Below are 41,257 nucleotides of genomic sequence, written 5' to 3'. Positions count from 1 at the left end.
AAGAATTAGGGGGTCGTAAAGTTTTCGCGGAATTATGGTTCGATTTCGCAGAATTCCAGCCCATTTTCGCGGAATTCCGAACCGCTTTCGAAGAACCAGGACCATTCCAATAGAATCCCCAGCCATTAATAGTCCATTATCGGGGAATTCCTTTCCATTTTCGCAAAATCCGGTCCATTTCGGCGGATTTTTCATCCGTTTTTTCAGGATTCCAATCTATATTTAAGAAATAATTGCCTAACCATAAAAAACCGGATGGCATCTCGCCACCCGGTCTTCGCAGTTTTAAATCTTTTCGGTTGTATTAAGATTAATTCACGTTCATATTCATCATTTAAAAAATGATATGTGCAACCAGTACTACGATTGGCAATGTCACTAATGTACGCTGAAGGAAAATGATGAACAATTCTCCGAAGCTGACAGGGATTTTTGATCCAAGCAGCAGGCCGCCAACCTCAGACATATAGATCAGCTGTGTAACGGAAACCGACGCAATGATGAACCTTGTCATCGGGCTTGCGATATCTGCGCCGATAACGGATGGAAGGAACATATCCGCAAAGCCGACAATTAAAGTTTCTGATGCAGCCTTCGCCTCAGGAACCTGCATTAGCTCAAGCAGCGGAATGAACGGCATTCCAAGCCATTGGAATACTGGTGTGTATTCAGCGACAATCAGCGCAAGTGTTCCAAGCGCCATTACGATCGGCGCAACACCCATCCACATATCAAGGATATTGCGGACACCGGCAAGCAGGAAATCCTTGAAGCTTTTATTGCTGCTGGCTTTTTCGACAGCCTGTGTCATACCCCAGGAGAAAGGTGTATAGCCATCTGGAATATTTTCCTCAGAGTAGTCGTTGTTCTGCTCCACATAATACGTATCCGGCTTCCTGGAAAGAGGCGGGATTCGCGGAAGGATGACGGCTGCAACCACACCAGCCAGTGTCACAGTCAAGTAGAATGGAACAAACATATGAGCCAGGTCAACCTGGGAAATGACGACAAGGCTGAAAGTGATGGAGACAACAGAGAATGTCGTCCCGATGACGGCTGCTTCTCTTCTCGTATAATAGCCTTCTTCATATTGCTTGCTTGTCAGAAGGACCCCGATTGTGCCGTCGCCAAGCCATGATGTGAGAGTATCGATGGAAGAGCGGCCAGGCAATGTGAAAATGGGGCGCATGATTTTAGCCATCAAGGTGCCGAACAATTCAAGCAAACCGAAGTTCAGCAATAAAGGCAGGAACAATCCTGCAAAAAGAAACACAGAGAAAAGGATTGGCAAAAGGTCGTTCAGCAGCAGTCCGCCTGTGTTAGCTGACCAGACTGCTTCCGGTCCTAATTGAAACAAAGTCATAACTGCAAAAATAGCTCCGAGTATACGGGCAATGAGCCAGACAGTGGGAACATCGAATAAAGATTTAAGAAAATGATTGCGATTAAGGACTTCTGGTCTAACGCTTTTAATTAATAATGTTCCAATTAACGTCAGAACAATGATCACAGTCATGATCGCAGGCAGCGTCCCGCCAAGCAAGTCCTGGAGCCATCCGGATAAGACGGCGATTGGTATCGTGATTTCTCCATTATAGGAGATTGGTAACATAAAGAAAAATATTCCTATTAACGAGGGAATGATAAATGCTAAAAAGTCCCCGGTAGATCTTCTTTTACGTAATGGTTTTTCCAAAATGATTTCACCCTTAAAATACATATTTATAAGCCAAAAATTATTTTAATGCATAACCCCTGTTTTGCCAACACTTTTCTCTCCCCAATTCCTTCCTGTGTTATATTCTCCTAAAGCAAGCAAGCTAAACGTCAATCCGCCACCCTCATGTAAAATTCAATTTTTTTCAGCAGGATTCCTCCTATTTTGAGTGAATTCTTAATAGGACTATTACCTTATTTAGTGAGGGAGAATAAGAATGAAAATTATTTTGGAAAAAGTTGGCTCAGATAAAAAGGAATTATTGCACAATTTATATTCACTATACCTGCATGATTTGTCCGCTTATACAAAAGATTTGCAGAACGAAAAAAGTAGATAAAGTGATCAATGACTTTTTCATTCTCAATCCATACCGGGGGATAGGAGTCGCAAAAGCATCCGTATCTGAAATATTTAGTCAAAACAAAGGAAGCTATTACATCTCTCAGCTTGTTCAGAACAAGCCTGCAGTCCGATTTTGGAATAAGATTTACCAGCAGCATGGAATTGGTTTTGAAGAACACAAGGAATTGCAAAAAGGTGCTTCGAGAATCAGGACAAAGCCTGCCAGTTTTCCGCCGGCGATAATGAAGTATGGAGTGACTCCTTCTTTTTCCCAGATAAGCGAAAATGAATCAAATTCGTAGCTGCCATCATCACTGATGCTCTGTTAAAGCCCTATGTGTTCTTAAGCCCTGTTGATTGTAGTGGAAGGCGCGAAGACCCCTCCGAAAATGCTAACGCATTTCCATCGTGCGTGGATGATTTGTGGAAGCTAATCAATGTCCTGCGGGATGAGCAAGTCTTGGGGAGACCACGCAGGCGCATGAAGCGCCGAGGAGGCTCTCCGACTGCAAGGAAGAATTTGATTTTTTGAAAAAGCCGGCAGTTGGGCTTTTTCTTAATTCTTCCCCGCGAAAAGCGAAGCGCCTGGAACGAAAATCAACAGACTGAATAACAGAGCCATAAAAAAGGGAGTGCCATCATATTAGGCACTCCCATTAAAATTTAATTCATATATACTCTTGTTTCATAAGGTTTCAATGTGTATAAAGATTCCTGTTCTTCATCCTTATAGTTGTTCAGTAGCAATTGGCTTGATTCAAGCGGGAATCCATCGAATTCGAAGTCTGCTTGCTCGCCGGAAATGTTTGAGATGACCAGGGCTTGCTTGTCGTCCAATGTTCTTGTATAGGCATAGATTTGGGCATGGTCTTCAAGAACCAAATCGTATGTGCCATAGGTGAAAATTTCATTAGCCTTCTTCATCTCAATCATTTTTTTGTAAAAATGAAGGATGGAGTTCGGGTCTTTGAGCTGGGCTTCGACATTGATATCTGTGTAATTCGGGTTCATGCCAAGCCAAGGATTGCCTGTTGTGAAACCGGCATTTTCAGCATCTGACCATTGCATCGGCGTCCGGGAATTGTCGCGGCTTGTAGCCCAGATGAAATCCATGATCTCTTCATGCGGCACACCGTTTTCGCGTCGGATTTTATAAAGGTTCTTGATCGCGACATCATCATAATCCTCGATCGAAGGGAACTGGACATTGGTCATGCCGATTTCCTGGCCCTGATAGATGAATGGTGTCCCTTGCATCAGGAAGTACATCGCTGCGAGCGCTGTCGCACTTTCGCGCCAGTACTCTTTGTCATCACCCCAGGTTGAAACGATCCGGGCTTTATCATGGTTTTCGATGAATAATGCATTCCAGCCGTGGCCTTCAAGCCCTTTTTGCCAGCGGGTAAAAGTTTTCTTCAATTTTGCCAGGTCAAGTGCCTTCTTTTCAGAGTCCCACAGGTCAAGGTGTTCAAACTGGAATACCATATTGAACTTTCCTTGTTCCTCGCCGACCCAAAGATCAGCTTCCTCGATGCTGACGCCATTTGCCTCGCCGACTGTCATGATGTCGTATTTAGAGAATGTTTCTTCCTTCAATTCCTCTAGGAATGTCTGGATCCCGTCGACATTCATATGCTTGTCAAAAGAAGAAACATACTTTACTCCTTCAGGATTCGGCATGTCCTTCAAGCCTTCTTCTTTTTTAATGTGGGAGATTGCGTCGACGCGGAAACCGTCAATGCCCTTATCAAGCCACCAATTGATCATGTCGTACAATGCAGTACGGACTTCTTTGTTTTCCCAGTTCAAATCCGGCTGTTTCCGGGAGAAGATATGAAGGAAGTACTGGTCCGTCTTCTCATCATATTCCCAGGCAGAACCGCCAAAGATGCTTTCCCAGTTGTTCGGCTCGGCTTCGTCCTTGCCATCACGCCAAATATACCAGTCGCGCTTGGGGCTATCCTTGGATTCACGGGACTCAATGAACCATTTGTGCTCATCGCTTGTATGGTTGATGACAAGATCGATGATCAGCTTCATGCCGCGTTTATGCGTTTCAGCAAGCAGCTGGTCAAAATCTTCCATCGTCCCGAATTCATCCATGATATCCTGGTAATCACTGATATCATAGCCATTATCGTCATTAGGGGATTTGTACATCGGGCAAATCCAGATCACATCGATCCCTAAGTCCTTTAAGTAATCAAGCTTTGAAATCATTCCTTGTAAGTCGCCGATGCCGTCGCCGTTGGAATCTATGAAGCTCCTTGGATATACCTGGTAGGCAACAGCCTCTTTCCACCATTTGTGTTTCATGTGAACCCTCATTTCTTTGTATGATCCTGATGTATTCAGTTATTTTATATTAGTCATTTTGTGCTGTCCAAGAACTACTTATGAATTGGACTGCATGATTTTCGTTCAATCATTCTCGCCGGGATTGTCACTCTTTTTGGCAATGCAGCCGGATTTTTGATGATTTCTATTAAACAGTTAGCCGCTTCGAAACCTAACTGGAAGATGTCGATATTAACAGAAGTCAGCTGCGGCTTCATATGTTCCGCGAGCGGTACATCATTGAAGCTTACTATTGAGATTTCTTCCGGCACCTTGATATTCAGTTCCTCGGAATAACTCATAAGCTCGATGGCGGTAAAATCATCTGCCACTACCAAAGCAGTAGGCGGCTCATGTGAGGACAGGAATCTGGTGATGCCTTCTTTTCCTTCGGATTTTAAGCATTGCTCGTGGATAATATATTTGTCGTCAAATGGGATGCCAGCTTCGTACAGGGCTTGCTTATAGCCCTCCAGCCGGTCAATTGTAAAAACATGCTCTAAGTTGAAACCAATAAAAGCAATTTTTTGGTGGCCCAGATTGATCAGATAGTCAGTAACCTGTTTGGTAATATAAATATTGTCATTGTCGACATAGGTGATCCGCTCAGCGTTCATACTCGGGCGCCCGATGACGGTAAACGGAAACTTACGCTCCAGCAAGTAGTTCATGATTTTGTCATCCGTCTTTGAATACAGGAGGATGATGCCGTCAACCCTGCGGCCCTGCACCATCGATACAACCTGCTGGAAGATTTCCTCGTCGGTGATGCCAGTCGTTAAATAAACTCCGAATTGATGTTCATGGGCTTTCATACTGATGCCCCTGATAACCTCAGGGAAAAATGGATTTTGCAATGCCTGGGTAGCCGAATTTGGCATAACGATACCGATTGTCTCAGTACTCCTTACAACCAGGCTTCGTGCTTGGAAGTTCGGGTGGTACCCGAGTTTCTCCATCACCTTCCGTACACGCTTCTTCGTTCCTTCATTGATATGAGGGTGATCTGCTATCACCCTGGAAACGGTAGATGGTGACACACCGGCTGCCTTCGCTACATCTTTGATTGTGACTGCCATTGGTCGTCTCTCCTATAGTATCGATTATTTTACCGAGCCTTCTGAAACTCCCTTGATGATTTGCTTTTGGAGGAAGAAGTAAATAATGATGACCGGAATGATCGCGATCGTCAGTCCTGCCAGTGCCAAATGCCATTGTTTAGTATATTCCCCAAAGAAGAAGAACATCTTAAGCGGAATTGTTTCCATTCCCGGCTTATTGATGACAAGGGAAGGAAGCAGGTAGTCATTCCAGATCCAGATGATGTTCAAGATGGCTACTGTAACGGACACCGGTTTTAGCATCGGGAAAATGATGTGCCAGAAAATCTGGAACCGGTTCGCACCATCGATTGTTGCCGCTTCATCGAGCGACTTCGGAATCCCGCTCAATGTCCCGTGGTAAAGGAAAATGGACAAGCTTGCGCCAAAACCAAGGTACATGAAAATCAGTCCGCCTCTGTTGAGCATTTCAAGCTTACCAAAAATGGACACCAGTGGAATCATGACAGACTGGAATGGGATGAGCATTGCTGCAACAAACAGCATGAAGATAATCCCGCTGGTTTTCCCGCCGCGTCTTGAAAGGGCATAGGCAGCCATTGATGAAAAAATGATGATAACAGACACAGCCAGCAATGTAATCAATACAGAGTTGAAAAAGGTTTTTAGAAAATCCAAACGCTCAAAGGCTACTGTGTAATTCTCGAATGAAAAAACATCGGGAAGCTTTAAGGTATCCTCAAACATTTCTCTTTTCGTCTTGAAAGAATTGACGATCATCAGGTAAAACGGGGAAAGCCAGATCAGGGCAAGGATGATGCCGAGAATTTCAAGAATGATTCTGCTCTGCTTCTTCTTTTTCATTACATCTCGACCTCCCGTTTTTTATTGATATAAACCTGTGTAAGCGAAATAGCCGCAACAATCAGGAAGAAAATGACCGCCTTTGCCTGAGCGAATGCCATCGCGTTTTCAACAAATGCCGTTTTGAAAATTTCCATCGCGACCATCTGAGTGGAGTTGTATGGTCCGCCGCCAGTGAGTGACAGGTTCTGGTCATAAAGCTTAAACGAGTTGGAAAGTGTCAGGAACAAGCTGACAGTGAACGCAGGCATGACCAGCGGGAAGGTGACATGATAAAAACGCTGGAAGCTGTTCGCACCATCAATTTCGGCTGCTTCAAGCAATTCCTGCGGCACTCCTTCCAGGAATGAAATATAAATGACCATGATGTAACCAGCCATCTGCCAGCTCATCAGAATCGCCATTGCCCAGAAGCCTGTTGTCTCGGTGGACAGCCATCCCTCCAAAGCCTCAACGCCGATCAGTTCTCCGACGCTTGCAAAAACCTTTGTGAAAATGAACTGCCAGATAAAACCTAAAATCAGTCCGCCAATAAGGTTTGGCATGAAGAAAATCGTTCTCAGGATATTATTCGTCCTGAATTTTTGCGTGACAAGCAATGCAAGTGAAAGACCGAAAAAGTTGATCAGGAACACAGAAACAACAGTGAACTTTGTTGTGAACCATAATGCATCTCTGAATTCTTCCTCAGCAAAAAGCGCTTTATAATGTTCAAGGCCTACAAATGAAGGTGTCTTGATCCCGTTCCAGTCAGTAAATGAGTAGTACACACCGTATGCCAGCGGCAAAATGACCACGACAGCAAGCGCAAGTAGAGCTGGAGCCAGGAAAAGCCAGTACCAGAGGTTCCGGTTTCGCATCTGTAAATCCTCCTATCTTTGTGATATCAGGGGAAGTAAATTTTCCGAAGCGAATGCAATACAGCTTCAAGGAAAAAAGATAGGAAACAAAACAGCCGCAGCCGTTCTGTTTCCTTCTTTAGTTAACACTTATTACTTACGAGCTTCTGCCCAAGCTTTGGAAGACTCTTCTACTAATTCGTCCCAAGTCATTTCGCCGCTCACATATTTTTGAATGTTGATGCCAAGCTTTTCTTGTCCCCATCCAGTTGGGTAACCCATGAATGTCCAAGCCAATGTTTTGCCAGCTGAAGAGTATTCATAGATTTCTTTTGCTAGTGGATCAGAGATCTTGCCAGCATCATATCCTTCATAAGCAGGAATGAATTTGAAGTCTTCGATTACAGCAGTTTTACCTTCTTCAGAAGTGTATAGCCAATCAAGGAATTCCTTAGCTGCCGCTACTTCTTTTTCGTCCTTGTTGCTGTTTACAGCCCAGTACATTGGCACGCCTACAGGAATTGAATCTTCTTTGTAGCCTTCAACAGGGATCGGAAGGATGCCTACGCCGCTGTTAGCAAGCTCTTCGTCGATACCTGCGATTGAACCTGCTACCCAGTTACCTTGCTGGATGATTGCCGCTTTGCCGGTAGAGAACAACTCTTCAACCTGCTTAGCATAGTCAAGGCTTACAGTAGGCTGGTCTGAGTATTCGTTTTGCAGGTCAAGAATCTTCTTGAATGCATCGCCATGTTCAAAAGTAACTTCCTTTGATTCAAAAGCGTTGATGACATTCTGGTCAAACTCAGGTGCAAGGAACACATTTGACAGGTGAAGTCCTGTTACCCAAGTTTCTTTTGCAGGAAGAGCGAATACAGAAGTAAGACCCAGGTCCTTCTTCTTGCTGTCCAGCGTTTTAACCGCTTCTTCTAATGCGCTGTAGCTAGTGATGCTCTTTGGATCGATGCCCGCTTCTTCAAAAATTGCTTTGTTATAGATGAAGCCATAGCCTTCCTGGTTATATGGAAGTCCAAGTACTTTGTCGTCTTTTGTTACGCCTTCAAGAGTTCCGCTAAGAGCAGCCTTTGCAGCATCTGTGTCAGAAAGGTCAGCAAGCTTATCTTCCCAGTCTGCAACGTCCTGCGGTCCGCCTACGTTATAGATGGTTGGTTCATTGCCTGAAGCGAACTTGGATTTTAGAGCAGCGCCGTAATCTTCGCCGCCGCCGACAGTTGTAATGTTGATATCAACAGCTTCGTTAGCTTCTTCATAAGCTTTTGCGATATCTTCGAACTGATCCTTGAACTCAACCTTGAATTGGAAAATATCAACGGTTACTTTTTCTCCGTCTTTTCCACCTTCTCCAGATGTCTTGTCATCGCCTGATGAACATCCTGCAAGACCTCCGCCAATCAAAAGTCCAAGAGAAAGAACTGCTGGAAATAGCTTTTTTGCTTTCATTGTTGAGATACCCCCAAATTTTATATTTTTTTTGCATGCAACCACATGCGTTCCGAAAGCGTTTGCATATTTTTGCATCAAACTCTAGCTGATATTGATTTAATACAACACCTTTAAAACGCTTACATATTAGGGTTATAAGCAGTAAAAACCTTGAATTAATTGGATTTTTACTGATGCTGATTTAATGCTGCCCTGATATGCAAACGATTGCAGCTTCGGATTCATAATAGCATATGAATTTTACAATGACAATATGTAAGTTTTTAAGATATTTAAATTTATAGATTATTAGTTCAAGCCTGAAATGGAAGGGGTACATTATGGTCATAATAATTGGAAAATTAGTATATACACGTATTATTTGCTGTCGTGAGTTTGATGGTCTATCATGATTGTTAATACTGAAAAAAATAACTGAAGGTGAAAACATGATTAAGTGCATAGCAACAGATATGGATGGAACATTCTTGACTGCTACCCAGCAGATCACTGCGGAAAATAAGGAAGCAGTTTTAAAAGCAAAAGAGAACGGAATCGAGGTTGTAGTCGCAACCGGCCGTTCCTATCAGGAAGCAAGGTTCGTGCTTGAGGAGTCAGGCCTTAAACTGCCGATGATTTGTGTAAATGGAGCCGAGGTCCGTTCCGAGGATGGGGAAATCGTTTCATCAAGTCCGCTCGATAAAGCGAAGGCCCGGCAGGCAGCACTAAGGCTTGTCGAAAGCGGTGTGTATTTCGAGGTTTATACAAACAAAGGTACCTTTACTGAAGATGAGGACAAGGCAATCTCAATTATCGTTGATATTTTTTCAACCGCAAACCCTGAAGTGCCGATTGAAAAAATTGCTGAGGCTGCTGAGGAAAGGATGCACAAAGGACTGATTACGAAGATAGAACATTATGACCGATTATTCGAGGACGACCAATATGAAATTTACAAGCTGCTCGCTTTTTCGCTGGATGATGCCAAGCTTGAGGCTGCAAGGAATGGCCTGAAGGAAATCACAGGGCTAGCGGTCAGTTCATCCGGCCGTGAGAATATCGAAATCACAAGCCTGGACGCTCAAAAAGGCGTTGCTCTGGAAAAATTCACAGCATCAAGAGGAATCACCATGGAGGAAACGATGGCGCTTGGTGACAATTTCAATGATGTATCGATGCTCGAGAGGGTCGGCAAACCGGTCGCAATGGGGAATGCAGCGGAGAAAATCAAGGCTTTATGCGGCGAAGTGACATTAACGAATGAAGAAAGCGGTGTAGGAAAAGCAATCATGAAGGTGTTGGAAGATTGAAATTGATTGCAGGATTGATTTTCAAAACGTTATGAAAACCAAGGAGAGGTGTCATGAAAAGATTCTTGTATGTGTTACTGGCAATGCTGATGTTGATGGCAGGATGTTCGGGCGGCGGTGATCAAACAAAACCTGCAGGTGAAGTTGGTCAAAAACCAGAAGAAGGCAAAGAGGCTGTTGCCCAGGCTGACGAACTCGAGGTTGTTGCGGAAAATCTCGAAGTGCCTTGGTCCATTAATAAAATTGGCGAGACATTTTACTTAAGCGAACGCCCGGGTTCGATTGTAAAAGTGGAGGGCGGCAACTCAGAGCGGCAGAAGGTTTCTTTTATTAAGGAATTGTCACAGGCAGCAGAAGCTGGATTTCTGGGCTTTGTGCTTGCGCCTGACTTCGAACAGTCCAACAAGGCATTTGCTTACTATACATACGAGAATGGCACCGGGCAGTTCAATCGGATTGTCGAATTGATCTTGAAAAATGATGAATGGGTGGAAGGCAAGCTGCTGCTCGATAACATCCCGAGCGGACGCTTCCATCACGGAGGCAGGCTAAAAATCGGGCCGGATGGAAAGCTTTACGCCACGGCAGGCGATGCGGCAACCAATCCGGAAATCGCCCAAGATCTAGGTTCGCTTGGCGGCAAGATCCTCCGTCTGAATCTTGATGGATCGGTTCCGGCAGATAATCCTTTTGCAGGTTCCTATGTATACAGCTATGGCCACCGCAATCCGCAGGGATTTGCCTGGTCGGAGGATGGAATACTCTATGCCAGCGAACACGGCCCATCCGCACAGGATGAAATAAATTTGATCGAGGCAGGCAAAAACTATGGCTGGCCGGAGATGACCGGTGATGACACAAAGCAGGGCATGGAAACGCCAATTTTCCATTCAGGAAGCAATACATGGGCACCATCAGGGATGGCGGCACATGGCGGAAAGTTATATGTCGCGACATTGAGAGGCAACGCACTCCGTGAGTTCGACCCTGCAGCGAAAACAACGAGAGAAGTAGTCACAGGATTAGGCCGAATCCGCGATGTCATCGTGGGAGGTGATCATTTATATTTTATCAGTAACAATACCGATGGCCGCGGCACCCCAGGAGAAGGCGATGACAAGCTTTATCGCGTAAAAGTTGATGAATTGCAGTAATTGAGTGAGGTTTTTTGATTTCTAAAGCAGTTTTATAAAAAAAGGCTCTATAAACCTAGAAGATGGGCTGGTTTATCGATAAAAAGAGAACGAGAATCTTTTTTTATAGCGATAATTTCAATTATATAGCGAAAATCCCATTTATATAGCGAAAAATCGAATAATATAGCGAAAATCTGATTTTTATAGCGAAATCAAAATTTTTATAGCGAATTGGAAATTATCCATGATTTTTTCCAGTTTTAAATCAAAATAAAACCGGGCACCCAAGCCCGGTTTTATTTTTTGCTGCTGTTCGGTCCTGCCAACCCATGCATAATGAATTGAATTGTCCGCTCTGTTTCTGCTTCATCATCCCAGTCTGCTTCAGGCAGGATCATATACCTAGCGATCAAGTAGCCAAAGATGGAGGAGAAGATCATCCGGAACACACTGTAGGCAGGGATCTGAATGATTTGGCCTTTTTCCTGATAATGCTCAACAAGCTTCTCGAACAGTGCATAAACTTTAAGGGCGATATGTTCCTTGAATAAATCCTTCAATTCCGGGTGGAAAGGAATTTCCTGCACTAAAATTTTGACTGTAGAGAGGTTTTTGATCAAGAACCCCCGGCGGTTTTCCAGCATTGCCCTGAGAAAATCTTCAACATGCTCATAGTCCTGGTCCAGGACCCTTTTTAAATCTTTTATAAAAAGAGGTGCCACAAACTTTGCCATCATTGGAGCGACAATCGCCAGCAGCAAATCCTTTTTTGTTTTATAGTGTCTGAAAATCGTACCTTCAGCAACGCCTGCCTTTTTGGCGATTTCGCTGGTTGAAGTGGCGGAAAACCCTTTTTCGGCAAAGGATTCAATCGCCGATATGATGATTTTCCTTTGCTTCTCGGTCAGGTCTTCGCCATCGATTAGTTCATCAATGATTAAGTCTTGGTCACTCATGTGTTGCTCCTTTCGCCGCGGTCAAACTGCGCGGTGTTTCCGCAATGCCAAAATATTAAGGAAGATGAACAGTGCTGAAAATCCGGCCAGCATCAGCATATTCCCGTAGATGGCATCCCATCCGTATCCTCTTACCATAATATCACGCAATGCTTCGGCAGCATAATAGAGCGGCGTAATTGGCCCGAGCCAGCTCAGCCAATCGGAAATCGTATCGAGATTGATCAGTCCGGAAAAGAAGAACTGCGGTACGATGATGACCGGGATAAACTGAATCATCTGGAACTCATTGTTTGCGAATGCGGACAAAAGTGTACCGAGCGTCAGCGCTGTCATTGACAGCATTAAGGTAATCAATAATACATAGATGAAGGATCCTTCCATCAGCATGCCGAGGACATAGATGGCATACCAGGCAATCAGGGTCGCCTGCAGCATCGTAAAAAGCCCAAATCCGAGTACATAGCCAACGACGATTTCCCACTTCCTTATCGGGCTTGAAAGTAATTTTTCCAGTGTACCGCTAGTTCTTTCCCGTAAAAAAGAAATCCCGGAAATGATAAAGACGAAAAAGAAAGCGAAGAACCCTAATAGAACCGGTCCGAAATAATCGAACTGTCCCATATCGTCTGAGCCATGAAGATAATCGACAGCCAGATTTCCCTGTGATGACGTCAATGGCTTCGTTGCTTGCTGGATCCATTTCATAACCGAACCATTAACTGTTGGGTCGCTTCCTTCTAAAACGATTTTATCTATTATAGGGCCATTAAAGGTGATATACCCATCAATTTTTCGTACCAAAGCATCATCTTTTGCCATTTTTGCAGAGTCATATTCTTTCACTGTGGCATCCTCGAGGTCCATCTTCTCCATTACAACAGCAGGAGCATCCACAAAACCGACCTTTGGAACATAGTTTTCACCGTTAAAAACAAGGTGGAGCATCGTCAGGATCAGGAGCGGGGCGACAAGCATCATTGCAAGTGTCCTTTTATCCCTTAGGAACTGCCGGATGATCCTGATCACTAAAGCTCTAATTCTCATGCTGGACACCTCCGTATGCTAAAAATGCTTCTTCAACGCTGGCAGAACCAGTCTTTTCCTTCAATTCTGCAGGAGTGCCGACCGCGATCAGACGGCCATCTCGAATCAGTCCCAGCCTGTCGCATTTTTCGGCTTCGTCCATGACATGTGTTGTAACGATCAGCGTCTTTCCCTCTGCCTTCAAATCATAGAAACCTGACCAAATGCTCTGGCGCAGAACAGGATCAATGCCGACAGTCGGTTCATCGAGGATCAACAATTCTGGTTCATGAAGCAGTGCGGAAGCGAGCGATAGACGACGCTTCATGCCGCCAGAATAATTGGTTACCAGTTTGTTTAGATGATCAGATAAGTCGACAAGCTGCAATACTTCTAAAATACGTTTTTTCCGGTGCGTGCCCTTGAGACCGAACAAGGAAGCAAAGAATTCAAGATTTTCTTTCGCAGACAATTCAGTATAGAGTGCGTCCGATTGAGCCATATAGCCAATCCTTTCAATCAGCCTCAGTGAAGGCATTTTTTCGCCGAAAAGATAGTTTTCTCCTTCACTTGGCGATTCAAGACCTACTAGCTGCCGGATCAGAGTCGTTTTTCCTGCTCCTGACGGGCCAAGCAGTCCAAAAATTTCTCCGCTCTCAATCTCTAGATTGATATTTTCTAAAACCTTATGATTCCCATAGCTTTTACTTACATTTTTAATTGAAACAATCATGGGATTTTCACCATCCTTTTATAAAAGTGAGTAATCACTTACTGAAAGCATAACGCAGATATTTGATTTTGTATAGTGAGTAATCACTCACAAATAAAGATAAAAACCGACATTGTCTCACAAATGCCTATTTCTGGGTTTATATGCTATCATACGAGGTGGAGATAACTGAAAATTTTCAAAAATAGGGGGGAGTGATCTCTTGTTTTTTAAAAAGAAGCGTATGGTGCTGTTTCTTGTTCCGGTTCTTCTGATCGTTGGGCTTTATTTCTATGATGTGAGTTTAGATGTATACATGAATCGAACAGACGGAGTAATTGTCCATAAAGACAAAGAGTTCCACCGAGGCTATGAAACTTATCAAAAGTATTATAATAATGGCGAGAAAACCTTTGAAATCGACCGCTTGATTGGCAAAACTGATAACAGCAAATTCCTCGGATTCAAGGAATCGGTATGGAAGATTAAAGGGGAGCCGGAGGAAAAGGTTGTATTCGTAAAAGGCTTGATGATTGAGGGAGTTTATGAACGAAAATGAAAAAATCCACCTTATTAGGGTGGACTTTATCATGAAAACTTATATGTCCAGAAGCGTTCATTGTTGAGCCAGGCCAACGTTTTTGGATCCTTTTCCTTCAGTTTATCAGCCATTTCTTCAAGCATCAGCTCTGTCTGGGAGCGGTGTGCACGGATTGCATCAAGCTTGATGTCCGCGACAGCACTTATATCATAAACGATATCCGGCTCGCCAAGCTCTTCGACACAGTTTCGTGAGAATGCGACGCAATGGAGCTTCGGCCTGTCAGCTTCGGGAATTTTTTCAACTGCGCGTACCACAGCCGCACCGGTTGCCTCATGGTCCGGGTGGACAGAGTAGCCAGGGTAGAAGGTGATGACGAGCGAAGGATTCAATTCTGTGATCAATGAAGACATCAGGTTGGTCAGCATATTTTCATCCTCGAACTCAACCGTTTTGTCACGGAACCCGAGCATGCGCAAATCATTGATACCCATAGCGCGCGCTGCATCCTTCAATTCCTTTTTCCGTATAGCAGGAAGAGTTTCCCTGTTTGCGAACGGGGGATTCCCCATATTCCGTCCCATCTGTCCAAGTGTCAAACAGGCATATGTGACAGGCGTTCCCATGTTTATATGGGATGCGATTGTTCCGGAAACACCGAATGCCTCATCATCAGGATGAGGGAATACGACAAGTACATGCCTTTCTTTTTCCATTGTAAAATCTCTCCTTTCAGCCAAGTCCAAATAAATTATTCGAACGGTGTTTCACTTATTTCAAGGGCGACGGCAAGCTTTCCGTTAAAGTCATGGCCGGCAAGCAGCAGCCTTCCTTTGTCATCAATTTCGTAGTGTGTGATTCCCTCAGCGTAAACCCAGCCAAAAGGTATCTTCAAACCAGTCCGATAAGGGCCCTCACCAGTTATCTTCGCGCGTTCATAGGTTACCTTCGCATTGCGGATATAAGCGCCTGATGAGAAGAATGATTCGTTGTTGTGGGATGCGTACGCCCCATTTGTTGTTTCTAAATGAATATAGACTTCTTTGTCTTTAAAACGGTCCAGGGCTTCCTGGACTTCGGATAAAATCACCGGATCCATCTTTGTTCCTCCTTCCTGGGCTTAGAAGTTTTCAGTTTATAATAGCCGAATGAATGGCCTTCTATGTTAATTCACTTTTATCTATATTACTAAAAAATCCTTCTAAAAGCGAAATGTACGCCTGAATAAATGCATAAAGTATCTTCTAGTTTCGAATATATTTCCAAGGTGGCTCTTACAGAAAGTGTTTAATCAGGAAGGTAAATGGAAATAGTGAGGGAAAAGGAGGGAGCTTATGAACCACGCAAAGGCATTATTGATAAAAGGCATCATGACATTTGCTGTTCTTCTTCTATTAATAGGCAGTTTTGCTGGGATCGGTGATATTCTCGTCATTACCCTCGTTCTTGGAGCGATTTCCTATCTTGCCGGTGACTTGTTTATTCTTCCGAAAACAAGCAATCTTACCGCTTCTCTATCTGACCTCGCCCTTTCATTTTTCGTGATATGGGGTCTTGGATTGATGTTATTCGAGCAAAGTGATGGCATTGTTTTCGCAGCTCTTTTTGCGTCCGTTTTGATCGCCTCTGGTGAATGGTTCTTCCATAGTTATATGGCAGACCGGGTTCTTCGTATCAATCGGAAGATATAGTAACTATTGGACAAATTCATGAGGATTTGCGAGAAAAGTGTCCGTTAGAAGGTCTCTATCGGACAAACATATGAGGAATTCCTGGAAAAATGTCCATTAGAAGGTCTCTATCGGACAAATGCATGTGTTTTAATGTTTATATCATTCAGCAACAGAAAAGAGGCTGTCTAGAGCTCAAGATGTTGAGCTTTGAAGACAGCCTCTTTTTGTTTTGCCTTTATTCCCCGCGATTGCCGCCTGCGTACTTGTTGTACGCCAGGTGTGCAGTTGGGCCTACGTATTCATTCAGCCTGAAGCCGTGCTTGATGGCTTCGGTGATGAACCCTTTGGCCACTTCCAATGCTTCAGGTACTGTTTTGCCTTTTGCCAGCTGTGCAGTGATCGCAGATGCGAATGTGCAGCCAGCGCCGTGTGTGAAGCTTGTCTCGACTTTTTCAGATTCGAAAAGAGTGAAGTCTTTTCCATCATAAAGCAGGTCCACGGCTTTTTCATGGTTCAGCTTGTTACCGCCCTTGATCATAACGTTCTTAGCGCCTAGATCATGGATCTTCACCGCTGCTTCCTTCATGTCATCGATTGTGCGGATTGGCCCAGTTTGTGCCAGCTGCCATGCTTCGAACAGGTTCGGAGTGACAACTGTTGCTCTTGGCAGAAGCAATTCTCTCATTGCATCTGTGTTTTCGGGCATCAGGACCTCATCTTCCCCTTTACATACCATTACAGGGTCAATGACTACCCTGTCCAATTTATGTTCATCGATTTTACGTGCAGATAGCTCGATGATCTCAACTGTTCCGAGCATACCTGTCTTCATTGCATCTATTCCAACGGAAAGAACCGTTTCAAGCTGCTTTTCGACAAGCTCAACTGGCTGTGGGAATACTTCGTGATGCCAGTGATTTTTAGGATCCATTGTCACAATCGTGGTAAGAGCGGTCATTCCATATACGCCTAGCTCCTGAAAGGTTTTAAGGTCAGCCTGGATGCCAGCGCCGCCACTTGTATCGGAACCTGCGATTGTTAACACCTTTTTCAAACTCATCTATACTACCTCCATTTTAAGAATGGCGACTGCTCATTAATACAAGACAAGTCACCTTCATCACTTTCTTATGATTATACCAATTCTATAGATTTAGACAAAGGATTGGATTTGCATCTTTTTTTAAATGGTTAAAATTAACTTTTGACGATTTTGTGGCATTAGTGCTTTGACGTGATGAAAGTTACTGAGGGAAAAAATAAATTGATTTACAGTTGACTATGTGAAAATTGACCCACTAAAAGATTTTTCGTAAATGAAAAATCTCAAATTCAGCCTTTGTTTAAAAAATAGACAATTTTCATCTATATTATTGTAACAATTGAAACGGTTACAACCTTGTAATTTCCAGTACATTAAAGGCATAGGGGTATTTAACCCTTTTTGCATAGTGGAATGTTTTTTTAATATAAGGTTCCTAATTTTTAAAAGAGAGCTGAATAATAGCTTGCAAGATTCATAACAGTCTTTCAATCCCATCACACCGATGATGGCAGGGAAGAAGTCGATAGTTGCACCGGAGCCCGGAGATGAAGTACCAGATAAGGGGTGAAGAACATGATCAAGAAAGGCTGTCCTGAAGAATATCCAATCAGCCTGAAGCTGAATGGGTATGAGATTGCGGTATTCCAGCTGACAAATCAGGATTTGGAAGACTGGGTATATGGCTACCTTTTTTCAGAAGGTTTGATTGATGGGCCGGAGGATGTTGTCAGCGCCCAATTTAACGAAAAGACCGGCACATTGGATGTAGCATTATGTAATTCCTTTGATCCTGAGCAGATGTTCTCGAAAAAGAAGCACTATACTGCCGGCTGCGGACGGGGAGTGACCTTCTTCTCGATGACGGACGTTAAGAAGTTCAATAAAGTGAATTCCGATGAAACCTATTCGCTGACATATTTGTTGAAAAAACGCGCAGAATTTGCGCAAAATTCGCCGTTATACCTTGAAACGGGTGGCATGCACGGTGCCTGTATCATCCTGGAGGATGGCAGCATTGAAGTCCGGGAAGATATCGGCAGGCATAATGCTGTCGATAAGATTATTGGCCACGCAATTCGAAAGCGTTTGCAACCCGACCGGCTCGTCCTTTTAACGACCGGAAGGGTTTCATATGAAATGCTCTCAAAAGCTGCCAAATTTGGCTTTGCCGTCATTGGCTCGCGCACTGCGGCCACAAAGCAGGCCATCCAGCTGGCCCGCTTCCTCAACATTGAAGTCGTTGGCTACTTGAGAGGGAAAATGGCGACTGTCTATACATCTGCCAGGAGGATTAATGATGATCTAACTCCGGCGGCTGCCTCTGAGGATTTACTTGAAAGGGGGGAAGCCCAGCAAGTACTGAATTGACACCACCTGTGGGATTAGGGATGTTCTAAGCAACTATTGGGAAGGAGAGAGAGAGATGGTTGAAATCAACCTGAATCGCCGGCAGTTTTTGAAGCTGTCAGGTGCCACTGCGGCGACCCTGGCGGTTGTCGAGTTGGGCTTTAACGAAAAAGAGGTCCACGCAAAATCAAAAGAACTCAAGATTGCCAAAGCTACTGTTACACCAACCATTTGTGCATTCTGCGGCGTAGGATGCGGAATCTTGGTACACACAAAGGACAATACTGTGGTTTATACGGAAGGGGATCCGGATAGCCCAGTCAACGAAGGTACACTTTGCAGTAAAGGTACAACAATCAGACAAGTCTACACATCCGAAAAACGCTTAACAAAGCCATTATATCGAGCTCCTGGAAGCAAGAAGTGGGAAGAGAAAAGCTGGGACTGGATGTATGAAACAATTGCAAAACGTACGAAGGAAACACGCGACAAAACATTCATTGAAAAAGAAAATGGCATGTTTGTCAATAAGACCGAAGCCATTGCGAGCTTAGGCGGAGCAGCTCTTGATAATGAAGAGACCTATCTGCTTGCGAAAATGATGAGAGGGCTTGGCGTCGTCTATCTCGAACACCAGGCACGAATATGACACAGTTCTACGGTTGCCGGTCTGGCACCTACAGTAGGGCGTGGAGCAATGACAAACCATTGGAGCGATCTGCAAAATACCGATTGTGCATTGATCATGGGCGGGAATCCTGCCGAGAATCACCCAATCTCTTTCAGATGGTTGACTAAAGCGAAAGAAAAAGGCGGCAAAATCGTCTCTGTTGACCCTCGTTTCACGAGGACATCTTCAAAGGCCGACGTCTATGCTTCGCTTCGTTCAGGAACAGATATTGCCTTCATGGGCGGAATGATCAACTATGCGTTAGAGAATAACTTGATCCACAGAGAGTATGTTGCTGAATATACAAATGCATCCTTCATTGTAAAGAAGGATTTTGAATTCAATGATGGATTGTTCAGCGGGTATGATGAAGCAACCCGCAAGTATGACAAAACGAAATGGGCTTTTGAAACGGACGAAGAAGGCAATCCGAAAAAGGATAAAACCCTTACACATCCGCGCTCTGTATTCCAGCTGATGAAAAAGCATTTCTCACGCTATGATGTCGATTCAGTAATCGCAGTAACCGGAACACCAAAAGAAGATTACCTGAAGGTCTGTGAGACATTCTGTTCAACAAGCAAAATCGGGAAGTCCGGAACGATCATGTATGCGATGGGTACAACTCAACATACTGTTGGAACACAGAACGTCCGTGCTTTTGGTATCATCCAATTGCTGCTTGGTAATATCGGTCTTCCTGGCGGCGGAATCAACGCGATGCGCGGAGAGTCCAATGTACAGGGATCTACTGACTTTGCCCTGCTATACCACCTGCTTCCAGGATATGTTGGAACTCCAACTGCCATCCCTGAGCATGCAACGTTAGAAGGTTACAACACTAAGGAAACACCTTCTGGCGGTTACTGGAGCAACAAACCTAAGTTCCTTGTCAGTATGCTGAAGGCCTGGTACGGCCCGAATGCGACAAAAGCGAATGAATTTGGGTACCAGTACCTTCCAAAAGGAAACAAGAATTACTCTCACATCAACTTGTTCAACGCTATGTATAAAGGCGAACTGGAAGGTGCGTTCTTATTTGGAACAAACCCTGTAGTCGGCGGCCCGAATGCAGGCAAGGAAAAAGAAGCGCTGTCCAATCTTAAATGGATGGTAGCGGTTGACCTTTGGGAAACCGAGACATCTGCTTTCTGGCAAGAAGAAGCGGGCAGCGACCCATCGAAGATCGATACAGAAGTGTTCCTTCTGCCGGCAGCAAGCTCTTATGAGAAAGAGGGCAGTGTGTCTAACTCTTCACGCTGGATGCAATACCGCTGGAAGGCGATTGATCCAAAAGGAGAATCCTTGGCTGACTTGGAAATCATCCACATGCTGGTCAAAAATATCAAAGCCCTTTACAAAAATGAAAGTTCAGCTGCAGCCAAGCAGGTCAATGCGCTGTACTGGAATTATGGTGATGGCCACCATCCGGATATCGACCTTGTAGCAAAAGAAATCAACGGCTATGACCTGACGACAGGAAAATTATTGAAAGGCTTTGGCGACCTTAAAGATGACGGTACAACAAGCTCTGGTAACTGGATTTATTCAGGCTTCTATCCAGAGGAAGGCAAGAACCGCGCTAAAAACCGTGACAATAAGGATACTGGCGGCGGGAACTTCCTGAACTGGGCATTTGCATGGCCTGCAAACCGCCGAATCCTTTACAACCGTGCATCTGCTGATCCAAGCGGAAAGCCTTGGAGCGACAAAAAAGCGGTCATCTGGTGGGATGAAAGCCAGAAGAAGTGGACTGGAAATGACATTCCTGATTTCAAGCCAACAGTTGCACCAGCTGATCCAGGCGGAACGAATCCATTCATCATGATTAACGGCGGTGTAGCGGGAGTCTTCGCACCTACGCTGAATGACGGACCGTTCCCTGAACATTACGAGCCGTTTGAAAGTCCGGTGAAAAATACCTTCTCAAGCCAGGAGATCAACCCGGCTGTTGTCATCATCGAGGGTGAGTTCAACCTGAAAGGCGACAGCAAGAAGTACCCGATCGTCGGTACGACTTACAGGGTATCTGAGCACTGGCAGTCTGGTTCGATGACACGGAACCAGGAATGGCTGTCCGAATTGTCAGGCCATATGTATATTGAAATGAGTGAAGAACTCGCAAAGGAAAAAGGCATCAAGAACAAAGATAAGATCATTGTCAGCTCGGCCCGTGGTGATATCACAGCCTATGCAATGGTTACCAAGCGCTTCAAGCCTCATATGATGAACGGCAAGAAGGTGCATCAGGTCGGCATGCCTTGGCACTTTGGCTATAAAGGAATCGCAACAGGGGATACAGCAAACCGCTTGACACCTCATATCGGGGATGCGAATACGACCATTCCTGAATATAAGGCATTCCTCTGTGATATAAGGAGGGCTGACTAATGGCGGACTATATTAAATACGTCGATGTAACCAAGTGTGACGGCTGCCGCGCATGTATGGTCGCCTGCAAAAACTGGAACGATCTTCCGGCTGAACCGGAAGAGTTCCAGGGCAGCGTCCAGTCTCATGCAAAGGTAACAGCAAACACATGGAACGTCCTGTCATTTATTGAACACGAAGATTCAAAAGGCAATCTGGACTACCTTTTCCGCCATTCTTCATGCTTCCATTGCTCGGAAGCGGCTTGCGTTAAGGTTTGCCCTGAAGAAGCCATGCACTACACAGATTTCGGAACAGTGGATGTCAATACGGACAAATGCGTAGGCTGCGGCTACTGCGTGCAGAACTGCCCATTCGATGTTGTCCAGTTGGCGACATACAAAGACAAGAACGGCAAGGAATACAAGAAGGCACAGAAATGCACAATGTGTGTCGATCGTCTTGAAGAAGGCATGCAGCCTGCTTGTGTGACAACTTGCCACACAGATGCAATGGAATTTGGCACACAAGAAGAAATGCTTAAGAAGGCTGAAAAGCGCCTGAGCGAAATCAAGGATAAGTATCCGAACGCAATGATTTACAACCCAGAAGGAGTCGGCGGTACGCATACGGTTTACGTACTTGCTGAAAAACCATCTGTCTATGGACTTCCTGAAAAACCAAAAGTTCCAACATCAGCAGTTGTCTGGAAGGATTACGCACAGCCAATCGGCAAGATGATGCTTGGAGCGACAAGCATGGCGCTTGTAGGGGCATTCGTATCCAATAAGCTATTCAATAAAGAAGGCAAAGGCCATGAAGAGGATGGAGGTGGCAGCCATGAGTAATACGCAGTATTCAGGTGTGAAGGTTAAGCGTTTCTCGAAAGGTTTTGTTATCGCGCATGCTGTGAACGCCCTTTCATTCTTTGCATTGTATATCACGGCCCTGCCAATGTATACAGAGTGGTTTGACTGGCTTTATCCAGTATTAGGCGGACCAGAAGGAGCGCGCCTGCTCCACAGGATTTTCGCGATTACCTTCATCACGCCGACTTTCATCTGGCTGATCATGGATCCTAAAGGCTTCCTGCGCTGGGGAAAAGAGCTTGTTACTTGGAAAAAAAGAGATATACAGTTTTTCACTGAGTTCGTCAAAGAACTATTCGGCTTTAAGTTCAAGCATGTAAAACAAACATTCTTTAACGCTGGTGAAAAAATCAACTCCATCATCCAGATCCTGACCGCGATCCTGATCATCGGTTCCGGCTTCCCAATGTGGTTCCCGGACCTGTTTCCGAAAGCAATCGTCCAGTGGGCGTATGTTGCCCATAATGTTGGCTTCGGTCTGGCAATAGCGGTAGTGGTCGGCCATATCTATCTGAGTGTCATCCACAAAAACTCAAGACCGGGATACACTGGAGTCATTACAGGTGAGGTTCCTGCTGAGTGGGCGAAGGATCACTATACAGAATGGTATGAAGAAGAAGTCAAGAAGGGCAATTTCCCTGACCTTGATAAAAACAAGAACAAGAAAAAAGGCGCGTAAAACATTAATAGAGGGAATGGCTGCTCTGACAGGGCTCCATTCCCTTCAAAATTTAGAATAATAGAGCGAAAGAGGGGCTGCAGCAATGAAAAAGTCCGTTGTCTCAAAAGAGTATCAGAAATTGCAGAAGGATATCATCGAATTGCAGGAACAATGGAAGACATCCCTGGATCCTGACTGTGTCCGTCCAAAGATTGATAAAGCGGCGATGGAGGCAGGAGTGCCTGTCACTGCGTTAGCGGCTATTGACTTTGATATTTCCCTATTCTTACAGTGGATAGAGGATATAGGTGGGCTTTTATCGAAGTATCAACCAGAGATAGAAAGTTCGATGCAGATTATTAAAAGTCTGATGGATGAAGAGACAGCTAAGAGATGGATCGATGAAGCATTTGCTTTTAACTATATTTACTTTGCGAGTTTTGCTGAGGAAAATGGGCTGGATGGCTGGATTCCACAATTTATGGCAGAAACGGTGCTCCGTCCATACCTTCAGCTGACTGCTGCCAAGGTCCAGGGTGAAATCCATCACGGTGTACACGGCGCTGGCTGCCCTGTATGTGGCGAACCTGTACGCCTTGCACAGCTAGAAGGAGAAGGGAAGAAAGTACTGCACTGTCCGCGTTGTTCGGCGCACTGGAATGACCGCCGCACAGCTTGCTCACATTGCGGAAATAACGATCATGAAACAGTGAAAGTACTGACGATTGAAGGCGAATCAGCCGCGCAAATCCAGATTTGTGAAGAATGCCAAGGGTATACTAAAGTAATCGATACAAGACAATATATCGTAAAGCCAACACCAGCAATGCTTGACCTGAACACTATCCACCTGGACTTTGTTGCCCAGGAGAATGGGTATAAATCTGCTGGAGAAACAAAACAGACAAACTAAAAGAAGGTGCTGTGGGATGAAAGCCGGAGCGATCATTTTATCAGGCGGCAAATCTAGCAGGATGGGAACGAATAAGGCTCTCCTGAAATTTCATGAAAAAACGAATATTGAAAGAATTAAGGATGAGTTACAGCACGTATTTGATGATATAATTCTAGTAACGAATGATCCTGAAACCTATCAGTTTTTAAATATAAAAATTGTAACAGACCAGTATCCGGGTTCCGGACCGCTCGCGGGAATCCATGCAGGGCTTGAGGCATCAGACTATGAGGAAAATTTCGTTGTAGCCTGTGATATGCCATTTGTATCCGCTGAGCTTGCCTCAAGCCTTGTAAAAGCGCTTAAGCACCACGATGCGGTCGTGCCGGTAAGTCATGGCCGTCAGCATCCGCTTTTTGCCGCATACCAGAAACGGATCGCGCGAGAGGCTAAGTCCTGCATTGAAGACGGAAACTTGAGGATCAGGCACATGCTTGAAAAGCTGAATGTCCGTTTCCTCGATGAGGCAGATCTGCAGCTTTATTTCGAGGGCAGCCTTGATCGAGTCTTTTTCAATATGAATCATCCAGAAGAGTATGAAAATGCAAGAAAATGGGCGGAGTCCGGACAATAGTTTTCAGGTGCTAGAAAGGAAGTAAGTCAGCATGCAATTTTTCAAAGTGAAAAGTGTTGAGGAGACCTTTGCGTTAATTGATGAGAAAATCGGCAAGATCACGGAAACCGAAATCCGTCCGCTGGATGAGGCGCTTCACTACATCCTGGCAGAGGATATCACTGCGGGCGAGAATGTACCTGGTTTTGACCGCTCCACCGTCGATGGCTATGCCGTCATCGCCCGTGACACATATGGTTCATCTGAATCGATGCCAGGCTTCTTGAATGTAGCCGGCGAAGTCCATATGGGCGAGGAAGCGGTAAAGCCGGTAGGCAGGGGCGAGGCTATTTACGTACCGACAGGCGGAATGCTGCCACCAGGCAGTGACAGCGTACTGATGATCGAACACTGCGAGGAAATTGGCGGGCTGTTGAATACGTATAAGCAAATCGCACCGGGTGAGAATGTCATCAGGAAAGGCGAGGACATCAAGGAAGGCGAAGTCCTGTTATCCGAAGGGACAAGATTGCGGCCGCAGGAGCTTGGAGCACTGGCGGCACTTGGTATTTCTGAGGTGAAAGTCTACCGAAAGCTGAAGGCTGCGTACCTTTCTTCAGGGGACGAAATCGTTCCTTTTGAAACAAAAACACTTGAAACAGGCCAAATCCGCGACATCAATTACTTGACCGTAAAGGGCCTGGTCAATGAGTGGGATATCGATCTCATTTATGGCGGAATCACACGCGATGACTATGATGAGTTTGCCCAGAAAGCCCGCGAATTGTATGAACAGGCTGACTGCCTGATTTTATCCGGCGGAAGCTCAGTCGGCGCGAAGGACTATACAACCGAAGTCATCCAGTCTCTTGGAGATCCGGGCGTCTTTGTCCACGGAATTTCAATCAAGCCTGGGAAGCCGACAATCCTCGCTGTTGCGGACGGAAAGCCCGTCATCGGACTGCCGGGTCATCCAGCATCTGCGATGATCATTTTTAAGCTGTTTGGCGAAAGGGTTTTCAGAAGGCTGAAGGGCGAGAAAATCGAGCATAAGCCTGAACGAATTTTTGCCCGGATTGTAAAAAACATTGCCTCTTCACCAGGAAGATCCGATTACATCAGAGTAAGACTTGAGGAAAAGGATGGAGAATGGTGGGCAGAGCCGATCATCGGCAAGTCAGGCCTGATTACGACATTGGTAAAAAGCGATGGAATCGTCGAGATTGTATCCGAAAAAGAAGGAATTTTTCAAGGCGAATACGTTCCAGTCATTTTGACAAGATAGGGGGAGCCGCACCATGGATAAAATACGCTATAATCGAAAAATTTATCTTGAAGACAAGCCGAGAGCACAAGCCAGGAATGAAGTGCTGGCCGCGTTCGACCTGCCTCAGGAAAAAGAGTGGATCCCGGCTGCCTCTGCACTTGGACGGATAACTGCTGAACCTGTTTTCGCCAATGTCTCGATGCCTTTTTACCATGCATCCGCGATGGACGGCGTTGCCGTGAATGCAGAGGATACATATGAAGCGCATGAACAGCGCCCTCTTCATTTGAAAAAAGGCGAGCAATTTGTATACGTTGATACCGGTAATGCGATTCCGCCTCAATATAATGCCGTGATCATGGTGGAGAACATCCAGGTCATCGATGAGGAGACGATTGAAATCATCGAGCCCGCAACACCATGGCAGCATATCCGCCCGATCGGCGAGGATATCGTCCAGGAGGAAATGCTGTTCACACAGGGACATCGACTGCGGCCTGCGGATCTTGGGGCGCTTCTTGCAGCCCAGATCACCGAGGTAGCCGTCGTCAAAAAGCCGCTGGTGACCATCATCCCGACGGGAAATGAGCTTGTCAGTGCAGACGCATCACTTACATCAGGCAGGATTATTGAATTCAATGGAACAGTTTTCAGCAATTATGTAGAAGATTGGGGCGGCAACCCGTATTTGCACCCAATCGTGAAGGATGAGCCGGAAAAAATCAGGGAAGCACTCCTGAATGCGGTGGAGACATCGGATATCGTCGTCATCAATGCCGGATCATCCGCTGGATCAAAAGATTATACAGTCCATATTCTTGAGGAGCTTGGGACTGTTTTTACCCATGGAGTCGCAACAAGGCCGGGTAAGCCAGTCATTCTCGGGAAAATTAAAGATAAGGTAGTCGTCGGTGTACCGGGCTATCCAGTTTCTGCGTACATGTCACTTGAGTGGTTTGTAAGGCCGCTCGTTTGTAAATATCTAGGTGTACCAGAACCAGAAAGGCCAAAGCTCAAGGTAAAGCTTGGCCGCAGGATCGTCTCCACGATGGGGGCTGAGGACTTTGTCCGAATGAATATCGGCTATGTGGATGGACAATTTGTCGCCAATCCGCTGACACGCGCAGCGGGCGTCACCATGTCGCTTGTGCGTGCGGACGGTTTGCTCGTCGTACCGCCTGAGGAGCTGGGATATGAACAAGGAGACAATGTCGAGGTCGAGCTGTACAGGCCTGTCGAAGAGATCAAGAACGCGATCGTCTTCAGCGGCAGTCATGATTTGACGATTGACCTTCTGTCCTCCCAGCTCAAGAAGCAGCGTACCGACATGAAAATTGTTTCTTCCCATGTTGGCAGCATGGCCGGTTTAATGGCAATCAGAAAAGGGGAAGCCCATGTAGCGGGCATTCATTTGCTGGACCCGGAGACAAAGGAATATAATGTTACTTACGTAAGGAAGTTTCTTGCGGGTCAAGACGCAGTCCTTTATCCATTTTTAAAAAGAACCCAGGGGTGGCTGCTTCCAAAAGGCAACCCGTTTGGAATACAGAACGTCAGCGACATTGCCGAAAAGGGCATAGATTATGCCAACAGGCAAAAGGGCGCCGGCACACGCATATTGTTTGATTTATTGTTAAAAGAAGCAGGTTTGAGTGCAGACGATGTAAACGGCTACGACCGTGAAATGTTCTCGCACCTGAGCGTCGCCGCTGAAGTAAAAGGAAATGACAATGCAGCAGGCCTCGGAATCTTCCCGGCAGCCAGGGCAATGGGTCTTGACTTCATCCCGGTCTCTGATGAAAACTACGATTTACTGATGACAAAGGCATTTTTCGAAAGCGAAAAGGGTATCTGGTTAAGGAACGTGATCCAGTCTGAAGCCTTCAGAGCCGAAGTCGCCAAGATCGGCGGGTATGCCGTCGTCGAGAACCCAGAGCCGGTTTATTTTTAGGTTTTTGTGCGGCTCTAACGGACAAATCAGAGGCAGAACCCGAGGAAAGTGTCCGATAGCAGGGCTCTAACGGACAAATCGGAGGCGGGAACCGGTGAAAGTGTCCGATAGAAGAGCTCTAACGGACAAACTGGAGTCAGAAACCAGAGAAAGTGTCCGTAAAAAATAAAAAATCCTGATCCGGATCAGTTTATTGAGGTGATTTTGATGAATTATGAAATAGCGAAAGATCCAATCAACGTTCAATCTGTCATTGATAAAGTGGTCCAGCGTGAAGCCGGGGCTATCACGACTTTCATTGGCACTGTCCGTGAATTGACAAAGGGCAAAAAAACCCTTTACCTTATATATGAAGCATATGAGCCGATGGCAGTGAAAAAGCTCGAGCAGATCGGCACGGAAATCCAGGAGCGCTGGAACGGGGCCGAGGTTGCGATTACGCACCGCGTCGGCAAGCTCGACATCACGGATATCGCTGTCGTGATCGCTGTATCCACGCCGCACCGCAACGATGCCTATGAAGCGAATCGCTATGCAATCGAGCGCATCAAGGAAATCGTCCCAATCTGGAAAAAAGAGCATTGGGAAGATGGCGAGGAATGGATCGGCAATCAACTAGAAACTGTCCCATATCCGACAGGGAAACCGGAGGAGAAGGATCTCAATGAATAAAATATTATTTTTTGCCCACCTGCGAGACGAAGCAGGCCATGAATCAGTGGAAATGGAAGCAGCTGGCAAAACAGTTGCTGAGTTAAAAGAAATGGTTGCTGAAAAGTACGGCGTACAGAAGCTCGATACTTCCATGACAGCAATCAACGAAGAATTTTCATCCAATGATGAAATCATTAAAGAAGGAGATACAATCGCCTTCATTCCGCCTGTATCTGGCGGTTGATCCGACATAGCAACTGCGGCGCCCGTTCTGTTGACTTGATGGTTGATGGAACAGGGCGTTTGTTTTACAAGGAGGGGTAACCCATGTCAGAAAGATATTCACGTCAAACGCTGTTTCCTCCTATCGGCAAGGCCGGACAGGAGAAAATCCGCAGCAAGCATGTACTGATGATTGGTGCCGGGGCGCTCGGTTCAGGCAATGCTGAGCTGCTGGTCAGGGCAGGTGTTGGCCGACTGACGATCGTGGACCGTGATTATGTTGAAGCGAGTAACTTGCAGCGTCAACAATTATATACAGAGGAAGATGTTGCCGAGAAGCTTCCCAAGGCCGCGGCGGCGGAAAAAAGGCTCAGAGCAATCAACTCTGATGTAGAAATCAATGCCTATATCGCCGATGCTACTCCTGGAAAATTAGCCGAGCTTGTAGATGGAGTCGATCTGATCATTGATGCCACGGATAATTTTGAAACACGGATGGCGATTAACGATATTTCACAAAAACACCAGATTCCCTGGATTTATGGTGCCTGCGTTGGTAGTTTCGGCATGAGTTTTTCGATCATTCCCGGAAAAACGCCCTGCCTGAACTGTTTGCTGAAAACCGTTCCGCTGCAGGGGATGACATGTGATACAGGAGGCATTATCGGACCTGCAGTGCAGATGGTCATTGCCCATCAGGGAGCGGAAGCGCTGAAAATCCTCGTTGAAGATTGGGACGCAGTGCGGACGTCATTTGTCAGCTTTGATTTATGGCGCAACCAGTACACCAGCATGAAAATGTCCAAAGCGAAGGACCCGGGTTGCCTGAGCTGCGGAGAACACCCTGAATATCCTTATTTAAACGGCGAGAACATGACTAAGACGACGGTTCTATGCGGACGCGATACTGTCCAAATCAGGCCGCCGAAACAGCAGCAGCTTAACCTGCAGGAAACCGCTGAAAAAATGAGGGATTTAGGCTATCAGGTTAAGGGAAATCCATACCTGGTATCCGTAGACATGGTTGACAACAGGATGGTTATTTTTCAGGATGGACGTGCTCTCATTCATGGAACAAAGGACCTGGCTCAGGCACGGAGCATCTATCAAAGATTTTTCGGATAAATCCCTATACACGCGCAAACCCCCTGCCAAATCGGCAGGGGGTTTCTATATAAACGATCTTTATGGATCGGTTATGCTATATGATTGTGTTTATTATTTTACTTCATCAGACGCAACTAGCACTAGACGGCCTTTGTCCAATTCAACTTCGTACTGCTCAGCCTCTTGCTTTGAAAGGCCAAGCGATTCGAACTTATTGCGAAGCTCGTCTCCTCGGGACTTGAACATATTTCCGATGGAATCAAAGAAACCTTGCTCCTTGAAGCCCATGTCGCCTGTTTCAATAGCATCTGTCAAATGCTTGCTGCGATCTTCATCATGTGCGAAGACATAAATATTTTCTTTGCCAAAGCCTGCTGCTTCAAGAGAGTTGATTTTTTCTGTAGCTTGGACTCCGTTTTCTACTACTTCTACTTTCATCATAGTATCTTCCTCCTTATAGTTTTATTGCCTATACTAGTTTTGGGAAGCTTTTTTAGCCTTCACCGTCTACACTATTTATATAACCGGTACAGATACTTTTAAACATGCTGGGAATTGTTCACATATAGTTTCAGAAAACGGGTAGTTTGATAGAAATGAAGGGAGATGTTCGCAATAGCACTTATAAATAATGGCTGGGAGCCGCTGTTGGCTGAGGAATTTGAAAAGGCCTACTATCTGGATTTGAGAGAGTTTTTAATTGAAGAATATCGCACTAAGACAGTCTATCCAGAAAAAGATGATATATTTAATGCTTTGAAGTTCACCGATTATGAGGACGTAAAAGTGGTGATTCTTGGACAGGACCCATATCATGGCCACGGGCAGGCCCATGGCTTGAGCTTTTCGGTGAAACCCGGTGTCAAGATCCCGCCTTCGCTCCGGAATATTTATAAGGAGCTGAATGGTGACCTTGGCTGTGAGATTCCAGACCATGGCTATCTGAAAAAATGGGCAGACCAGGGAGTGCTTCTTTTAAATACGGTCCTTACAGTAAGGGAAGGGGAAGCCAATTCACACAGGGGAAAAGGCTGGGAACATTTTACCGATAAAGTAATCACCTTGTTGAATGAGCGTAAAAAGCCGGTGATTTTCATCCTCTGGGGCAAACCGGCACAAAGTAAATTGAAGCTGATTGATGAGGACAAACATAAAATCATCATGTCTGTCCATCCAAGTCCGCTGTCAGCAAGAAGAGGCTTCTTCGGCAGCAAACCATTTTCCAACGTAAACGAACTGCTGAGAGAGCAGGGTGACCAAGAAATCGACTGGCAAATTGAAAAACTGGAAGGTTAGGGGCTCCATCTTTATAAGAATAATAGAGGCATTTGTAACACTCCATACTGAGTTTGTAAGTCCTGTTGATTGTAATAGAAGGCGCGTAGACTCCTCCGAAAATGCTAACGCATTTCCATCGTGCGTGGGCAGCTCGAGGAAGTTCAATCAGTGTCCTGCGGGATGAAAGGTCAGTGGGAGACCCCACAGGCGCTTGCGCCGAGGAGGATCCCAGGACGCCAAGGAAGAATTTGCACTTTGAAAAAGCCGGCACTTGGGCTTTTTCTTAAATCTTCCCGCGGAAAGCGAAGCGCCTGGAATGGAAATGAACAGCCTTGTTTATCCTCCAAACTAAAAAAGAAGTTTGAATAGTCAAAGCCTTGTGAACCAGGGCTCTTTTATATACAAAAAACGACATGTTCCACGTGGAACTGTCATGGTTCTTAGCTAAAGTCGAAAAAACGTGTGAATTGTTGTAGAATGGAACGGTACAATAATTACATGATTCGTAGGATTTACATATATAACACCCTATGGAGGTGAGTCGATGAATATTTCACTGCAAAAATTACTGCTGAAAATGGAAGAAGAATTAATGCGGGCAAAATCAGCGGATTCGGATGCAGTAAAGCGGGAAAGGATCCATTCGATCAAAACGCTTTGCGAGCTTGTCCTTGATGAGCCGTTAGAGCATAGCAGAGGGAATGCTGAACCTGTAAAACAGGCAGCTCACCCTCATATTCCGCCACAGCATAGCATTCCTAAGCAGCAGATGCCGATAAACCAGCAGTCTACTATGATTCCGCAGCCCAAAAAGCTGGAAATGGAAGATAGCGCAAACGGAGACTCGCTCTTCGATTTCTAATTTTAAGAGGTGAAAGTGATGAAATTATTTATCTTGATTGGAGCCATCAATGCTTTTCTGGCAGTCGGGCTTGGAGCATTTGGGGCACATGGACTGGAAGGCAAGGTTGAGCCGAAATATTTAGAAACATGGAAAACAGGGGTTACATACCAGATGTTCCATGCAACCGGTATTTTAATCATAGGAGTTCTTTTAGGGAAGCTTCCGGCTAGTGCGCTTCTATCCTGGTCCGGCTGGCTGATGCTGATTGGTATTGTATTGTTTTCCGGCAGCCTGTATGTCTTGAGTGTCACAAAGATAAGCGTACTTGGTGCAATTACCCCGCTTGGCGGTGTATCCTTCCTGGCAGCCTGGGTATTGCTGATGATTGCGGCTGTAAAGTATTTATAGTTAAAACGGTTTCGAATACAAAGAAAAGGAGCACGCCGTATGGTGTGCTCCTTTTAACTTCCTCTTATCTTGGTGGATAAGCAGTCAATCCAGATCCGCCGCCGAATGGATAATCGTACTCGATTTCTTCATCAAAAGTGACGTAATCAAGGTAAATCATCGGCAGCAAAACCCGTTTTCCTGTTTGCGGATCACTGAGAATCAGGTGATCCCGACCAGCGGCTTCAATGATACCCTGGAATATTTTTGCGTTCCATTCAGTGTTGTTTTCAAAAGTAGCATAGACGGTAGCGAGCTTGCCTTTATTAAGGCGAAGGATATTTTCAATATAAGATGCTTCGATTGGAAGCATTCCCGGGATCTGGGCGCCTGCACCTGCACCAGGCATAGCACCACCTGGCACGGAAACACCTGGCATAGCACCGCCAGACTGGGCAGGGAATTGTGTGGCTTGTGGGAATCCCGCTTGCCCCATTTGTTGCATCTGTCCCATCTGTCCCATCTGTCCTTGAGCAGTTGCCTGTTCTTCTGTGCCGCTGTACGGCTGATACATTTGCGGGTAGGTTCTGTAGTTATAGTATGGGTTATTATATTGAGTCATTGTGTAGCCTCCTTAAAAGTATTTTTCCTTTCCTTCAAATTCACCTTTATATATGTAAATGGTGAAGTTGAGCTTTTACAGGTTGGGAGAACAAGTAAAATGAATCCTCACTATTCAATACATATGAGGAAAGCTTGATTTTATGACTCGAACATTCTTGAACGAAAATTCTTTTCATGACCCATAAGGAAACACAAAAATCCCCAGACATATGCCTGGGGATTGAACTTTTAAATTTTATACGTTCAAGTATGCTGCTACACGGTCTTCTTCAAGCAGGTTTCCTACGAAGAAAGAACCGAATTCACCATATCGTGCGCTGACCTCGTCAAAACGCATTTCATAAACAAGCTTCTTGAATTGAAGGACATCGTCTGCGAACAAGGTTACGCCCCATTCGTAGTCGTCGAATCCTACAGAACCTGTGATGATCTGTTTTACTTTGCCGGCATACTGGCGGCCGATCATGCCGTGGCTGCGCATCATGTTGCGGCGGTCTTCCATCGGAAGCATATACCAGTTGTCTTCGCCCTGGCGGCGCTTGTCCATTGGATAGAAGCAAACATGCTTCGCCTTTGGAAGCTCAGGGTAAAGTCGCGCAAGGATTTGCGGGTTCTGGTATGGATCTTCGCCCGCTGGCAGGTAGTTGCTCAGTTCGACAACGGAAACATAAGAATGAGCGGGAATCGTGTATTCAGCAAGTTTAGACTTGTTGAATTCTGTCTCGATCTCATTCAATTCTTCCATAGTAGGGCGCAGGATCATCATCATGAAATCTGCTTTCTGGCCAACAATAGTATAAAGGGCATGGCTTCCCTGTTTTTCTGCCTGTGTTTTATTCCACTTTTCCACAAGGCCGAGGAATTCCTGGATAATCTCCTGGCGCTCTTCTGCCGGGAGCATCTTCCAGGTTGTCCAATCGACGGTACGGAAGTCATGAAGGGAATACCAGCCATCCAAAGTCACTGCTGCTTCAGTCATTTTATATCACTCCTAAAAATCATCAATATACCAATATCATATCATAGTTTCTCCATTCGTCATGTCAATAAAACCTGGTTTGTTTATACTGAACGGAAAAAGGATATTTTGTTAAAGATTGCAAATAGTAAAAGGGGCAGGAAAACATGCTTGAAAATTTTTAATAAAAAGACTTCAGGGGTGTAAACGGTAACATTCTTGAATTTTAAGGTTGGTAAAGTATGCTATAAGTATAGATTAAAGGAGGAGTCAGCATGAGTGATTTATTTGAAGGCTTGAAAGCCAAATTAAGCGGACAAAATTTACGGATTGTGTTTCCGGAAGGCCTCGACGAACGAATTCTGGCAGCAGCGGGAAGACTGGCTGCAGACGGAGTATTAACACCAATTTTAGTAGGCGATATTGAGCAGATCCAGGCAAAAGCAGCCGAAATGGATGTATCGCTGGAGGCGGCAGAGATTTACGACCCTGCTAACTTCGCGATGATGGATGAGCTTGTCGCTGCATTCGTAGAGCGTCGGAAAGGGAAGGCGACAGAAGAGCAGGCTCGCAAAATTCTTCTCGATGAAAACTACTTCGGCACGATGCTTGTGTATTCAAACAAAGCAGACGGACTTGTAAGCGGTGCGGCACACTCTACTGCGGACACGGTAAGGCCAGCATTGCAGATCATCAAGACGAAGGAAGGCGTGCGCAAGACTTCTGGTGTCTTCATCATGGTACGCGAAGATGAGAAGTATGTATTTGCTGACTGTGCAATCAATATCGCGCCTGACAGCCAGGACCTTGCAGAAATCGCGGTTGAAAGTGCGAAGACAGCAAGAATGTTCGACGTCGAACCGCGCGTGGCAATGCTAAGCTTTTCTACAAAAGGCTCAGCTGTATCTCCTGAAACGGAAAGAGTTTCAAAAGCAGTCGAAGAAGCAAAGCTTCGTGACCCGCTATTGATTGTTGACGGCGAGTTCCAGTTCGACGCAGCATTCGTTCCATCCGTTGCAGAAAAGAAAGCCCCGGATTCAGTGATCATGGGCAATGCCAATGTATTCGTATTCCCAAGCCTTGAAGCAGGTAATATCGGCTATAAAATTGCTCAGCGCCTAGGCGGATTTGAAGCAGTAGGACCGATTTTACAAGGTTTGAACCGTCCGGTAAACGACCTGTCCCGCGGCTGCAGCGAAGAAGACGTATACAAGCTGGCATTGATTACCGCAGCACAGGCACTAAGCAAGTAAAATAAAGAATTTTGGCCGGTCGGATTTTTCGATCGGCTTTTTTGCTTGATGAAAATGTTTAGGTATACACTTCGAGAAATGTCCAGCTCCAGCGCCTAGCCAGTTTTCATCCCCGAAAGGCTCCTCGAGTATCTTGCGAGAAGCGTAGCTTTGAGCAGCTCGAGTCGTTTCGGTCCGCCCAATGAAGTCAAAGAACGACTTCACTGGTCAGCCCTCCAACGCTTGCCGGGTCTGACCAAGGCGCTTGCGCGTTTCTTTATATGCTATAATATCAACGATAAAGCTACAGAAAGAAAAGAGGAAATCACGATGGATGAGGCGCTCAATTTATTGCGTCAGGATAAGTGGAGGTTGATCGACCAGTCCGTGCTGGGTGCACACTTCCATGCTCTTCAGTCATTCGGGACGGATGATACATTATGCGAATCGGTCGGCACAGGCTTGTCACCGGCTACGGCAAGAGCATGGGTTCACCATGACACGGTCGTCCTCGGCATCCAGGATACACGTCTCCCGCATCTCCAGGAAGGAATGGATTATCTTGAAGAGCAGGGCTATCAATATATTGTCCGCAACTCTGGGGGGCTTGCTGTTGTGCTTGATGAAGGAGTCCTGAACCTATCTCTCATCTTGCCTGAGAAGGAAAAAGGGATCGATATCAACCGCGGCTATGATGCTATGTGGTTATTGATCAAGGAAATGTTTGCTGATTTTAATAAAAATATAGAGGCAAGGGAGATTTCTGCGTCATACTGTCCGGGAAGCTATGATTTAAGCATTGACGGAAGAAAGTTTGCCGGAATTTCGCAGCGCCGCCTGAAAAAAGGGGTCGCCGTGCAGATTTATCTTTGTGTCACGGGGAGCGGCAGCCAGAGAGCTGAACTAATCCGTGAATTTTATGCCCGCTCTAAAAAAGGGGAGCAGACCAAATTCATCTATCCGGAGGTCCAGCCAGAAGTAATGGCATCGTTATCTGAACTGTTCGGAACAAAAATGACGATTCAGGATGTGATGCTGCGGTTTTTGAAATTCCTGAATGCCAACAGCAATGAGCTGGTATCAGGCTATCTGGACAGCCATGAGATTGAGCTGTTTGATCATTACTACAACCGGGTCATCGAGCGGAATGAAAAATTTCTTGAGCCCCGAGAATAGATAGCTGAAAAGAATAAATCTATAAAAAGCACAAAAGCCGGAAACCATGTTTTCCGGCTTTTTTAGGCTCTTTTGGAAACCTAATTATTAATTTACTACCAGTACCAATTTAAAGTCTCCTAAGAGCTTAAGAGGGGGCTGTTGCCACTTCTTCTCCATCTGCCATCTATCTATTTACAAACTAGATTTCTATTCGGCTACTTTTTCGAGGTTGCCGTTCCGGTCCATCTTGAACTTCGTTGCCGGGCGCTCTTCTTCTTCAAACAGAGCCAGCTTTCGGGCACGGTTCATGATTTTCATCAGAGTTTCGTAATCTTCTTGCATTGTGTTGGTATTGTCCTCAAGCCTGTTTATCTTTTGCTGAAGCTCTTCGTTCTGTTTCCTTAAACTATGGATTTCACGCTTCAATCTTTCATTCTCGCTCTTATAAATATCTACCTGGAGCGATGAGCCGTTCAGGCTTTGCAGATAAGCGATCACATGTCCCATTGTCAGGCCTGTTGGCGGCACAGTATGCCGGGCAGGTGTTGTTTGGGTCGTCTTGGTTATTCTTGGCTGCGTCTCCTGTACAGGCACTTCTGACATTTCCGCAGCGGCTTCAGTAGAGTAGTCCTTTTGTTCCTGACTCTTGTTCACTAAATCTTGCATTTCAGCCATGAGTGCTGCATCAATTTGCTTGTCGTCCTGCTCGAGCATGGACAGGTCGAAGGTTGGCTGAGCTTCAGGCTGGTCGATTGCTGGAAGAGAACCTGTCAAACTTTCATCCAGCGCAGGCACCGGAGGATTGTAAAGCAGTTTCTTTTTGCCTCCCTGGTCCTTTCCTAGGATTCTCTGTCTCTGTTTTCGCTGCTTTTTCGCAAGCTGCAGTGCTTTTTCATAGCTATGCCTGACGACTGCGTTCCAGCGGAATCCACAGGCGGCTGAAGTACGGTCAAGCTTGTCGCCCACCTCTTCAAATGCGTTCAATTGTGTGCTGCCTTCCCTTACATGTCGCAGCACGGTTTCAGCTAGCAATAAATCATTCTCTTCCGTCCAGGCATCCTGGCGTGTCTTCATTTTTCTTCAACTCCCTTTTACTTTGGTCAACATTGAAACTTATATTTCAATCTTGTCCGGAAATTGGAAAGGTTATACATCATAAAATGGAAGGATAGTAGATTTTTTGCCTGAAATACGTGTTTTTCATTTAAATAGATAAGCAATAGGTCCTGTTCAACAGCTTGCATTCATTTTAAATAAGAGGTAAAATACGCTTTAGTCTAAAACGAAAAGCGGAGGCGCCATATTTAGAGACAGGCTTTCCCGATTTTGCAGGGAGCTGCTTGTGAATGATGAGACTGGCGCTGGAGCTGGACAGTATTTATAGAAAGGGTTGTCCTAAATGGCAAACGAATTCCGTGTTTGCGACGATTGTCAGGCCGTAAACCTTAAAACATTGATTCCGAAGCTGAAACAGCTGGATCCTGAAGCGACTGTCGACATCGCCTGCCAGTCATATTGCGGACCAGGCAGGAAAAAGACATTCGCGTTCGTCAACAACCGGCCAGTAGCTGCACTGACTGAAGAAGAGCTGATGGAAAAAGTCCAGAAGAAACTTAAGTAGTTTTTATATCTTTCATATAACGGCTCCGAAAAGCCTAAATAAATCACACCTTTAAACAACCGTTTAGAGGTGATTTTTTTTCCAGGGAAACTTGCAAACTAGTTTAACCCTGCTTAGAAATTGGAAAGTAAAGTAATGGAGTACTTTTTGACTGATAAAGCATTTTAAAATAGCATGATTAAAAAACCTGGTGATTGTAGTGGAAGGCGCGAAGACTCCTCCGAAAATGCTAACGCATTTCCATCGTGTGTGGGTAGGTTCGAGGAAGCAATTCAATGTCCTGCGGGATCAGCCGGACAGGTGAGACCCCGCAGAGGTTAACGGAGGCGAGGAGGCTCAGATCCGGCCCCAAGGAAGAAATTGATTTTTGAAAAAACCGGCAGTTGGGCTTTTTCATATTTCTTCCCAGGAAAGCGAAGTGCCTGGAACGGAAATCAACAGAACCCTGTATAGATATATGCAATTTTTGTAAAAATTTGCAGAAAATCAAGATGAATTGCCGAACGAAACAGGCTATAATAAAAACAAGTTAATCAGGAAGAAGGAGAACGATGGGATATTCGGAAGAAAAATTACTTGAAGAAAAAGTATTCAAAGATCCAGTACACCGCTATGTCCATGTCCGTGACCTGGTGATCTGGGATTTGATCGGGACGAAGGAGTTCCAGCGTCTGAGAAGGATCAAGCAGCTCGGCACCACTTACCTGACCTTCCACGGAGCTGAACACAGCCGCTTCAACCACTCACTGGGCGTCTATGAAATTACGCGCCGGATCGTGGATAATGCGTTTGCTTCCCGCCCGGAATGGAACGAAGGAGAAAGACTGCTCTCACTATGTGCAGCCCTGCTCCACGACCTTGGCCATGGGCCTTTCTCGCATTCATTCGAGAAGGTATTCGACCTTGACCATGAGGATTTTACAAGGGAAATCATCCTTGGTGATACCGAAGTGAATCAGGTGCTGACAAGAGTGGCACCGGACTTCCCGAAAAAGGTCGCTGAGGTTATTGAAAAAACGTATGAAAACAAGCTTGTCATCAGCCTGATTTCGAGCCAGATTGACGCTGACAGGATGGATTACTTGCAAAGGGATGCCTATTTTACCGGAGTCAGCTACGGACATTTTGATATGGAACGGATTTTGCGCGTCATGCGCCCGCGTGAGGACCAGGTTGTCATCAAGCAGAGCGGGATGCATGCTGTCGAGGACTACATAATGAGCCGCTACCAGATGTACTGGCAGGTTTATTTCCATCCAGTGACAAGAAGTGCCGAGGTCATCCTGACGAAAATCCTGCACCGTGCCAAACACCTTCACGAGCAAAACTACACTTTTAAACATAAACCGCACCATTTTTACTCAATCTTTGAGGATCGTATGACACTGCAAGACTATTTAAAATTGGATGAAGCCGTATTCCTCTACTATTTCCAGATCTGGGAGGAAGAAGAGGACGCAATCCTGAGCGATTTGTGCCGCCGCTTCAATAACCGCAATCTCTTTAAATACGTCGAGTTCGACCCGGCCAAAGAATACAAGAAGCTGGCTCAGCTTTCTGTGTTATTCGAGCAGGCGGGATTGGATCCTGAGTATTACCTGGTTGTCGACTCATCATCAGACCTGCCGTATGATTTTTACCGTCCGGGTGAAGAGGAGGAAAGGCTTCCGATCCATCTGCTGAAGAAAAACGGGGAAATCCGCGAACTGTCACGCGAGTCTGAGATTGTCGATGCCATATCGGGCAAAAGGCGTACAGACCATAAACTATATTATCCTTCCGATTTCCTGGAAAAGGAGAAAGCACGCCCTGAGATTGAAAAGATTGCACAGATTCTTGAGCTGAACTTAGACAATGGGACCATTTGATACAGGAGTTGACGCGTTTTGTTAAAAGACCACGCTAAAATCATACATGCTATTTCAGTTTCCGGAGAGGTCATCGGCAGAAAAAAGCTGCAGAAAATGATCTATATCGCAAAAAAGATGGAGTTTCCTTTCCAGGAACGATTCCAGTTCCATTTTTACGGACCATATTCAGAAGAACTTACACTAAGGGTGGAAGAGCTTTGCAACATGGGCTTTTTGGATGAAGTGAAGGAAAAAAAGGGCGGCTACTATCAGTACCGCTATACGTTGACCGAAGCAGGCCAGGAATTCCTTGGTGAGAACACCGTCGAAATGCCATGCCTCGGCGACTGCCTGACCGACATCAACGACCAGAATGCAAGATTCCTTGAACTCGTTTCAACTGTTTTGTATTTTGATAACTTACCAGAAGCCGAAGTCCGGGAAAAAATCCAGACCGTGAAAAAGAGCCAGAAATACACCGACGAAGAAATTGATGAAGCATACGCATATATCGCGAGTTTGAAGAATAAGTCCAGGCAATTATTAGCATAAGAGGATTTTTATTATGGATCGAGTATGGGACCTTTTATTGGGTTGTGTGCTCGGTTTTTTTTTATAAAAAAAGGGAAACATGTGCCCGTGAAAGGGGAAAACCGTGTTTCACGGTCACAAGAAAGGGAATCTAGTGCCCGTGAAAAGAGGAAATCGCGGATAACGGTCACAAGAAAGAGAAACATGTGCCCGTGAAAAGGGAAAACCGTGTTTCACGGTCACAAGAAAGGGAAACATGTGCCCGTGAAAACGTGAAATAGCGGTTCACGGTCACAAGAAAGGGAATCTAGTGCCCGTGAAAAGAGGAAATCGCGGATCACGGTCACAAGAAAGGGAATCTAGTGCCCGTGAAAAGAGGAAATCGCGGATCACGGTCACAAGAAAGGGAATCTAGTGCCCGTGAAAGGGTAAAACCGTGTTTCACGGTCACAAGAAAAGGAATCTAGTGCCCGTGAAAACGTGAAATAGCGGTTCACGGTCACAAGAAAGGGAATCAAGTGCCCGTGAAAGAGGAAATCGCGGTTCACGGTCACAAGAAAGGGAATCAAGTGCCCGTGAAAGAGGAAATCGCGGATAACGGTCACAAGAAAAGGAAACATGCGCCAGGAAAAGGGAAGGCGCAGGTAAACCGGTAAAAAAAAGAAAAAAGCCCAGAATCCTCTGAGCTTTAGTCCATTCTAATTCTATTCGTCACTCAATCGCTTGCCTGCGACGGCATAGTGGTTCTTTGACATTTCTTCGATGAACACGACGACTTTCTCTTTTGGTGCACCTGTTGTTTCGCTGACAGCGTCGGTTACTTTTTCAACTAGTGCCTTCTTTTGATCTTCTGTGCGGCCTTCAATCATTTTTACTGTTACGTATGGCATAAGCTTTGCCTCCTCTTAAAAGGTAATAATTGAATCTAATTTGAGTTTTCCATAATTCGCGGAAATTCGCAAGTCCGATGGAAGATTGTCTTTTTCACATTCAAACCAGAATGAGTTATACTTGAAGAAAAGCGCAAGCGCCTTGGTCAGCCCCGACAAGCGCTGGAGGGCTGACCGGTGAAGTCGTTCTTTGACTTCATTGGGCAGACCGAAATCGAAAAGTATAGCCGATGTCCAGAAACGAAGAAACTGG

General features: G+C 45.4%; 42 protein-coding genes and 1 pseudogene. 25 read left to right on the top strand and 18 right to left on the bottom strand.

What is annotated here, in order from left to right:
- Nucleotides 1–334 precede the first annotated feature (334 nt).
- Nucleotides 335–1,696: a YjiH family protein gene (locus J7I80_RS22015; RefSeq protein ID WP_251027916.1), complete on the bottom strand. Its 1,362-nt coding sequence runs from the start codon at nucleotides 1,694–1,696 to the stop codon at nucleotides 335–337.
- A gap of 362 nt (nucleotides 1,697–2,058) precedes the next feature.
- Between J7I80_RS22015 and J7I80_RS22010 the strand changes: the two genes are divergently transcribed.
- On the top strand, nucleotides 2,059–2,364 hold the full coding sequence (locus tag J7I80_RS22010) for a hypothetical protein (protein ID WP_214741422.1): 306 nt from the start codon (nucleotides 2,059–2,061) through the stop codon (nucleotides 2,362–2,364).
- A 361-nt stretch (nucleotides 2,365–2,725) separates the two neighbouring features.
- On the opposite strand, the gene J7I80_RS22005 is transcribed toward J7I80_RS22010, so the two are convergent.
- The 5 genes from J7I80_RS22005 to J7I80_RS21985 form a co-directional block, all read right to left on the bottom strand.
- Nucleotides 2,726–4,378, bottom strand: coding sequence for a glycoside hydrolase family 13 protein (locus J7I80_RS22005; RefSeq protein ID WP_214741420.1), 1,653 nt, complete (start codon nucleotides 4,376–4,378; stop codon nucleotides 2,726–2,728).
- 74 nt (nucleotides 4,379–4,452) lie between these two features.
- Entirely contained in the window at nucleotides 4,453–5,478 is a 1,026-nt protein-coding gene (locus tag J7I80_RS22000; protein ID WP_214741418.1) for a LacI family DNA-binding transcriptional regulator, read from the bottom strand.
- Between the two features lie 24 nt (nucleotides 5,479–5,502).
- On the bottom strand, nucleotides 5,503–6,324 hold the full coding sequence (locus tag J7I80_RS21995) for a carbohydrate ABC transporter permease (protein ID WP_214741416.1): 822 nt from the start codon (nucleotides 6,322–6,324) through the stop codon (nucleotides 5,503–5,505).
- Nucleotides 6,324–7,184 (bottom strand): carbohydrate ABC transporter permease, encoded by an 861-nt coding sequence (locus J7I80_RS21990; RefSeq protein WP_214741414.1) that lies wholly within the window; start codon nucleotides 7,182–7,184, stop codon nucleotides 6,324–6,326. Before J7I80_RS21990 ends, J7I80_RS21995 begins: the two co-directional genes overlap by 1 nt.
- Before the next feature lie 132 nt (nucleotides 7,185–7,316).
- Nucleotides 7,317–8,624 carry an ABC transporter substrate-binding protein gene (locus J7I80_RS21985; protein WP_214741412.1) on the bottom strand — a complete coding sequence of 436 codons (1,308 nt, stop codon included), beginning with the start codon at nucleotides 8,622–8,624 and terminating at the stop codon, nucleotides 7,317–7,319.
- A gap of 431 nt (nucleotides 8,625–9,055) precedes the next feature.
- Here J7I80_RS21985 and J7I80_RS21980 point away from each other — a divergent pair, with 431 nt between their 5' ends.
- Both J7I80_RS21980 and J7I80_RS21975 read left to right on the top strand, forming a co-directional pair.
- A complete protein-coding gene (locus J7I80_RS21980; protein ID WP_214741410.1) occupies nucleotides 9,056–9,916 on the top strand; it encodes a Cof-type HAD-IIB family hydrolase in 861 nt (286 codons plus the stop codon).
- Nucleotides 9,917–9,969: 53 nt separating this feature from the next.
- Nucleotides 9,970–11,070: a PQQ-dependent sugar dehydrogenase gene (locus J7I80_RS21975; RefSeq protein ID WP_214741408.1), complete on the top strand. Its 1,101-nt coding sequence runs from the start codon at nucleotides 9,970–9,972 to the stop codon at nucleotides 11,068–11,070.
- 278 nt (nucleotides 11,071–11,348) lie between these two features.
- Here J7I80_RS21975 and J7I80_RS21970 read toward each other — a convergent pair whose 3' ends face one another.
- Genes J7I80_RS21970 through J7I80_RS21960 form a run of 3 tightly spaced genes read right to left on the bottom strand, consistent with a single transcriptional unit; the run spans nucleotide 11,349 to nucleotide 13,767 of the window.
- A complete protein-coding gene (locus J7I80_RS21970) occupies nucleotides 11,349–12,008 on the bottom strand; it encodes a TetR/AcrR family transcriptional regulator (RefSeq protein WP_214741406.1) in 660 nt (219 codons plus the stop codon).
- A 21-nt stretch (nucleotides 12,009–12,029) separates the two neighbouring features.
- Nucleotides 12,030–13,055, bottom strand: a complete 1,026-nt coding sequence (locus J7I80_RS21965; RefSeq protein WP_214741404.1) for an ABC transporter permease — start codon at nucleotides 13,053–13,055, stop codon at nucleotides 12,030–12,032.
- A complete protein-coding gene (locus tag J7I80_RS21960; protein ID WP_214741402.1) occupies nucleotides 13,045–13,767 on the bottom strand; it encodes an ABC transporter ATP-binding protein in 723 nt (240 codons plus the stop codon). Before J7I80_RS21960 ends, J7I80_RS21965 begins: the two co-directional genes overlap by 11 nt.
- 202 nt (nucleotides 13,768–13,969) lie before the next feature.
- Here J7I80_RS21960 and J7I80_RS21955 point away from each other — a divergent pair, with 202 nt between their 5' ends.
- On the top strand, nucleotides 13,970–14,305 hold the full coding sequence (locus J7I80_RS21955) for a hypothetical protein (RefSeq protein ID WP_214741400.1): 336 nt from the start codon (nucleotides 13,970–13,972) through the stop codon (nucleotides 14,303–14,305).
- Nucleotides 14,306–14,334: 29 nt separating this feature from the next.
- Here the strand turns inward: J7I80_RS21955 and bshB2 are convergent, their stop codons facing one another.
- Nucleotides 14,335–15,003, bottom strand: a complete 669-nt coding sequence (gene bshB2 / locus J7I80_RS21950) for a bacillithiol biosynthesis deacetylase BshB2 (protein ID WP_192471960.1) — start codon at nucleotides 15,001–15,003, stop codon at nucleotides 14,335–14,337.
- A 35-nt stretch (nucleotides 15,004–15,038) separates the two neighbouring features.
- Nucleotides 15,039–15,386, bottom strand: coding sequence for a YojF family protein (locus J7I80_RS21945; protein ID WP_214741398.1), 348 nt, complete (start codon nucleotides 15,384–15,386; stop codon nucleotides 15,039–15,041).
- A 235-nt stretch (nucleotides 15,387–15,621) separates the two neighbouring features.
- Here J7I80_RS21945 and J7I80_RS21940 point away from each other — a divergent pair, with 235 nt between their 5' ends.
- Nucleotides 15,622–15,978 carry a DUF2512 family protein gene (locus J7I80_RS21940; RefSeq protein ID WP_214741396.1) on the top strand — a complete coding sequence of 119 codons (357 nt, stop codon included), beginning with the start codon at nucleotides 15,622–15,624 and terminating at the stop codon, nucleotides 15,976–15,978.
- A gap of 217 nt (nucleotides 15,979–16,195) precedes the next feature.
- On the opposite strand, the gene pdxK is transcribed toward J7I80_RS21940, so the two are convergent.
- Nucleotides 16,196–17,020 (bottom strand): pyridoxine/pyridoxal/pyridoxamine kinase, encoded by an 825-nt coding sequence (gene pdxK, locus J7I80_RS21935; RefSeq protein ID WP_214741394.1) that lies wholly within the window; start codon nucleotides 17,018–17,020, stop codon nucleotides 16,196–16,198.
- 558 nt (nucleotides 17,021–17,578) lie between these two features.
- On the opposite strand from pdxK, the gene fdhD reads away from it, so the two are divergent.
- The 12 genes and pseudogenes from fdhD to J7I80_RS21880 all read left to right on the top strand — a co-directional run bounded on the left by fdhD (nucleotide 17,579) and on the right by J7I80_RS21880 (nucleotide 29,649).
- A complete protein-coding gene (gene fdhD / locus J7I80_RS21930; RefSeq protein WP_214741392.1) occupies nucleotides 17,579–18,373 on the top strand; it encodes a formate dehydrogenase accessory sulfurtransferase FdhD in 795 nt (264 codons plus the stop codon).
- A 55-nt stretch (nucleotides 18,374–18,428) separates the two neighbouring features.
- On the top strand, nucleotides 18,429–19,001 hold the full coding sequence (locus J7I80_RS23770; protein ID WP_225650169.1) for a twin-arginine translocation signal domain-containing protein: 573 nt from the start codon (nucleotides 18,429–18,431) through the stop codon (nucleotides 18,999–19,001).
- A 12-nt stretch (nucleotides 19,002–19,013) separates the two neighbouring features.
- Nucleotides 19,014–21,413: pseudogene (gene fdnG / locus J7I80_RS21925) on the top strand (formate dehydrogenase-N subunit alpha); the annotation flags it as partial.
- On the top strand, nucleotides 21,413–22,240 hold the full coding sequence (locus J7I80_RS21920) for a 4Fe-4S dicluster domain-containing protein (RefSeq protein WP_214741388.1): 828 nt from the start codon (nucleotides 21,413–21,415) through the stop codon (nucleotides 22,238–22,240). The pseudogene fdnG and the gene J7I80_RS21920, both read left to right, overlap by 1 nt.
- Nucleotides 22,233–22,940 (top strand): formate dehydrogenase subunit gamma, encoded by a 708-nt coding sequence (locus tag J7I80_RS21915; RefSeq protein ID WP_214741386.1) that lies wholly within the window; start codon nucleotides 22,233–22,235, stop codon nucleotides 22,938–22,940. Before J7I80_RS21920 ends, J7I80_RS21915 begins: the two co-directional genes overlap by 8 nt.
- Before the next feature lie 85 nt (nucleotides 22,941–23,025).
- Nucleotides 23,026–23,835, top strand: coding sequence for a formate dehydrogenase accessory protein FdhE (locus tag J7I80_RS21910; protein ID WP_214741384.1), 810 nt, complete (start codon nucleotides 23,026–23,028; stop codon nucleotides 23,833–23,835).
- A 16-nt stretch (nucleotides 23,836–23,851) separates the two neighbouring features.
- Nucleotides 23,852–24,451 (top strand): molybdenum cofactor guanylyltransferase, encoded by a 600-nt coding sequence (gene mobA / locus J7I80_RS21905; protein WP_214741382.1) that lies wholly within the window; start codon nucleotides 23,852–23,854, stop codon nucleotides 24,449–24,451.
- Between the two features lie 31 nt (nucleotides 24,452–24,482).
- Nucleotides 24,483–25,715: a molybdopterin molybdotransferase MoeA gene (locus tag J7I80_RS21900; RefSeq protein ID WP_214741380.1), complete on the top strand. Its 1,233-nt coding sequence runs from the start codon at nucleotides 24,483–24,485 to the stop codon at nucleotides 25,713–25,715.
- Between the two features lie 13 nt (nucleotides 25,716–25,728).
- The gene (locus tag J7I80_RS21895) at nucleotides 25,729–27,648 is read left to right on the top strand and encodes a molybdopterin biosynthesis protein (RefSeq protein WP_214741378.1); all 1,920 of its coding nucleotides are present in this window, start codon (nucleotides 25,729–25,731) and stop codon (nucleotides 27,646–27,648) included.
- A gap of 207 nt (nucleotides 27,649–27,855) precedes the next feature.
- Nucleotides 27,856–28,320, top strand: coding sequence for a molybdenum cofactor biosynthesis protein MoaE (locus J7I80_RS21890; RefSeq protein ID WP_023613507.1), 465 nt, complete (start codon nucleotides 27,856–27,858; stop codon nucleotides 28,318–28,320).
- Complete coding sequence (gene moaD / locus J7I80_RS21885) at nucleotides 28,313–28,546, top strand: molybdopterin converting factor subunit 1 (RefSeq protein ID WP_214741376.1); 234 nt, start codon at nucleotides 28,313–28,315, stop codon at nucleotides 28,544–28,546. The genes J7I80_RS21890 and moaD overlap by 8 nt, the downstream gene beginning before the upstream one ends.
- 83 nt (nucleotides 28,547–28,629) lie before the next feature.
- Nucleotides 28,630–29,649: a thiazole biosynthesis adenylyltransferase ThiF gene (locus J7I80_RS21880; RefSeq protein WP_214741375.1), complete on the top strand. Its 1,020-nt coding sequence runs from the start codon at nucleotides 28,630–28,632 to the stop codon at nucleotides 29,647–29,649.
- A 93-nt stretch (nucleotides 29,650–29,742) separates the two neighbouring features.
- Here the strand turns inward: J7I80_RS21880 and J7I80_RS21875 are convergent, their stop codons facing one another.
- Nucleotides 29,743–30,072: a YflT domain-containing protein gene (locus J7I80_RS21875; protein ID WP_214741373.1), complete on the bottom strand. Its 330-nt coding sequence runs from the start codon at nucleotides 30,070–30,072 to the stop codon at nucleotides 29,743–29,745.
- Nucleotides 30,073–30,237: 165 nt separating this feature from the next.
- On the opposite strand from J7I80_RS21875, the gene J7I80_RS21870 reads away from it, so the two are divergent.
- The 3 genes from J7I80_RS21870 (at nucleotide 30,238) to J7I80_RS21860 (ending at nucleotide 32,161) form a co-directional block, all read left to right on the top strand.
- Nucleotides 30,238–30,927, top strand: coding sequence for a uracil-DNA glycosylase (locus tag J7I80_RS21870; protein ID WP_214741371.1), 690 nt, complete (start codon nucleotides 30,238–30,240; stop codon nucleotides 30,925–30,927).
- A 526-nt stretch (nucleotides 30,928–31,453) separates the two neighbouring features.
- The gene (locus J7I80_RS21865) at nucleotides 31,454–31,771 is read left to right on the top strand and encodes a YwdI family protein (protein ID WP_214741369.1); all 318 of its coding nucleotides are present in this window, start codon (nucleotides 31,454–31,456) and stop codon (nucleotides 31,769–31,771) included.
- An 18-nt stretch (nucleotides 31,772–31,789) separates the two neighbouring features.
- The gene (locus tag J7I80_RS21860) at nucleotides 31,790–32,161 is read left to right on the top strand and encodes a DUF423 domain-containing protein (protein ID WP_214741367.1); all 372 of its coding nucleotides are present in this window, start codon (nucleotides 31,790–31,792) and stop codon (nucleotides 32,159–32,161) included.
- A gap of 64 nt (nucleotides 32,162–32,225) precedes the next feature.
- Here the strand turns inward: J7I80_RS21860 and gerQ are convergent, their stop codons facing one another.
- Together gerQ and hemQ are read right to left on the bottom strand one after the other, a co-directional pair.
- On the bottom strand, nucleotides 32,226–32,762 hold the full coding sequence (gerQ, locus tag J7I80_RS21855) for a spore coat protein GerQ (RefSeq protein WP_214741365.1): 537 nt from the start codon (nucleotides 32,760–32,762) through the stop codon (nucleotides 32,226–32,228).
- Between the two features lie 237 nt (nucleotides 32,763–32,999).
- Nucleotides 33,000–33,743: a hydrogen peroxide-dependent heme synthase gene (hemQ, locus tag J7I80_RS21850; protein WP_214741363.1), complete on the bottom strand. Its 744-nt coding sequence runs from the start codon at nucleotides 33,741–33,743 to the stop codon at nucleotides 33,000–33,002.
- A 254-nt stretch (nucleotides 33,744–33,997) separates the two neighbouring features.
- Between hemQ and pta the strand changes: the two genes are divergently transcribed.
- Both pta and lipL read left to right on the top strand, forming a co-directional pair.
- Nucleotides 33,998–34,975, top strand: coding sequence for a phosphate acetyltransferase (pta, locus tag J7I80_RS21845; RefSeq protein WP_214741361.1), 978 nt, complete (start codon nucleotides 33,998–34,000; stop codon nucleotides 34,973–34,975).
- A 309-nt stretch (nucleotides 34,976–35,284) separates the two neighbouring features.
- A complete protein-coding gene (gene lipL, locus J7I80_RS21840) occupies nucleotides 35,285–36,130 on the top strand; it encodes an octanoyl-[GcvH]:protein N-octanoyltransferase (protein WP_214741426.1) in 846 nt (281 codons plus the stop codon).
- Between the two features lie 189 nt (nucleotides 36,131–36,319).
- Here lipL and J7I80_RS21835 read toward each other — a convergent pair whose 3' ends face one another.
- Complete coding sequence (locus J7I80_RS21835; RefSeq protein ID WP_214741359.1) at nucleotides 36,320–37,186, bottom strand: RsfA family transcriptional regulator; 867 nt, start codon at nucleotides 37,184–37,186, stop codon at nucleotides 36,320–36,322.
- 325 nt (nucleotides 37,187–37,511) lie between these two features.
- Between J7I80_RS21835 and J7I80_RS21830 the strand changes: the two genes are divergently transcribed.
- The 3 genes from J7I80_RS21830 (at nucleotide 37,512) to J7I80_RS21820 (ending at nucleotide 40,135) form a co-directional block, all read left to right on the top strand.
- Nucleotides 37,512–37,733 carry a YuzB family protein gene (locus tag J7I80_RS21830; RefSeq protein WP_214741358.1) on the top strand — a complete coding sequence of 74 codons (222 nt, stop codon included), beginning with the start codon at nucleotides 37,512–37,514 and terminating at the stop codon, nucleotides 37,731–37,733.
- Between the two features lie 551 nt (nucleotides 37,734–38,284).
- Nucleotides 38,285–39,601, top strand: a complete 1,317-nt coding sequence (locus tag J7I80_RS21825) for an HD domain-containing protein (protein WP_214741357.1) — start codon at nucleotides 38,285–38,287, stop codon at nucleotides 39,599–39,601.
- Between the two features lie 18 nt (nucleotides 39,602–39,619).
- Nucleotides 39,620–40,135, top strand: a complete 516-nt coding sequence (locus J7I80_RS21820; protein ID WP_214741356.1) for a YwgA family protein — start codon at nucleotides 39,620–39,622, stop codon at nucleotides 40,133–40,135.
- Between the two features lie 683 nt (nucleotides 40,136–40,818).
- Here the strand turns inward: J7I80_RS21820 and J7I80_RS21815 are convergent.
- Both J7I80_RS21815 and J7I80_RS21810 read right to left on the bottom strand, forming a co-directional pair.
- Nucleotides 40,819–41,004 carry a 2-hydroxymuconate tautomerase gene (locus J7I80_RS21815; RefSeq protein WP_044392785.1) on the bottom strand — a complete coding sequence of 62 codons (186 nt, stop codon included), beginning with the start codon at nucleotides 41,002–41,004 and terminating at the stop codon, nucleotides 40,819–40,821.
- Between the two features lie 15 nt (nucleotides 41,005–41,019).
- Nucleotides 41,020–41,257: hypothetical protein (locus J7I80_RS21810; RefSeq protein WP_214741355.1), on the bottom strand; the 238-nt coding region annotated here is incomplete at its 5' end.

Origin of the sequence: Bacillus sp. ISL-41, assembly GCF_018613235.1 — a bacterium.
GTDB lineage: Bacteria > Bacillota > Bacilli > Bacillales > Cytobacillaceae > Mesobacillus.
Note: the sequence above shows the minus strand (reverse complement) of the source record. Positions and strands in the feature narration are given on the sequence as shown.

Excerpts from the sequence above, each read along its gene's own strand:
- J7I80_RS21920 (WP_214741388.1), top strand. The coding sequence starts at position 21,413 with ATGGCGGACTATATTAAATACGTCGATGTAACCAAGTGTGACGGCTGC.
- J7I80_RS21880 (WP_214741375.1), top strand. The coding sequence starts at position 28,630 with ATGTCAGAAAGATATTCACGTCAAACGCTGTTTCCTCCTATCGGCAAG.
- J7I80_RS21835 (WP_214741359.1), bottom strand. The coding sequence starts at position 37,186 with ATGAAGACACGCCAGGATGCCTGGACGGAAGAGAATGATTTATTGCTA.
- J7I80_RS21940 (WP_214741396.1), top strand. The coding sequence starts at position 15,622 with ATGAACCACGCAAAGGCATTATTGATAAAAGGCATCATGACATTTGCT.
- J7I80_RS21900 (WP_214741380.1), top strand. The coding sequence starts at position 24,483 with ATGCAATTTTTCAAAGTGAAAAGTGTTGAGGAGACCTTTGCGTTAATT.
- lipL (WP_214741426.1), top strand. The coding sequence starts at position 35,285 with ATGGATGAGGCGCTCAATTTATTGCGTCAGGATAAGTGGAGGTTGATC.
- J7I80_RS21895 (WP_214741378.1), top strand. The coding sequence starts at position 25,729 with ATGGATAAAATACGCTATAATCGAAAAATTTATCTTGAAGACAAGCCG.
- J7I80_RS21915 (WP_214741386.1), top strand. The coding sequence starts at position 22,233 with ATGAGTAATACGCAGTATTCAGGTGTGAAGGTTAAGCGTTTCTCGAAA.
- J7I80_RS21995 (WP_214741416.1), bottom strand. The coding sequence starts at position 6,324 with ATGAAAAAGAAGAAGCAGAGCAGAATCATTCTTGAAATTCTCGGCATC.
- J7I80_RS21945 (WP_214741398.1), bottom strand. The coding sequence starts at position 15,386 with ATGGATCCGGTGATTTTATCCGAAGTCCAGGAAGCCCTGGACCGTTTT.
- J7I80_RS21890 (WP_023613507.1), top strand. The coding sequence starts at position 27,856 with ATGAATTATGAAATAGCGAAAGATCCAATCAACGTTCAATCTGTCATT.
- pdxK (WP_214741394.1), bottom strand. The coding sequence starts at position 17,020 with ATGAGTTTGAAAAAGGTGTTAACAATCGCAGGTTCCGATACAAGTGGC.
- J7I80_RS21815 (WP_044392785.1), bottom strand. The coding sequence starts at position 41,004 with ATGCCATACGTAACAGTAAAAATGATTGAAGGCCGCACAGAAGATCAA.
- J7I80_RS23770 (WP_225650169.1), top strand. The coding sequence starts at position 18,429 with ATGGTTGAAATCAACCTGAATCGCCGGCAGTTTTTGAAGCTGTCAGGT.
- bshB2 (WP_192471960.1), bottom strand. The coding sequence starts at position 15,003 with ATGGAAAAAGAAAGGCATGTACTTGTCGTATTCCCTCATCCTGATGAT.
- J7I80_RS21975 (WP_214741408.1), top strand. The coding sequence starts at position 9,970 with ATGAAAAGATTCTTGTATGTGTTACTGGCAATGCTGATGTTGATGGCA.
- J7I80_RS22000 (WP_214741418.1), bottom strand. The coding sequence starts at position 5,478 with ATGGCAGTCACAATCAAAGATGTAGCGAAGGCAGCCGGTGTGTCACCA.
- J7I80_RS21970 (WP_214741406.1), bottom strand. The coding sequence starts at position 12,008 with ATGAGTGACCAAGACTTAATCATTGATGAACTAATCGATGGCGAAGAC.
- J7I80_RS21825 (WP_214741357.1), top strand. The coding sequence starts at position 38,285 with ATGGGATATTCGGAAGAAAAATTACTTGAAGAAAAAGTATTCAAAGAT.
- moaD (WP_214741376.1), top strand. The coding sequence starts at position 28,313 with ATGAATAAAATATTATTTTTTGCCCACCTGCGAGACGAAGCAGGCCAT.
- J7I80_RS21985 (WP_214741412.1), bottom strand. The coding sequence starts at position 8,624 with ATGAAAGCAAAAAAGCTATTTCCAGCAGTTCTTTCTCTTGGACTTTTG.
- J7I80_RS22005 (WP_214741420.1), bottom strand. The coding sequence starts at position 4,378 with ATGAAACACAAATGGTGGAAAGAGGCTGTTGCCTACCAGGTATATCCA.
- mobA (WP_214741382.1), top strand. The coding sequence starts at position 23,852 with ATGAAAGCCGGAGCGATCATTTTATCAGGCGGCAAATCTAGCAGGATG.
- J7I80_RS21830 (WP_214741358.1), top strand. The coding sequence starts at position 37,512 with ATGGCAAACGAATTCCGTGTTTGCGACGATTGTCAGGCCGTAAACCTT.
- J7I80_RS21870 (WP_214741371.1), top strand. The coding sequence starts at position 30,238 with ATGTTCGCAATAGCACTTATAAATAATGGCTGGGAGCCGCTGTTGGCT.
- J7I80_RS21860 (WP_214741367.1), top strand. The coding sequence starts at position 31,790 with ATGAAATTATTTATCTTGATTGGAGCCATCAATGCTTTTCTGGCAGTC.
- fdhD (WP_214741392.1), top strand. The coding sequence starts at position 17,579 with ATGATCAAGAAAGGCTGTCCTGAAGAATATCCAATCAGCCTGAAGCTG.
- J7I80_RS21990 (WP_214741414.1), bottom strand. The coding sequence starts at position 7,184 with ATGCGAAACCGGAACCTCTGGTACTGGCTTTTCCTGGCTCCAGCTCTA.
- J7I80_RS21960 (WP_214741402.1), bottom strand. The coding sequence starts at position 13,767 with ATGATTGTTTCAATTAAAAATGTAAGTAAAAGCTATGGGAATCATAAG.
- J7I80_RS21980 (WP_214741410.1), top strand. The coding sequence starts at position 9,056 with ATGATTAAGTGCATAGCAACAGATATGGATGGAACATTCTTGACTGCT.
- J7I80_RS21875 (WP_214741373.1), bottom strand. The coding sequence starts at position 30,072 with ATGATGAAAGTAGAAGTAGTAGAAAACGGAGTCCAAGCTACAGAAAAA.
- hemQ (WP_214741363.1), bottom strand. The coding sequence starts at position 33,743 with ATGACTGAAGCAGCAGTGACTTTGGATGGCTGGTATTCCCTTCATGAC.
- J7I80_RS21910 (WP_214741384.1), top strand. The coding sequence starts at position 23,026 with ATGAAAAAGTCCGTTGTCTCAAAAGAGTATCAGAAATTGCAGAAGGAT.
- gerQ (WP_214741365.1), bottom strand. The coding sequence starts at position 32,762 with ATGACTCAATATAATAACCCATACTATAACTACAGAACCTACCCGCAA.
- J7I80_RS21865 (WP_214741369.1), top strand. The coding sequence starts at position 31,454 with ATGAATATTTCACTGCAAAAATTACTGCTGAAAATGGAAGAAGAATTA.
- pta (WP_214741361.1), top strand. The coding sequence starts at position 33,998 with ATGAGTGATTTATTTGAAGGCTTGAAAGCCAAATTAAGCGGACAAAAT.
- J7I80_RS21965 (WP_214741404.1), bottom strand. The coding sequence starts at position 13,055 with ATGAGAATTAGAGCTTTAGTGATCAGGATCATCCGGCAGTTCCTAAGG.